A 49,464-nucleotide genomic window follows, 5' to 3' on the forward strand; every position below is an offset into this window, starting at 1 on the left:
TGGGAGTATTTCGATGATCAGCACCGCCTGGGCGACCCTCAATCTCACCCTCGCATTCGTACTGGAACTCGTCGCCGTTGGCGCGCTGGCCTATTGGGGTGTGCGTACCGGACGCGGGCGCATGGCGAAGGTTCTGCTCGGGGTCGGCATGGCGGTCGCCGCCATGGTGCTCTGGGGTCTGTTCGCCGCGCCGCAGGCGAGTTTCTCCATCCCCGTGGCTGCGGTGGGCACGAAGATCCTGGTGTTCGGTGGTGCCTCCGCCGGGCTGTGGCAGCTGGGCCATCGCACGGCCGCCATCGGGTTCCCGCTCCTGGTGGTCGCGAATCTGGCCGTGATCCACCTCGGGCACCTGTCGATGTGATCGCCTGAGTCGCGCGGAAATTCACGCGACAGCGCGGACGTTGAACTGTTAGTTTCGCACGGCGGGACGGGAGGTCCCGCTGATTCTCGGAAGCAGGAAGGGGCCGGTCATGCGCGATTGCCGCACCACCGTCGTGGCCCGTCCGCGCTTCGAGGTGATCCTGGTGTCCACGCCGGCTCGGTGCCGGCTGCGCGGCCGGTACTGCGTACCCCCCGACGCTCCTGGGCGTCCCGGGGAATCGCGCTGTTCTGTCCAAGATCAGCACGAAGGACGTATGACCGTGCGTACCAATGTTTCCCGACAAGATCTGGCTGTCGTTCGCAACCTCGGAATTCTCGCGCATGTGGATGCCGGGAAGACCACGGTGACCGAGCGCATGCTGTTCCTCACCGGTATCACCCACAAGCGCGGCGAGGTGCACGACGGCACCACCGTCACCGATTTCGATCCGCAGGAACGGGATCGGGGCATCACCATTTTCGCGGCGGCGGTGAGCTGCCGCTGGGCCGGGCACCGGCTGACCGTCATCGATACCCCCGGGCACGTCGACTTCTCCGACGAGGTCGAGCGTTCCCTGCGCGTATTGGACGGTGCCGTAGCGGTTTTCGACGCCGTCGCCGGTGTCGAGCCGCAGAGCGAATCCGTGTGGCGGCGGGCCGACCGTTACGGCGTGCCGCGTATCGCGTTCGTCAACAAGATGGACCGTGCCGGGGCCGACCTGACGGCCGCCGTCGCCTCGATTCGTGTACGGCTGCATCCGGTTCCGCTGCCGGTGTACTCCGGTGAGACGTTCGCCGGTGTGGTCGACCTGGTCCGCCTGCGCGCCCTGCACTGGGACGGCGGCCTGGTCGAGGGCGCGGTGCCCGAGCATCTCGCCGCGGAGGTGACGCGGGCGCGGCGCGAGCTGGAAGAAGCGGTGGCGGAACGGAATTCGGCGGCGCTCGAAGAGTTCGTCGAAGCCTCCGGACTGTCCGACGACACCCTGGCCGCCGCACTGCGGGAGCTGACTCTCGCCGGTGAGGTGGTGCCGGTGCTGTGCGGCGCGGCCTACCGCGACATCGGCATCGAGCCGCTGCTCGACGCCGTGGTCGCTTACCTGCCGTCGCCGTTGGACCGGCCGCCGGTGGGTGCGCAGGACGGGTGCCGCGCCGCGGATCCGGCGGAACCGCTTGCGGCACTGGCGTTCAAGGTGCACGCCACGCCGACCGGACGGCTCACCTTCGTGCGCGTCTACGCGGGCGTCCTGGCCAATGGCGACACCGTGCTCGACGCGGGCGGCGGCCGTCGCGAGCGGGTGGCGCGCATCCTGCGGGTGCAGGCGGATCGGCACGAGGAGGTGGCGGCCGCGGTGGCGGGCGATATCGTGGCGCTGGTCGGGCCCAAGGCGGTCCGGGTCGGCGCGACGCTGTGCGCGCCGGACGCCCCGGTCCAGCTGGAGCCCCCGGCCCCGACCGAGCCGGTGGTCTCGGTGGCGGTCGAGGCGCGATCCAGCGCGGAGACCGAGAAGCTGGCCGTGGCCCTGGCCCGGCTGGCCGACGAGGACCCGTCGCTGTCGGTGCGGACCGATCCGGAGACCGGGCAGACGCTGCTGGCCGGTCTGGGCGAGCTGCATCTGGAGGTCGTGGTGGAGAAGCTGCGCCGCGACCGCGGGCTGAGCGTGACGGTCGGCAAGCCGCAGGTGGCGTATCGCGAGACCGTGGTGCGCGGCGTGCGGGGCCTGGTCTATCGGCACGTCAAGCAGGACGGCGGGGCCGGGCAGTGGGCGCACATCGTGCTCGATGTGCAACCGGTGAACGAATCCGATACTGGGGCAACCGGTTTCGAGTTCGAGTCCACGGTGGTCGGCGGCCGGGTGCCCGCGGAGTTCGTGCGCGCGGTGGAAGCGGGCTGCCGGGATGCCCTGGCCGAGGGCCCGCTGGCGGGCCATCCGGTGACCGGCGTGCGGGTCACGCTCACCGATGGTGCGACGCATTCGAAGGATTCGTCGGACCTGGCCTTCCGCACCGCGGGACGGCTCGGAATGCGGGATGCGTTGCGGGCCAGTGCCATGGCGATCCTGGAACCGCTGGTCGAGCTGACGGTCACGGTCCCGGAGGACCATGTCGGCGCGGTGCTCGGTGATCTCGCCGCCCGGCGCGGCCGGGTCACGGGTTCGCTGACCCGTACCGGAACCGTGGTCCTGACCGCCACGGTCCCGCTGGCCGAATTGTTCGGCTACGCAACCCGTTTGCGCAGCCGAACCCAGGGCCGGGGCACGTTCACCACGCGCCCGCTCGGCTACGCGCCCGCCCCGTAGTACTCGGTGATCGGGGTCCGGTGGCGGCGACGCCATGCTGTCGTCCGCCGCCGGATCCCGGTGCGGTTTCGCGTTCGCGGTTGATTGTTGTCGCGACTATAGTTACTGTTGTCGCAACAACAGATTTACCCGATGGGAGATGACCCCGATGATGTACTCGTTCACCGAAGAGGCTGTGATCAAGGGCGATATCGACAAGATCTGGGCGGTCGCCACCGACGTCGCACGCTGGTCCGAATGGGACCCGCACGAGGAGAAGTCCCGCATCGACGGCGAATTCGCGGCCGGGACCAAGGTCTGGGTCAAGCCGAAGGGCGCGCCGGCCGGGCCTTTCACCATCGTGGCCGTGGAGCCCGGGAAATCGTGGACCAGTGAGGCGGGCATTCCGTTCGGGAAACTGCGCGGCCACCGCACCTACGAGGCGCTCGGCGACGGCACCGTGCGGGTGGCGGAGAATGTGGAGATCCACGGGGTTTTCGGGCCCCTGTTCAAGCTCGTCTGGGAGAAGGCCATGCGCGCGGACATGCCGCTGACCTTCGCGGCATTGGAAGAGGAGGCGCTACGGCGTGGCTGAAAAACCACGGGGACCGCTCATGAGTCCAGGGTTCTGGTTGCACAATGCCGCCCTGGAGTGGCGGGCGACGCTGGAACGCAACCTGCGTCCGCTCGGGCTCACCCCGACCCAGTTCAACCTGCTGGCCTCGGCCGGGTGGCTGGGCCGGGCGGGGGAACTGCCCACTCAGCAGCAGGTGGCGGACATGTCCGGTTCGGATCGCATGATGGCCTCCAAGGTGATTCGCGGACTGGAGGAGCGCGGCTTGCTCATCCGCCGTCCCGATCCCGCCGACGCCCGCGTCTTGCGCGTCGAACTGACGGCCGCCGGAAGGGAATTGGCGAGCAAGGGCGTGCGGACCGCGGTCGACACCGACGCCCAGCTCTTCGGCGCGGACGGCGATCTGCTGCGCGAACATCTGAAACCGATTGCCGCACACCGGCTGCCGGGTTGATCGGTTCGGATCGGAACGCCGCTGATCAGCCTTTGATCAGAATCGCGCGGGTGTAGAGCAGCGAAAATCCCCGGCGCTGCACGTTCTGCTGGGACTTGGAGCCGGGCTGGGTGGTGACCACCGCGATATCGCAGCCCGCCTCGGTCGCCTCGGCGAGCCGCACCGACAGCAGCGAGGACTGCACGCCGTGCCGCCGGTGCGCGGGATGGGTTGCCGCGCCGGTCAATTGGGCGATCCCCTGCGACATACGCATGCTCGCCCCGCCCGCGACCGTGTCCCCGCGCCGGGCGATATAGCGGCGCACGCCCGCCGCGACCGCCATATCGCGCACGGCCGCGGCGATGACGTCGGCCGGGAATTCCTCGTGCGACGCGACGCCCTGAGCGTCGGGATGCGCGAAGCCCTCGGCGACCACGTCGAGCCAGGGGGCGAATTCGTCGTCGGTGCTGTGCCCTACGTCCACGCCGTCGGCGACGACCGCGGGCCGTTCGTCATCCAGTTCCAGGCCGAGGACGTTTTCGAAAGACACCAGCCGGTATCCGCGCGCGGTGAGCAGTTCCCCGATGCCGGGGTCGCCGAGCTGGGAGACCTCGGCCTGCACCGGCGTCTTCCGTTCCGTGAACAACCGCTCGATCTCATCGAGTTCCGCGATGTCGGGGATGCCCGCGAACCCGAGCCCGGCCACCTTGTTCAGCGGCGATCCGACCTCCGCGAACGAGGCCACCCCGCCCGCGATCGGGATCACGAATCCGGCCCCGGCCCCGAGCCGCGCCGCGGCGGCCCCACTGCTCCTGGTGATCAGCTCGGCCTCGACCCGCTCGAGTCGCGCGGCCAGTTCCGTCCCGCAGAAAAACGTTTCCTGTTCGCTCCGCATATGGCCGAGCCCAATTCGGCGACCGGCGGCGCCGCCCCCGGTTTTCGGTGGGACGTAGGGTCTGGGTGTGGCTTTTGATCATGCGACCGGACCGGACGGCGGGCTCGTGGTCGGGTTCGACCTGGATATGACCTTGATCGACTCGCGGCCGGGGATCGCCGCGGTGTGGGATGCGGTCGCCGCGCGGACCGGGGTGGCGATCGATTCCGAGTTGGTGGTGTCGCGGCTCGGGCCGCCGCTGGCGCACGAGGCGGCCCAATGGTTCCCGGAGCACGAGGTGCCGAGGATCGTCGATCTGTATCGGGAGCTGTATCCGGATCTGGCCGTGCATCCTTCGGAACATCTGCCCGGCGTGATCGATGCGCTGGCGGCGGTGCACCGGGCGGGCGGCCGGGTGCTGGTGATCACCGCCAAGAACGGTCCGCACGCCCGGTTGCATCTCGACCATCTCGGACTCGAGGTCGACGAGCTGGTCGGCGGGGCCTGGGCGGAGGAGAAGGGCGAGGTGCTGCGCGAGCGCGGGGCCGCGATCTATGTCGGCGATCATCTGGGCGATGTGCGCGCGGCGCGGGTGGCCGCGGCGGTGTCGGTTGCGGTGACCACCGGACCCTATGCGGCCGAGGAACTCTCGGCCGCGGGCGCGGACGTGGTGCTGCGCGATCTGACCGAGTTTCCGGACTGGCTGGCCGCGCACATCGCCGGATAGTTCGGCGAATTACCTTCGGCGGCAGGGTGGTTGGGCGATCGGACCCGATTTCCGCTATTCGCGCGCAACGCGGCGGTGCCGGCGCGCCGTGGCGTCGATGACAAAGCGATCTCCGACGGCCGCGCGGGTCCGGCCCGGGCCGGGCGCGAACTCACGGCGACCGTTACCTCCCGGCGCAACGGCCGTGAATACCGCGCCCCCGTCCATTCTCGTTTCACATCGGCGTCGTCCGGGCGCGGCCGGGATGTTCGGCGGTTGCTGGGCGAAGGCAATTGCGGTGCGGATCGACGCGCGGTCACCCCGGGTGAGCCCGACGTTCCGGCGGTGGCCGGTGAAGTCTAGGGGGCTCTCGAAAAAGTTCTAGAAAGTTCATCCGAAATCTTCCCCGGGTGAGTACCGGCTGGGTATCGTCCCGATGGCAAACAGCCAGTGAAGGTACTGGCAATCTGTCGGATCGGAGCACCACTATGGCGAACTTCCTTTCGGATGTTCTCGTTCAGACCATCATCAAGCTGCTGCAGACCGGCTCATCCAGTCTTTCCGCCAAGTAGCCGAGCGAGCGCCATCTTTCGGCTACTGCGCGGAAGCCGATTCGATGACGAAGGGCCCGATCTTTGACGAGGGGATCGGGCCCTTTCTCGTACCCGCTGCAGGCGGGTGGTCGGAAGGGTCTCGCGTCCGGGTGCGCGGCGCGCCGCGACGGCCCGCGAAATTAATACTAAAAATCTCCTCGAAAAGTATTCCGTCCAGTTCACCCGCTCTGTATCGTGTTGAACGGCAAACGATCAGTGACTTTCGGGTCAATGCGACATCGGGCCGCGAGTCTCCCCCCGGACCCGCGTCCCGAACCCGGGACGGTTCCCCTGCCTATACCCGCCGTCCCGGGTGCGCCGCATTGCCCGAAGTTGCTGAGCCAACTTTCGGCTATCGCGCGGTAAGTCGAAGGTACAAACGAAGGGCCCGATCCATGACGAGGGGATCGGGCCCTTCGGTATTGTCTGGCGCAATGTCACAGGAAACGAACGCGGGAAGAATGTACGCCGGGCAGCCCGTAGAAGACCGGCAGCGGCAGCGTCGTGCGCGTTTTCTGGAGTCCGGGCTCACGGTGTTCGCGCGCGACGGCTATGCCAATAGTTCCGTCGGGGCCATCTGCAAGGACGCCGGTCTCTCCTCGAGGCAGTTCTACGAGGAGTTCACCGGACGCGAATCGCTGCTGCTCGAACTCTACGAGCAGATCGATCGAGAATCCCGGGAAGCGGTGGCGGCCACCATCGCCGAGCACTCCGACGCCAGCGCCATCGACATCATCGACGCCGCCGTCCGCGCCTAGATCGAGTCCATCGGGCGAGATCCGCGCAAGGCCAGAGTCGCCCTCGTCGAAGTCGTCGGGGCGGGGCCCAAGGTGGAGAAGTTCCGGCTGGAACTGCGGCGCGCCTGGGGCGCACTGCTGGCCAGCGCCGCCGAGGACGCCGCCCTGCACGGCGAAATCCCGCCCGGTGACTACGAAATGCGCGTGCTGGCCATTATCGGCGCGGTGAACTACGTGGTCGACGCCTGGAGCGGTTCGGAACCGCGCCAGCCGCTCGACGACGTCATCCGCGTGCTGCGCCGCGTCATCATGGGTGCCGTCACCGCCTGAACCTTCCCCCGTCCGACTCGTATTCGCGCCCGTCCGCTGCCTTGCGGACGGGCGCGACGTTTACGGGTAGCCTGCGGCGCATGGAGACCGTGCCCATCCAGATGCCCGACGGGACGACGGTGCCGGTGCGGATGATCCCGGCCAAAGGTCCACACCGGCACCCGATTACGGCCGACACGCCGAGGCCGGTGGTGGTTGTCGTGCCGGGACTGGGGGTGCCGGGGGAGTTCTACTCGCTGTTCGGGAAGCCCCTGGCGGACCGGGGTTTCGACGTGGCGCTGCTGGAGATCCGTGGAAACGGCGCCGCTCCGCCTCCCCGCGCTTGCCGGCCCAAACCCGGCGCGGCGAGCCAGTACGGCTATCAGGAACTGGTGGCCGTGGACTTCCCCGCCATGTTCGAGGCAGTGCGGGAACGGTTTCCCGACAGCACGCCGTATCTGCTCGGGCACAGCATGGGTGGGCAGCTCGGGGTCATGTACGCGTCCCGGATCCGGGGGCGGCTGGGCGGGCTGATTCTGGTCGCGTCCGGAACGCCGCATCGGCGCGGATATTCGGGGCTGGCGGCGCTGGGCAGCACCGCGCTCTCGCTGACCGCCAATCTGGCCGGGTTCTGGCCGGGCGACACCGTGACCGCGGGCGGGTTCGGGCGGCAGTCGAAGCTGCTGATCGCCGACTGGGCGCGGCTGGCGCGCACGGGCCGATTCCAGCCCGCCGGAGCCGATATCGACTACGAGGAGCGCATCGGGCGGCTGAAATTGCCGGTGCTGTCGATCACCATGACCGGCGATGAGCTGACCCCGCGCGGTTCGGCGCGGCAACTGCTGGCCAAGCTGCCCAATGCCGACATCACCATCTGGCACAACCCGGACCCGCTGGGGCACAACGGCTGGATCAGCGATCCCGCGTCCACCCTCGACCGGGTCGAAAAGTGGCTGCGGGACCGCTGATTCACGGCTAGATCGAACGCGACCGCGGGGCGGTCATCTTCTCCGGGCTGAGCAGTTCGTCGAGTTCGTCCTTGGTCATGGCCCCGCGCTCCAGCACCAGGTCATAGACGCTGCCACCGGTCTTCAGCGCCTCCTTGGCGATCGACGCGGACTGTTCGTACCCCAGCTTCGGCACCAGCGCGGTGACCAGGCCGATGCTGTGGTTGACCAGTTCCCGGCAGTGCTCGCGATTGGCGGTGATGCCGGTGACACAGCGGCTGGTCAGGGTGATGGCCGCATTGCGCAGCATCATGGTGCCCATCATGAGGTCGTAGGCCATGATCGGCTCGGCCATGTTCAGTTCGAGCTGGCTGGCCTCGGCGGCCATGGTGACGGTCATGTCGTAGCCGATGAGCTGGAAGCAGACCTGCGAAACGACCTCCGGGATAACCGGATTGACCTTGCCGGGCATGATCGACGAACCCGGCTGCATGGCGGGCAGGTTGATCTCACCGAGCCCGGCGCGCGGACCGCTGGAGAGCAGGCGCAGATCGTTGCAGATCTTGGACAGCTGCACGGCGGCGCGCTTGAGGGTGGCCGAGATGGCCACGAAATCGCCTGAGTCCTGGGTGGCCTCGACCAGGTTCTCGGCCTGACAGATGGGCAGTCCGGTGACCTCGACCAGTTTCTTGCTGACCAGTTCGGCGTAGCCGGGCGGGCTGGTGATGCCGGTGCCGATGGCGGTCGCGCCCATGTTCATGGCGAGCAGGTCGGTGGAGATGCGCTGCAGGTGGGCGATGGCCTCGCCGATCATGACCGCGTACGCACCGAACTCCTGGCCCAGCGTCATGGGCACGGCGTCCTGCAGCTGGGTGCGGCCCATCTTGATGACATCGCTGAACTCGAGGGCCTTGGCCTTCAGGGCATTCCGCAGCTCGCCCAGGGCCGCGGTGGCGTCCATGAGGGACAGGTAGACGCCCAGCTTCACCGAGGTGGGGTAGACGTCATTGGTGGACTGCGAGCAGTTCACGTCGTCATTGGGGTGCAGGTACTGGTATTCGCCCTTCTCGTGGCCCATGAGCTCCAGGCCGCGATTGGCGATGACCTCGTTGGCGTTCATATTGGTCGAGGTGCCCGCGCCGCCCTGCACCATGTCGACGACGAAGTCGTCGCGCAGCTTGCCGTCCAGGATCTCGTCGCAGGCTCCGACGATGGCATCGCGCTTGGCCGCCGTGATCGACCCGAGTTCCGCATTGGCCAGCGCCGCCGCCTTTTTCACGTAGGCCAGCGCGTGCACCAGGTGCCCGAACTTGCGCAGCTTGATGCCCGAGATCTGGAAATTCTCGATGGCGCGCAGGGTCTGCACGCCGTAGTAGGCCTCGGACGGGATCTCGCGGGTGCCCAGCGAATCGTGTTCGGTGCGAATGCCGCCCAGCTGCTGCTGCGCGCTGATCGCGGCCGAGAGCTGTTCGGAGACGCTGCGCATGCGGTGCGCGATGAGCTGCGCGACGCGGGAGACCATGCGGTAGTAGCGATCCGGGTGCAGCACGGCCATTTCCCGCAGCGTGGCGCGCGGCACGGTCAATACCACCGCGCCCTTGGGGGTGCGGCCGGTCGCGGTGTGCGGGGTGTCGTCGATCAGGGAGATCTCCGAGACCAGGCTGCCGGGGCCGAGGCGGGCCAGCTCGGTCTCGTGGCCGGTGAGCCCGGAGATGATCTGGACCTCGCCCTCGACCACGATGCCCGCCCATTCCCGGGGCGTGGACTCGTGGAAAAGGATGGTGCCGGCCGGGTATTCGCGGCGTTCGGCGGTGGCGGTGAGGGCGCGGACGTCATCCGGATCGAGTCCGGTGGCCGCGGCGGTTGACTTGATCAGCTCGTCCAGTTGGCCCACGTCTGCTCCTTGCTCGGATGAGGGACTCACAACGCTGGCAAACAAATCGCAATCTTTCCGAATGGTCCGGATATGTTTCAAGAGCGACGCGGTAACAGCACCACCACCTACTAGCCGATCGGCGGGTCGACGATGGTAAAGATGCTGCTCGAGCTGGCGGTCATGCTGGCCATCATCATGATCGGATCCCGGGTCGGCGGCATCGGACTGGGCGTCTGGGGCGGGATCGGCGTCTTCGCGCTGGCCACCATATTCGGGGTCGAGCCGACCGTGCCGCCGGTGGACGTGCTGCTCATCATCCTGTCGGTGGTGGTGGCCGCGGCGACCATGGAGGCCGCGGGCGGCGTCGACTACATGGTCCGGATCGCCGAGCGGATAATTCGCAGCAATCCCAAACGGATCACCTTCGTCGCACCCCTGGTGACCTACGCGTTCACCGTCGGCGCGGGCACCGGGCATCTGCTCTACCCGCTGCTGCCGGTCATCCACGAGGTGGCGCGCGAGGGCGGGATCCGCCCGGAGCGGCCGATTTCCATTGCCACCATCGCCAATCAGATCGCCATCGTGGCCAGCCCGGTCTCGGCGTCGACCGCGGCGGCGGTGGTCATCTTCGGGCCCGACGGGTGGTCGATCGTGAAGATCCTGGCCATCACCGTGCCCTCCACGCTCATCGGGTCCATGGTCGGCGCGCTGTCGGTGCTCAAGCTCGGCAAGGACCTCGACGACGATCCGGAGTACCAGCGCCGGCTGGCCGCGGGGGAGATCCCGCCCATCGATCCCAGTCACGCCGACCGGCCGCCGCTGCCGCCGCGCGCCTCCTGGTCGGCGGGCATCTTCCTGCTCGGCGTGCTCGCCATCGTGATCTCGGGGGCGTTCCCGAGCCTGCGCCCGGATGTGCACGGAGCGGACGGCAAGGTCGACGCGCTGGCCATGCCCTATGCCATCGAGGTGCTCATGCTCGCGACGGCGGCCCTGATCATGGTGGTGTGCAAGGTGAACGCCGCGGTGGTGCCGGGCACGCCGGTCGCCAAGGCGGGGTTGGTCGCGCTGGTCGGGGTGTTCGGATTGGCCTGGCTGGGTGACTCTTTCGTCGAGGCCAACAAGACGCTGATCGTGGACAAACTCGGCAATGTCGCCAAGGACTATCCGTGGACGTTCGCGATCATCGTGACCGTGGTCGCGGCGCTCATTCTGAGTCAGGCCGCGACCACGAAGACGATGATGCCGCTGGGCATGGCGCTGGGCATTCCCTCGGCGCAGCTGGTGGCCATGCTGCCCGCGGTCGCGGCGCTGTTCATCCTGCCGGTCTATCCGACCAGCATCGCCGCGGTGAACTTCGACCTGAGCGGGACGACCCACTTCGGCAAGTACGTGCTCAACCACTCGTTCATGCGTCCCGGTCTGGTCACCCTGGTGGCTTCGATCGCCATCGGCTACGGGCTGGCGGCGATCATCGGCTGAGCGTCACCGCTCCATCAGCTGCTGGGCGAAGAACTCGTAGATGAGCCCGGCCTGGAAGGCGGACTGCTTGTTGTCCGCCGCGCCGCCGTGGCCGCCCTCGATGTTCTCGTAGTACCAGACGTCGTGGCCCTCGGATTCCAAGAGCGCGGCCATCTTCCGGGCGTGGCCGGGGTGCACGCGGTCGTCGCGGGTGGAGGTGGTGAGCAGGATCGGCGGGTACCGCCGGTCCGCGCTGGTGTTCTGGTACGGCGAGTACTTCGAGATGTACTCCCACTCCTCGGGCTTGTCCGGGTCGCCGTACTCCGCGATCCACGACGCGCCCGCCAGCAGCAGGTGGTAGCGCTTCATGTCCAGCAGCGGCACCTGGCACACGATGGCCCCGAACAGTTCCGGGTAGCGGGTCAGCATGACGCCCATGAGCAGGCCGCCATTGCTGCCGCCTACCGCGCCCAGCTGCTCGTGGGTGGTGATGCCGCGGGCCACCAGATCCCGGGCCACGGCCGCGAAATCCTCGTAGGCCTTGTGCCGGTTGGCCTTCAGGACCGCGGTGTGCCATTCCGGGCCGTACTCGCCGCCGCCGCGGATATTGGTCATGACGTAGGTGCCGCCGCGCTCGAGCCAGCCCATGCCGACCGCGCCGAAATAGCCGGGGGTGCGCGAGACTTCGAAACCGCCGTAGCCGGACATGACGGTCGGGCCGGGGACGCCGCGGCGATCACGGTGGCGGATGACGAAATACGGGATTTCGGTGCCGTCGTCGGAGGTGGCGAAGAACTGCTCGGTCTCCACGCCGTCGGCGTCGAAGAACTCCGGTTCCTTCTTGAGCACCTCGATGGGGCCGCCCACCGAACCGGCCATGAGCGTGGTCGGGCGGGTGAAACCACTGGTGGAGAGCATGAATTCGTCGCCGCCCTCCAGGCGGTCGAGGTTCATGACGCTGGTGGTGGCCATGCGCGGGGTGTCGGCCAGCGGCTCGCGGGTCCAGCCGTCCGGGCCGGGGGTCAGCACGTGCAGGTCGGTCTGCACGTCGCGCAGGGTGATCAGCAGCAGGTGGTTCTCGGTCCAGCCGTAGCCGTGCAGCGCCGTGTGCCGGTCGGGGGTGAACAGGACCTCGAAATCACGTGCGCCGGAGAGGAATTCCTCGAAGTTGGTGGCCAGCAGCGAGCCCGCCGGGTAGGTGGTGCCGTTCACCTCCCACGGCGACTTCAGGCGCACCAGCAGCAGCTCCTTGTACCAGGATTCGGAGGCGTCGCTGGGGACGTCGATGAAGCGCAGGGCGCCGTCGTCCTCGAGGAGGTAGACCTCCTCGTTGAAGAAGTCGGTGGCGCGGCCCAGGAAGTGGCGTTCGTAGCCCGGCGTGCGGTCGTAACCGGCCGAGACCGCCACGTCGGTGACCTCGCCCTCGTAGACGAATTCCGCCGCCGCCAAGGGGGTTCCGCGCCGCCAGCGCTTCACCACCCGCGGATAGCCGGAGTCGGTGAGCGAGCCCGGGCCGAAATCGGTTCCCACGTACAGGGTGTCGTCGTCGATCCAGGCGAAGTCGGACTTGGCCTCGGGCAGCCGGAAGCCGCCGTCCTCCGGCGCGATGAACGCCTTGGCCTCGATGTCGAACTCGCGCACCACCTTCGCGTCCGCACCGCCACGCGAGAGGCTGATCAGCGCCCGCTGCTGCGCGGGCCGCAGCACCGCCGCGCTGCCCCACACCCAGTTCTCGTCCTCGGCCGCGGCCAGCGCGTCCAGGTCGATGAGGATCTCCCAGTCCGGCTCGTCCTTGGCGTACTCGGCGAAAGTGGTGCGCCGCCACAGCCCCTTCGGGTGGTCGCGATCGCGCCAGTAGTTGTAGAGCCAGGGGCCGCGCCGGCCGGGATAGGCGATGCGCGTATCGGTATCGAGCATGGCGAGCACCCGGGCCTCGAGCTCCGCGAAACGCTCCGACGACGCGAACCTCTCCTTCGCCACCGCATTGCGCGCTTCCGCCCACCCGAGGGCCCGCTCACCCTCGACCTCTTCGAGCCACAGGAACTGATCCGTCACGCCCTCTCCAACACCACTCATGCCCTCATTGTTGCCGAGTGTCGCGTTCGCCGGTCGCGAACGTGTTGCGGGCGGCCGCTTCAGGCGAGTCGGACCAGCATCTTCCCGGTGTTCGCGCCGGACAGCACACCCAGGAACGCGGCGGGGGCCCGGTCGAGACCCTCGTACACGGTCTCCCGGGTGCGCAGGCTGCCGTCGGCCAGCCAGCCCGCGGCCCGCCCGATGTATTCGCCGAAGACCGGGAAGCGACTGGTGACCAGCATGCCCCGCAGGGTGATCTCCTTGGTGGCGGCCAGGTACAGGTCGGGCGTGAATTCCGGCGGCGCGCCGTCATATCCGCTGATCGCGCCGACCATGGCGATGCGCCCGCCGGGGCGCATGGCCTCGATCGCCGCCGCCAGGTGTTCGGACCCGACGCCGTCGAGATAGACGTCGATGCCCTCGGGCGCGGCGGCCGCCAGCTGTCCGCGCAGATCGCCCGCCCGGTGGTCGATGGCCGCGTCGAAGCCGAACTCGTCGAGCAGGACGCGGTTCTTCGCGGGCCCGCCCGCCGAGCCGACCACCCGGCTCGCACCCGGTTTGCGGGCGATCTGCCCGGCGACGCTGCCCACCGCGCCCGCGGCCGCCGACACGAACACGACATCGCCGGGGCGGACCGGGGCGATCGAGGTCAGCGCGGCGTAGGCGGTCAGCCCGGTGGTGCCCAGCGCGCCGAGGTAATGCCGCGGGTCGGCCAGCGTGGTGTCCACGACGGTGGCGGTGTCGGCGTCCACCACCGCGAGATCCCGCCAGCCCCGGAAATGAGTCACGGTGGCGCCCAACGGAATCGCGGCCGAGCGGGACTCGATCACCTCGCCGACCGCCGCGCCCTCCAGGGGCTCGCCCAGCCGGAACGGCGGGACGTAGGACGGCTTGTCGTCCATCCGGCCGCGCATGTACGGGTCCACCGACATCCAGGTGTTGCGGACCAGGAGTTGACCGTCGCGGAGTTCGGGGAGCGGACGCTCCGCCGCCACGAAGTCCGCGGTGGTCGGCACCCCTTGCGGCCGGGCGGCCAGTCGGATCTCTCGGCCGGTGCGAAGCTGAGTTGTCATGGCGCACAATCCTTGTCGTTGCCGGTGGACCGGATTTCCGATCCGCTGCCGACAACGCTATGGGCGGTGCGGGTCCGCTCCCAGGTCCCGTGATGCCACCGACCGGTCCGCGTGCGCCAGGCCGGTCGGGGAGGTGCCGTGCCAGCGCCGGTATGCCTTGCGCAGCGCGCGATCGTCGGCGAAGCCGAGCCGGGCGGCCACCGCCGCCGTCGAACGGCCCTGCGCGAGCAGGGTTTCGGCGCGCTCGGCCCGCCGCAGATCGACCTCGTTCCGCCAGGTGGTGCCGTGTTCGGCGAGGTGGCGCTGCAGCGTGCGGCGGCTCATCGGCAGCCGCCGGGCCACGCCGTCGAGGCTGAGGTCCCCGTCGGTGAGGGCCGCGTCGAGGGCGGTCCGGAACGACTCCAGCGGACCGGGAACCGCGCGCGCGAATTCGCCAGCACCAGATCCGCGTGACCGCGCAGCAGCGCGCCCAGCGCCGGATCGGCGCGCCGCAGCGGCGCGGCGGCGTCCGCGGCGTGGAAGGTGATGCTGTCGGCGGGTGCGCCGAATTCGATGCGGTCGGTGCCGAACGCCTCGGTCAGGATCGAATGTCGTTGCGGTGCGGGATGTCCGAAGGTGACGCGCGCGGTGCGGACCGGACGCCCGGTGGCCTCGCGGGCCCGGCGCAGGTAGTAGGCGAGCACGTATTCGTTGACCACGGCGGACACGGCCGGGTCGCCCGCCGTGGTCCGGTAGCCGACGGTGAGATCGTCCCCGGCGTCCAGGTCGAAGACCTCGCCCGCGGCGGTCACCACCCGGTGGTACGGCTGTGCGGCGCGCAGTGATTCGGCGAGGGTGGATCCCGTGGTCACCAGATAGTCCCAGGGGGTGAGGGTGCCCAAGGGCGCTGCCGTCGCCACGGCGAGGCCCGCGCCCGGGCCCGGGCGCAGGTGGGCGATGAACTCCCACAGGCGAATCAGGGCGTCCAGCGGAATCCGGTTCAGCTCGTCGGAGAGCGTGTGCTCGTCGAGGCCGTGGAGGCCGGCCTGTTGTTCCGGCGTGGCCCCGGCCCGCCGGGCGGCGTCGCGCACCAGCCGGACGAGCGGTGTCGAAACCGTACGGTCGAGCGGATCCACTTGTTCCACACTAGTGATGGCCGGGCTCACACCGATCGGTAGGATTGCGGCTTCCAAGCCCATCCGCGAGGAGGTTCGGTGTCGCCGCAACAACGTTCGCAGACCGCCCCGCCCCGGCTGTGGGAACAGCACTGCTGCCTGCCGCTGCTGCCGACCGCGGATCTGACCGAGCTGCTTCGGTATCCGGCCGGTTCGTATCTTTCGGTGAATATCGGATATTCGCCGCAATCCACGCGGGAGTCGCTGGAGCTGGTGACCCAGTTCCGGCGGGATGCCTTGACCGACGGGCGGTTCCGGCTGGTGCACAGCATCGAGGACGCCTGGCCCGAGACGCCGACGGCGGAGACCGAGGAGACGCTCGCGCTGGCCTTCGATCTGGAGGACTCCGGGCCGCTGGAGGGCGATCTCGACAATGTCGAGCTGTTCTACGAACTCGGGTTGCGGTCGCTGCTGCCCAGCTACAACTACGCCAATGCGGCGGGGTGCGGGTGCCTCGACACCGAGGACACCGGGCTCACCGGGCACGGGCGGGATCTGATCCGCAAGCTCAACGAGGTCGGGGTGTTCGCCGACGGGTCGCACTGCTCGCGGCGCACCGGGCTCGACATCGCCGAGACCACGAGTGTCCCGATGATCTACAGCCACTCGAATTTCGCTGCGCTGTGGGCGCATCCGCGCAATATCACCGACGATCAGGCCAAGGCGTGCGCGGCCACCGGCGGGGTGATCGGCATCAACGGGGTGGGAATCTTCCTCGGCCACAACGACGCCCCGGCGCGGGCGGAGCGGGTGGCGGCCATGGCCGATCACCTCGCGTACGGCGCGCAGCTGCTGGGCATCGAGCACGTCGGCGTCGGGTCCGACTTCTCTTTCGACGGTGATGAATTCAACGAGGTCATCGCCGCCAGCCCGGAGACCTTCTCGCCGGAGTACACCCGCTACGGGCCGCTGCAGTGGACGCCGCCGGAGGATCTGCTCGGTGTCTCGGGGACGCCGGGGCTGGACGCGGAGCTGGCCGCGCGCGGATTCAGCGAATCCGACCGGGCCGCGGTGTTCGGCGGCAATTTCGCGCGCGTGGCCCGGCAGGTCTGGCGGGATTAGACTCGGCCCGAAGTCTGCTCGATCAATGCTCGCCGACCGAGAGGGATGCAGCGATGACAGAGCTCGACCCGACCGTGCGGAAATTCGTCGACGCCGTGAACGCCGGTGACGCGAACGCCTTCTTCGCGACCCTGACCCCCGACGCCAGCATGACCGACGACGGTCAGGAGCGGAATCTCGCGCAGTGGACCGAATCGGAGATCTTCGCGACCAATGGGCGGATGAAGGTCGAATCCGTCGGCGGCCCGACCGAATTCGTGGCCGATTACTCGAACGACCGGTGGGGAGCCATGCGGACGGCGTGGCGGTTCACCCTGCGTGACGGACTGATCAGTCGCTTCGAGACGGGTCAGGCGTAAAGGGTTGCGAAGGCGACAACTGATTTCGTGAGGATCCGGGTAACTCCTGGGGTACCCCCAAAATGGGTTACGGCTCCCAGCCGCCGGCCCGCATCGCCAATAGGCGGCGGCTCTTAGCCGGGCGCTGAGGCGCGGGGAGGCAGGGGAGTCTAGTCTCGGTGTCGTGACTTCCCACTACGATGTCGTTGTTCTCGGCGCTGGTCCCGGCGGTTACGTCGCCGCGATCCGTGCCGCTCAACTCGGCCTGCGAACAGCGATTGTCGAGCAGAAATACTGGGGTGGCGTGTGCCTGAACGTGGGCTGCATTCCGTCCAAGGCACTGCTGCGGAACGCGGAGCTGGCCCATATCTTCACCAAGGAAGCGAAGACGTTCGGTATCTCCGGTACCGCTAGCTTCGATTTCGGCGCGGCCTTCGATCGCAGCCGCAAGGTCGCGGACGGCCGGGTCAAGGGCGTCCACTTCCTGATGAAGAAGAACAAGATCGACGAGTTCGACGGGAAGGGCACCTTCACGGGTCCGAAGTCGCTCTCGGTCGCGCTCACCAAGGGCGGCACCGAGGACATCACGTTCGACAACGTGATCATCGCCGCGGGCACCGAGACCAAGCTGCTGCCGGGCACCTCGCTCTCGGCCAACGTGGTCACCTACGAGGAGCAGATCCTCACCCGCGACCTGCCGGGTTCCATCCTCATCGTGGGTGCGGGCGCCATCGGCATGGAGTTCGGCTACGTCCTCAAGAACTACGGCGTGGACGTGCGCATCGTCGAATTCCTCGACCGCGCACTGCCGAACGAGGACGCCGACGTCTCCAAGGAGATCACCAAGGCGTACAAGAAGCTCGGCGTCACCATCACCACCGGTGCGGCCGTGCAGTCTATCGATGACGACGGGTCGAAGGTCACCGTCGCCATCAAGGACAACAAGTCCGGCGCCATCGAGACCGTCACCGTCGACAAGGTGCTGCAGGCCGTCGGTTTCGCGCCGCGCGTGCAGGGCTACGGCCTGGAGAACACCGGCGTCGCGCTGACCGACCGCGGCGCCATCGCCATCGACGACTTCATGCGCACCAACGTCCCCGGCATCTACGCCATCGGCGACGTCACCGCCAAGCTCCAGCTCGCCCACGTGGCCGAGGCCCAGGGCGTCGTCGCCGCCGAGACCATCGCCGGCGCCGAAACCCAGGCCCTGGGCGACTACCGCATGATGCCCCGCGCCACCTTCTGCCAGCCCCAGGTCGCCTCCTTCGGCCTCACCGAGGAGCAGGCCCGCGCCGAGGGCTACGACGTCAAGGTCGCGAACTTCCCCTTCACGGCGAACGGCAAGGCCCACGGCCTCGGCGACGCCCAGGGCTTCGTCAAGCTCATCTCCGACGCCAAGTACGGAGAACTGCTCGGCGGCCACCTGATCGGCCCGGACGTCTCCGAGCTGCTGCCGGAACTGACCCTGGCCCAGAAGTGGGATCTCACGGTCAACGAGGTGGCCCGCAACGTCCACACCCACCCGACCCTGTCGGAAGCCATCCAGGAAGCGATCCACGGCCTCGCCGGCCACATGATCAACTTCTGATCGCCGCACCACCGTTGACCGCGGGCGCTTCCGAACCGGAAGCGCCCGCGGCCATTTCCGGGGGACACCGCTTTCATCGCCAATTCGTATGTGGGAAACGAGATTCGAGTTCGGGTACATTTGCTGCCGCACGCCGTGTTCGGCGTGATGAACTTGAATTGGGGAGTTGCTTTGGTACGGAATGTTTTCCGGGTGGGTCTACTGGCGGCGACGCTGGTGTCGCTGGGGGTTGCCGCTTCGGGAACGGGATTCGCGGTGGATTCGGGTAGTGCGGGATCGCCCGCGCCGAAGCCGCCGAAATTACGCTCATGCCGGGCGGCGTGATTCACGTCGATGCCCCCGCGGACGGTTCGGCCTGGACCTGCAAGGGCATGAGCCTGGTCCCGTTCGTCTCGCTGACGACCCAGGTGGCCAAGCACAGGACCTCGACAGGCTCCGCGATGGCGGACTCGGTGCCCTGGACGGCATCGGTGGATCTCCAGTTCCCGCCCAACACGATGGTGCTCTGGGAATGCGACAGCGCCGGATCCGGTCACACCACCTACAAATCCGAGGGCACCCTGCAAACCCTGCCCTGAGGACATCACCCTCGTACGACGGCCCGGTATCGGCGAAAATCGCCGGCACCGGGCCGTTTTCGTAGATATCGGGCTTCAGTCCGCCAGGTGCAGGCGGCGGTGGAGCGCGTAGACGCGGTCGCTCAGTTCCGGAAAGGGGCCGGAGGTCGGGATGCTCGGGGCGACTTCCCGGATGGAGAGGGGGCGGACGGGTCCCGCGGGAACGCCGAATTCGTTGAGCCACTCCAGGAGTTGGGCGGTGGAGGCGGCGTAGACGATGCGGCCGAGGCCGACCCAGGCATGGGCCGCGGAGCACATCGGGCAGTGCTCGCCGGAGGTGTAGACGGTCGCGGCGGCACGCTCTTCGGGGGTGAGGTTTTCGCCCGCCCAACGGGCCAGGTCGAATTCGGGGTGGCGGGTCTGATCGCCGCCCGACACTCGATTGCGGTCCTCGGCCAGCACTTTTCCGTTCGCGTCGACCAGCAGCGATCCGAAGGGCTCGTCGCCCGAATTCAGCGCCTCCTCGGCGAGCTCCACGCAGCGCTCGAGGTAGTGCAGATCTGTGTCGGCGGGCATGCGACTCCTTGGGCTCGTGGCTTATTGGCGGTGATAGGCGTTCTGCGCCTCGGTGATCGCGGTGATGTTGGATTCGAGGATCTCGATGAGGCCGACGAGTTGGTCGGCTACCTGCGCGCCCAGGTCGGTGAGGGTGTATTCGACGACCGGGGGGATGGCTTGCTGGACTTCGCGATTGACCATGCCGTCGCGTTCCAGGGTTTGCAGGGTTTGGGAGAGCATGCGCTCGGAGATGCCGTCTACGCGGCGGCGCAGGGCTGAGAAGCGGTAGGGGCCCTCGCGGAGGGCGGCCAGGGTGAGGACGCCCCAGCGGCTGGCCACGTCCTGGAGGACGGGGCGGGAGGAGCAGTTGCGGGCGAAGACGTCGGCCTCCAGCGTGGGGTCGACCACAAACGCCTGGTCGGGGGGCTGGGAGGTCATGGGATTCAGATTACCTTCGATTCGGGTAGCGGTTTGGGAATGGGATGTGCTTACTATTAGTTAGTACATGTCAGACGTGCAGTTCATTCCCTGAAACCCATGGAGGTAGTCATGACCGTCGCAGTCACCGGAGCAAGTGGTCAGCTGGGCCGTCTGGTTGTCGAGGCGCTGTTGAAGGACGGGTCGCAGCCCGTCGTGGCCGTGGTTCGCGATGCCGCGAAGGTGGCCGATCTGGCCGAGCGCGGCGCCGAGGTGCGGGTGGCGAGCTATGACGATCCGGAGGCGCTGGAGCGCGCTTTCCAGGGTGTCGATCGGGTGCTGCTGGTCTCGGGCAACGAGTTCAGCAAGCGGGTCGCCCAGCACACCAATGTGATTCGCGCGGCCGAGAACGCGGGCGTGAAGCTGCTGGCCTACACCAGCATTCCGAAGGCCGAGGTCAACCCGTTGATCCTGGCTCAGGAGCACATCGGCACCGAGGCCGCGCTGGCCGGGGCGAGCATCCCGACCACCCTGCTGCGCAACAGCTGGTACTGGGAGAACTACACCGGCGGGCTGGCGCACGCGGTCGAGACCGGCACGCTCTACGGTGCGGCCCGCGACGGCAAGGTATCGGGTGCGTCCCGCGCCGACTATGCCGAGGCCGCGGCCCGCGTGCTCACCACCGACGGTCACGAGGGCAAGGTCTACGAGCTCGGCGGCGACGAGGCGCTCAGCTACGACGAACTGGCGCAGGTCATCTCGGAGGTGTCCGGCAAGCCGGTGCGGTATCAGGATCTGCCGCAGGCCGATTACGCCGCCGCCCTCGAGGGCGCGGGCCTGGAAGCCGGGTACGCCGCGGTTCTGGCCGATGCCGACGCCGGTATCGCGAACGGCATCCTGACCGTCGACTCCGGTGATCTGCAGCGGCTGCTCGGCCGCCCGTCGACCCCGGTGGCCGAGGTCTTCCGCGCCGCGCTGAGCTGAGGATCGGGGACGGGCAGGCCCTCAGTACCAGTTGTGGGCCTGCCAGAAATCCCAGGCGGCGTTCGGGCTGCCGTAGCGGGCGACCATGTAGCGGTAGGCCCAGCGAAGCTGGGTGAGCGGGTTGAACATCCAGTCCGGGCCCTCGCTGAACATCTTGTGCGCGGGGAGGGCCTGGGCCAGGCCGTAGGCGCCGGAGGTCGGGTTGATGGCGAAGACCTGCCAGTCGCTCTCGTGGCTGATGATCTGGTTGAAGGATTCCCACTGCTCGCCGGGGACCATGAAGCGGGACAGGGTTTGCAGGGTCGGTTTGGAGTAGCGCTGGGCCGAGCCGATCATCTGGATCAGACTCGCGGGGTCGACCGGGAGCGCGACCGGGATCTCGGCGGATCGCGCGATCGGGTCGGCCACCGCGGTGCGCGCGTCGGCGGTCCCGACGGCGACGGTCAGCGGGGTGAGGGCCGCGAGCAGCAGTCCGAGCAGAGTGAATCGCAGCGAACGCTTTCTGATTTCGGGGTCATCGAAAACGGGCAACGCCTGGTCCTTCCGTGTCGTTCACCGCAACGCCTAGTCGTCACAAATGCCACGAAAAACAGACACAACTTGTCTTCGAACGAAACTGACCGTACGCCCTTTCAGTTCATGAATGCGGGCGACACGCGGCGAAATGCCTGATCAGAGTGGATTGCCGGATTGCCGGGCGCGGTCGAGCAGCAATTCGCGCTCGGTCGCATTGCCGGTGAGTTCGGCCGCTCGAGTAAAGGCCGCGCGGGCCTGTTCCGCATTGCCCAGCCGGGCAAGCAGGTCGCCCCGAACCGCGTGCAGCAGGTGGTAATCGGCGAGCGCGCCGGTCGCGGCGACGGCGTCGGCCAGCTCCAGGCCGGCGGCCGGGCCGTGCAGCCGGGACACCGCGACCGCGCGGTTCAGTTCCACGATCGGCGACGGAAAGCGCTGGGCCAGTACGGCATAGAGTCCGGCGATGCGCCGCCAGTCGGTGTCCTCGGTGGTCGTGGACATGGCGTGCACGGTGGCGATCGCGGCTTGCAAGGCATACCGTCCGGGTTCGCGGCCGAGCGTGCGGTTCAAGGTGTGCGCGGGCCAGGGCGGCGAAGCCGCGTCGAATGTAGAGACCGTTCCAGCGCGAGCGGTCCTGATCGGCGAGCAGGATCAGTCCGCCGTCCGGTCCGGTGCGGGCCCGGGTGCGCGAGGCCTGGAGTTCGAGCAGCGCGGCCAGGCTGTGCGCCTCCGGCTCGCCGGGCAGCAGGCCGGTCAGGATGCGAGCCAGACGCAGTGCGTCGTCGCACAATTCGGCGCGCATCCAGCTGTCGCCGGAGGTGGCGGCATAGCCCTCGTTGAAGATCAGGTAGATGACCTCGAGCACCGAGTCCAGCCGCTCGGCCAGCTCGGGCCCCTCGGGCACCTCGTAGGGAACCTTCTTGTCGGCGATGGTGCGTTTGGCGCGCACGATGCGTTGCGCCACCGTCGATTCCGGCACCAGATAGGCGCGGGCGATCTCGGCCGTGCTGAGCCCGCCCACCATGCGCAGGGTGAGCGCGGTGCGCGCGGGCGGGGTCAGCACCGGATGGCAGGCGGTGAAGATCATGCGCAGCAGATCGTCGGCGATGACCGGCTGCTCCGCCCCCGGCTCGTCGAACACCGGCTGCTCCTCCAGCGGCGTCTGCCGCCCGAGCAGCTCCAGCTTGCGCGCGAAGTTCGCATCACGCCGAATCCGATCCACCGCACGATGTTTCGCGGTCAACATGAGCCAGCCGCCCGGATTCGGCGGGACGCCCGCGCGCGGCCACTGCTCCAGCGCCGCCACGTGGGCATCCTGCGCGAGCTCCTCGGCCGTCGCGATATCCCCGACCAGCCGGGTCAGCCCGGCCACCAGCCGCGGCCACTCGATCCGCCACGCCGCCTCGATCGCTCGGCGCGCCCGCTCGGGCCTTGCTGCCGCCGATGGTTCAGGCACCGTCGACCGTTCGGACACGGCCGACGGCTCCGGCACCATCGACGGCTCGGACACCGCCAGCGGATCGGGCATTGCCGACGGATCGGGTGTCGCCGCGGCCGAGGGATCAGGCACGGTGGAGGCCGATCGGTCGGACGGGGCGGCTCAGTTCTGGCCGTCGAGGGGACGGATCTCCAGTTCGAGTTCCCACTCCGGGCCGTGCACGTTCAGGAATCGCCGGGACCATTCCACCGCCTCCTCGGTCGTGCGGGTCTGCAGCAGACAGTAGCCGCCCACGATCTCCTTGGATTCGGTGTAGGGCCCGTCCACCACGGACTGCACGCCGCCCGACTGACGCAGGCGCACACCCTCTTCGAGGGGTCGCAGCCCGGCGGTGTCGAGCAGCACGCCCGCCTTGGTCATCTCCTCGATGACCTCGTTGATGTCGGCGATCATCTTTTCGTCCGGGCCGCCCTCGGGGGCCTTGGCCGGGTCGAGGCGAATCAGCATGAGGTGTCGCATGGTTCGATCCTTACTCTCAGGCGATGCCGTAGCGGGTGTAGAGCACGCCGTTGTCGAAGACCTTCGACTCCAGCAGGTTCAGATTCAACTCGGTCTTGTCGCGGAACAGCGGGGTACCCGCGCCGATCGTCACCGGGTGGATGACGATGCGGTACTCGTCGATGAGCCCGGCCTCGGCGAACCAGTGCACCAGCGTGGGGCTGCCGTAGATGACCAGCGCGCCACCGTCTTCCGACTTCAGTTCGTTGATCCGCGCGGCCCCGTCGGTCCCGATGATCCGGGTGTTGTTCCACTCCGGCGACTCCAGCGTGGTCGAGAAGGCGAGCTTGTCGATGGCGGTGACCCATTGCGCGTGCTCGAGGTCGTGCGCGGTGGCCTCCGGACTGTCGGACACCGACGACCAGTGGTCGCGCATGCCCACGAAGGTCTTGCGGCCGTAGATCACCGTCCCGACGTCGGCGCGGATGTGCTCGTCGTGGAACGCCGCGAGCTCCGGGCTGTAGGAGCGGAAGGTCCACTCCAGCCCGAGTTCGGTGTTCGAGGCCGCGAAGCCGTCGAGGGTCATGTGCTCGAAAGCGACTACTTTTCGCATCCGGGATCCTTCCGTCGAGAGGGCGGACCGCGTTCCGGTCCCTGCCTACTCCTCGAACGGGCGACGCCGGAATCGACACGTCCCGAAAAAAGAATTCGGGACGTGTCGCGGCGGGCGTGGGATCAGACCCACTGCACCAGTTGGATGACGATGCCGTTGGGGTCGAGGGCCTGGAAGTAGCGCTCGCCCCAGGGCTCGGTCTCGATCGGCGTCACGATCGGGACGCCTTCGTTTCGCACCCGGTCGTACTCGGCATCGATGTCGTCGACGACGAAGGCGACCAGCAGGCCTTCGCCCGCGCTGCCCGCGATGCGCTCGGGTTTGAAGCTGCCCAGGCCGGTGCGCAGGTAGACGACATCGAATCCGGCGTCGTCGCGGGTCACGTTCACGAAGCCGTCCGCCGACATCTTCTCGGTGAAACCGAAGTGGTCGACGAGGAACTTCGCGGAGGCGATCGGGTCGGGCACGTTCAGGGAGATGACGGAAGCGGTGATGTTCAAGGGTCCTCCTAGGTGGTGCCGATTAACTCTGTACTATGTACGCTGTACTTTGTACGTAAATTCCCGGACGCATGCAAAGTGATGACCGTCACATCGATACGATCGGCGGCGGAGGTGAGGCGAATGGCCGGAAAAGGTGGCGAGCGCAGCAGCGCGGGCGACCCGGTGCGCACGCTCGAATTGCTGTGGCGCGAGCCCGGATCGGGCGGGTCCACGCGCGGGCCCAAGCAGCGCACCACCCTGGACGCGGTCATCGCGGCCGCGCTGGAGATCGCCGACGCCGAGGGGATCGGCGCGCTCACCATGCGGTCGGTGGCCGCGAAGCTGGGCATCACGCCCATGGCCACCTATACATATGTTCCGGGCAAGGCCGAGCTGGTCGACCTCATGCTCGATACCGTCTACCAGCACATGCCGCGCCACGATCTGGATGGAATGCCCTGGCGGGAGCGGGTTTCCGCGATCGCCGCCGAGAACCGCGCGCTGCTGGCCGAGCATCCCTGGGTGGCGTACCTGCCCACCACGCGCCCGCCGCTGGGCCCGGGGGTGGTCGCGAAATACGACCACGAGCTGCGCGCCTTCGACGGACTCGGGCTCGGCGACCTCGAGATGGACGCCGCGCTCACCTACCTGCTCGGCTTCGTGACCTCGACCGCGCAGCTCGCCATCGACACCGCCGCGGCCGCGGCGGCCAGCGGACAGTCCGACCACGAGTGGTGGGAGCGCGCCGCGCCCTTGCTCGAGCGCGTCTTCGATACCGACCGCTACCCCTTGGCGGCCCGCGTCGGCACGGTGGCCGGGCAGGCGCACGACAGCGCCTACAGCGCGGACCACGCCTACGAATTCGGGTTGGCGAGGGTCCTGGACGGGTTGGCCGTCCTGATCGAAAACCGCAGGCCCTGACCGTTCTTTGACCGTGCGGACAATTCACCCGGCACAGACCGATCGGGACGATGGTCTCAATTTCGCCGCGCGGATCGGCCGATCGCGGGCAGAATTCCAGCTATGCCGCGCGCAACCCCGGCAATCGTTGCCGCCGAAACTTTCACGCGGGCAGCGCAGCCCGTGCTCCCGGTGGGCGATCGCCTGGTGTTGCGCCCGTGGCTGCGCCGCGACGGCCCCGAGGTGTACTCCGCCTTCCAGGACCCGGCCATCCGTCGCTGGCATGTGCGCACCGCAGACACCGTGGAGGAGGCCGGGGACTGGGTCGACTCCTGGGCCCGCTCCTGGCACGGCGGCACCGCCGCCAATTGGGCTGTGGCCGACAGCTGTACCGGCCGCCTGATGGGCCGCGCCTCGCTGCACCACATGGAGCTCTGGCACGGCGAGGCCGAGGTGGCCTACTGGGTGGTCCCGGCCGCCCGCGGCTGCGGTATCGCGCCGCGCGCGGTGGACGCCCTGGTCGGCTGGGCCTTCGAGGTGGCCGGTTTCCATCGGCTGGAACTGCGACACTCCATCCACAACGGCCAATCCTGCCGAGTCGCCCACAAATCCGGCTTCGTCCTGGAAGGCATCAACCGCAGCGCGGGCCTGCACGCCGACGGCTGGCACGACATGCACCTGCACGCCCGGGTGGCCCATCCCGTCGAACCGGTCCACTCCCACCGGCTCCCGGCCGAGGCCATCCCCGAGGCCGCCACCCAGCCGGTCTACCGGCTCCGCCGTTGATCAGTGATCTGTCTGGATGCGCAGCGCGGTGATGGTGCTGGCCAGGCCCTCGTATTGGTTGGTGAGCAGGACGATTTCGATGAGGTGGCGTTCGTCGTAGTGGCTCGCCAGCGCCTGCCAGGTGGGGTCGTCGAGGTCGCGGGTGGTGACGAGCTGGTCGACCGCGGTGAGCAGGGCGCGCTCCTTGTCGGTCCAGCCTTCGGCGGCCGGGCCCTCGCGCAGGCGGTCCAGGATTTCGGCGGTGACGCCCGCGCGGCGGCCCAGGCGGATGTGATGGTCCATCTCGTAGTCGCATTGCCGCAGGTGGGCGACCCGCAGGATGACCAGTTCCGACTCGTAGCGGCGGAGTTTGCCGCCCGGCATGAGGCGGCCGGAGAAGTGCAGCCAGCCCCGGAACAGGCCGCCGGTCCGTCCCAGGGTGCTGAACAGATGGGCGTCCTCGGTACCGGCGGCGCGGGAAAGCGCCTGCCAGACAACCCAGTTCACCGGTCCGAGCTCCCGCAGCCGGCCGGGAGCGATGCGTGGCCTCGTCGACACCATCCCTCTAGTCAACACCCTGTCCCAGTCACCCGCCAGAGCAAACGCGGCGGCTCGCTCATTCCCGCACCGCCTGAGCCAGTTTCGTCAGTTCCAGCGCCCGCCGCGCCCGGGTCAGGACGTGCGCCCGGGAGCTGGTGAGGTGGGCCAGCAGGGTGCGCAGGGCGGTATCGAGATCACCCGTGAGCAGGTGCTCGGCGATCGCGATGTGGTCGTCGGCCATGGCGGCGATGCGGCCCGGGGTGGGCATGTCCAGGGCGCGCACCGGGCGCACCCGGGCGTGCACGGTCGAGAGTGCATCGGCCAGCGCCGTGTTTCCGGCGGCCCGCAGCAGCGTGGTGTGGAACTGCTCGTCGGCCGCGATGAGGGCGGCCCCGGGCTCGGGCGGATGTTCGCGGATGCGCCGCCACGCCTCGAGTTCTTCGCGCACCGCGGTGGTGTCCGGCGCGCCGCCCCTGGGGAGGGCGGCCGCGATCGAGGTCGCGGGTGCTTCCCGCGTCGCCGTGGTCGGCGATTCCGGCGGGCTGGACGGGGTGGTCTGGAGGCGCTGGATGCCCCTGGCCTCCAGCACGATTCGGAGTTCATAGAGGTCGCCGAGCTCATCGACCCGGGGGCGGTACGGGTAGAGGCCGTCGGTGTGGCGTTCCAGCAGTCCGTCGGCGTAGAGGCGGGCCAGCGCCTCGCGGACGGGGGTGCGGGAGACGCCGTAGGTCTCGGCGAGGCGTTCCTCGCCGAGCCGTTCGGTCGGCACCAGCACTCCGGCCGCGAGATCGCGCTGGAGCGCTCGATAGACCCGCTCGGACAACGGAATACGCCCCCTGCGCGCGTTCACGGGTGCGCCCGATCAGATCGCCATGGCCAGGCGCACCGCGGATTCCGCGCCCGCGCCGCCGGCCCCCGAGGAGGTCACGCGGCCCGAGCGCAGGACGTAGAACTGCTGGGCGGCCTGCAACGCGAATCCGATGTGCTGTTCCACCAGCAACACACTCAAGCCGCCGCGATTGGTGAGCTCGATAATGGTGCGTTCGATCTCGGCCACCACCGACGGCTGGATGCCCTCGGTCGGCTCGTCGAGGATCAGCAGCTTCGGTTCGGTGATGAGGGCGCGGGCGATGGCCAGCTGCTGACGCTGGCCGCCGGAGAGCAGTCCGGCCTTGCGGGACAGCAGTTCCCGCAGCGCCGGGAACAGGTCCAGCGATTCGGCGATGAGTTCCTTGCCGCGGGCCCGGCCGTCGGCCACCACCTGGAGGTTCTCCATTGTGGACAGCTGTGGAAAACTCTGCTGCCCCTGCGGCACGTAGGCCAGGCCGCGCTTGACCCGGCGCGAGGGCGACATCTTGGTGATGTCCTCGCCGTCGAAGTGGATCTTCCCGGACTTGGCGGGCAGCAGGCCGACCGCCGCGCGCAGCAGCGAGGTCTGCCCGGCCCCGTTGTGGCCCATGATGGCCGCGACGCCGTTCTCCGGAACCGTCAGGGAGACACCGTGAATGACTTCGGTGCGGCCGTAGCCGGTGTGTAGGTCAGTGAGCTCCAGCATCGGCGGCCTCTGCTTCCTGGTCGGTGGTCGGCGGCAGTTCACCCGCCGCGGCGGTGCCGAGGTAGACCTCCTGCACCTTGGGATCGGCCTGGACGGCTTCGACGCTGCCTTCGCTGAGCACCCGGCCCCCGGCTAGCACGGTGACCGAGTTGGCGAAGGCGCGCATGAAGTCCATGTCGTGCTCGACGACGATGATCACGCGGTTGTCGCCGATGCGGCGCAACAGGTTTCCGGTCTCCTCGCGCTCCTCGGCGCTCATGCCCGCGACGGGTTCGTCGAGCAGCAGCACCGAGGCGTTCTGCACCAGCAGCATGCCGATCTCGAGCCACTGCTTCTGGCCGTGCGCGAGCACCCCGGCGGGTTTGTCGCGCAGCTCGGTGAGGCCGGTGATCTCGAGGGCCTCGTCGATGGCGGGGAGCACGGACTTGCGGCGGCGCAGCAGGGTGAGCGCGGAACGCCCTGCGCCCGCGGCGATATCGAGGTTCTGCAAGACGGTGAGCTGTTCGAACACGCTCGCCGTCTGGAACGTCCGGCCCACGCCGAGCCGGGCGATCTGGTGCACCTTGCGGCCGACGAGCTCGGTACCGCTCTTGCGCGCCGAGCCGGTGGCCGGGGTGAGGCCGGTGATGGCGTCGATGAGGGTGGTCTTGCCCGCGCCGTTGGGTCCGATGAGGAAGCGCAGATCGCCTTGCAGGACGGTGAGATCCACGTCGGAGACGGCCTTGAAGCCGTCGAAACTCACCGACAGCTTGCTGATTTCGAGATATTCGGCCATCAGGCTTCCACCTTCTCCTCGACGGCGGGGGCATTCTCCTCGACAGCGGAGGCAGCGGTCTCGACCGGTTCGGCCGGGACGACCGGCGCGGGCTCGACCACCGCCGTCGGTGCGGGCCGCAACCGCTCCAGCAATTGCTTTGCCATGGGCCCGAATCCGGCCAGCCCGGCCGGAATGAAGCCGACCACCACGATGAACAGCGCGCCCTGGAAGTAGGTCCACGCCGACGGGAAGTGCTCGGAGAACGTGGTCTGCGCCCAGGCCACGCCGACCGCGCCCAGCACCGGCCCGAGCAGGGTGGTGCGGCCGCCGATGGCGACGCCGATCAGGAAGGCGATGGACGGGACGACACCGATGTCGGCGGGGGAGATGATGCCGACGATCGGGGTGAACAGCGCGCCCGCGATGCCCGCGAAGAAGGCGGCCACCACGTAGGCGACGATCTTGATATTGGCCGGGTCGTAACCCAGGAAGCGGACCCGCTCCTCCTGATCACGCACGGCCACAAGCAGTTCGCCGTAGCGGCTGCGCATCAGCTGGCGCGCCACCGCCACCACGATCAGCAGCGTGGCCGCCGCGATGAAGAACAGCATGCGCCGGTTCACCGGATCGTCCAGGCGGAAGCCGAAGAACGAGCGGAAGTCGCTCAATCCGGTGAAGCCGCCGATGGTCTGCTGCCCGGTGAGCAGAATGGCCAGCGCCGCGGCCAGCGCCTGGCTCAGGATGGCGAAGTACGCGCCCTTGACGCGGCGCTTGAAGACACCGAAACCCAGCACCGCCGCGATCAACGCGGGCAGCACCAGAATCGCCAGGATCGCCACCGGCGCGGACTCGAAAGGCTGCCAGTACGAGGGCAATTTGTCGACGCCCGCGATGGTCATGAACTCCGGCACGTCCTCGTGAGCCTTGGCGGTGTCGGCCATCTGCATGTGCATGGCCATGATGTACGCGCCGATGCCGAAGAACACGCCCTGGCCGAGGGTGAGCATGCCGCCGCGCCCCCAGGCCAGGCCGATGCCGACGGCGACGATGGCGAAGCAGAGGAACTTGGCCAGCAGGCTCAACCGGAAATCGGTGAGCATGGCGGGCGCGATGCCGAACAGCACGATGGCGGCAATGGCGAAGCCGCCCAGGGCTTTCAGGGACGAGTTGGCGCGCAGACGCTGGACGATGGTCATGCCAGGCTCCTGGTGCGGACGGTGAACAGACCCTGCGGGCGCACCTGCAGGAAGATCACGACCACGATGAAGACGATCACCTTGGCGACCGTCGCGGTGGTCGAGTACTCGACGAACGAATTCAGCAGGCCCATGGCGAAGGCCGCGATGACGGTGCCCTTGATCTGCCCGAGGCCGCCGATGACGACCACCAGGAAGGCGTCCACCAGATACGACTGCCCGATGGTGGGGCTGGTGGAACCGATCAGGGTGAGCGCGACACCCGCCACGGCCGCCAGCCCGGAGCCGATGAAGAAGGTGCTGACGTCGGTGAGACGGGAAGAGACGCCGGAGGTTTCGGCCAGGCTGCGGTTCTGCACCACCGCCCGGATGCGACGGCCCAGCGGCGTCGTCTTGAGCGCGGTGGCCAGCGCGATGACCGCGACCACGGCCAGCACCATGATGAAGATGCGGGTCTTGGGCACCACGGTGCCCGCGATGGTGATGCCGCCGGTCAGCCAGTCCGGCGCGACCACGTTCTTGGCGGGCGCACCGAAGATGTCGCGCACCGCCTGCTGCAACACCAGCCCGACACCGAAGGTGACCAGCAGGGTGTCCAGCGGGCGGTCGTACATCCAGCGGATGAGCCCCATTTCCAGGGCCGCGCCCAGCAGGCCGCCGACCAGGAAGCCGACGAGCAGCGACACGATCAGCGCCACCCCCGTCGCCGAGATCAGTTGCTCCACAACGTAGGTGGTGTAGCAACCGGCCATGATGAATTCGCCGTGCGCCATATTGATGACGCCCATCTGACCGAAGGTCAATGACAACCCCAGCGCGGCGAGCAGCAGGATCGAGCCCAGGCTCAAGCCCGTGAAGAGCTGTCCGACAGCCACATCCATGATCAGTACCTCTTGAGTTCTATTGGTGGAGAACGCCGTACGGCTGGTGCGGGAACCCCGCACCAGCCGCCCCTCATCGGCGGCCGCCGAATTACTTGAGGCCCTTGGCCCAGTCGTAGTTCTTCAGGTACGGGTCCGGCGACACCGGCTTGCCGCTGTCCCACACCGTGTAGATGAGGCCGTCCGGGTGGATCTCACCGATGCGGGCGGTCTTGGTGATGTGGTGGTTGGAGCCGTCGATGACGACGGTGCCCTCCGGCGCGTCGAAGCTGACGCCGTCGGCGGAGGCCTGAATGTCGGCCACCGCGAAGGACTTCGCCTTCTCGACGGTGTTCTTCCACAGGAAGACCGAGGCGTAGGCGGCCTCCATCGGGTCGGAGGTGGGCTTGCCAGCCCCGTAGGCGGCTTTGTAGGCGGAGACGAACGCCTTGTTGGCCGGGCTGTCCACGGTCTGGTAGTAGTTCCACGCGGTGAGCTGGCCCGCGACGTTCTGCACGCCGACGCCGCCGACCTCTTCCTCGGCGATGGACACCGAAACCACCGGCATATCAGCGGCCTTCAGGCCCGCGTTGGCGTACTCGCGGAAGAACGCGACATTCGAGTCGCCGTTGAGGGTGTTGAACACCGCGCCCGCCTTGGAGCTGCGGACCTTGTTCACGATGGTGGAGAAGTCGGTCGAGCCGAGCGGCGCGTAGTCCTCGCCCTTGATCTCGATGCCGTTGGCCTTGGCGTAGGCCTTGATCTCACGGTTGGCGGTCTGCGGGAAGACGTAGTCCGAGCCCACCAGGTAGAGGGAGGTGACGCCCTTCTGCTTCAGGTAGTCCAGCGCCGGGATGATCTGCTGGTTGGTGGTGGCGCCGGTGTAGAAGATGTTCTTGGAGTCCTCCAGGCCCTCGTACTGGACCGGGTAGTAGAGCAGCGAGTTCAGCGATTCGCACTTGGGCTTCATGGCCTTTCGCGACGCCGAGGTCCAGCCGCCGAAGACCGCCGCGACACAGTCGGAGCTGATCAGCTTCTCGGCCTTCTCCGCGAAGGTCTTCGGATCCGACGCGCCGTCCTCGAGCACCACCTCGAGCTTCTTGCCCATGACGCCGCCCGCGGCATTGATCTGATCCACGGCCAGCTTGGTGGCATTGGCGACGGTGACCTCACTGATGGCCATGGTGCCGGTCAGCGAGTGTAGGGAGCCGATCTTGATGGTGTCCTTCGAAGTGTCCACGCAGGACTTGGCATTGGAGCCCGAGGCGGTATCGCTGTCGCGCGAGCCGCAGCCGGCGAGCATGACCGCGGACAGCGCCAGCGCGGTCGGAATGGTGATCGCCTTCATCAGGCGGGTAGCCCGGTCCCGGCGGGGAGAGTCGTGCATGGGGCGGATCCTTCACTTCACGGGGTGCCGCGACGCCACCTGCGCCGCTTGCGAATACCGCCGCGTATACAACGGTTGTATTCGTGAGACGGAACGGTAAACCGGAAGTGTTGCGCCGGAATGACTCTCGATTAATCTCCGATGTCCACTGTTTCCGCGACGTGAATTTCCGCTCACCGCAACCGGTTTCGGTTCCATGGACGGAGGTGTTTCCGCAGGTGGAGGGGCATGAAACGGCTCGGGCCGGTGCCAGCGAGAGCTGACACCGGCCCGAGCCGGGGGTGAGCGGTCAGTAGCAGTACTGGGTGTGGGTGTAGTAGTCGGTGTGGCAGTCCTGCTGCCACGTCCACCCGTCCTGGCGGTCGTCGTTGGTGGTGCCAGCGCCCGCCGCGCTGCCGGTGCCGCCGCCGATCATCGCGCCGATCATGGCCGCGAACGGCAGCGCGATGAAGCCGAAGCCTCGGCGGCCGCCGGGTGCGCGACCAGCTTGGCGCCGTTGTCCTCGATGCTCGGGTTCATCGAGACCACCAGATCGGTGCCCTCGGCGCTCATGGCCAGGGGCGGGCTCGAAACGACCGCGCCGGAAGCGTCGAGGATGTGCACCGAGTCCGCGGCGAGCTGGAAGGTACCGCCGGTCAGCGTCGTGGTGACGGTCTTGTCCGCATCCGAGCGAACGATGCTGTAGCCGAGGTCGTTCGGCGTCTGCGCGGAGTACCGGATCGACTGCACGGCGGCCGGATCCGGTGCCGGTGCGGCGTAGGACGTACCCCCGTGATCGCCAGGGCGGCAATTGGGTGAATTGCTCGCCACCCTGGCTTACGCCGCGCCCGAACAGGTCTCGGACCAGCCGGTGGATCATCGGGCCGACCAATACGCGCTCGGCTGCACCCTGTTCGCACTGCTCACCGGGCACGCGCCCTTCACCGCGAGCAATGCCGGGGCCATGGTGGCCGCGCACCTGACCCGGCCGGTGCCCTCGGCGAGCACCGCCGCGCCCGGCGTGCCACCGGAGCTCGACGCCGTGATCGCCCGGGCGATGGCGAAGGACCCGGCGGGCAGATTCGCCACCTGCGCGGAATTCGCCGCTGCCGCACGGCGCGCCCTGGCCGGGGCGCGGCCGGTGCCGCCCACGGTCGTCCGCATTCCGCAGCCCCCGGCGCCCGCGCCGCCGCCGACCGTGCGCTGGAATCCGGCCGTCCCACCCGTGAATCCTGGTGCGGGACAGGTGTCCTCGCGCTGGCGGACCGCGTCGGTGCTGCTCATGGTGGCGGGGCTGGTGGCCGTCGCGGGGATCGGTGCGGCGGGGGTGTACTGGAAGTTCCTGCGCCCCACGGGCCCTCGGCCGCTGCCGTGGGGCGCGCACCACGCGCTGGCGGTGAACTACCCGCGGCTCGTTCCCGTCGATCCGGCGGGAACCGGCTGGCGCGATGCCCGCTGCTCGGCCGTCGGCACGGTGGCGGCGCTGGCGGGCGACCCGGCGCCCGTCCGGCAGATCATCTGCAATCAGCCCGACGGCATCACCATTTGGTACACCCAGTACGACCGCGCCGATGACGTGAAGAACTATCTCGCGGCCCACACCGTGCGGGTCGAGGGTGAGCACGAGATCGCGAACAGCTTCGGCGAGATGGTGCTGCAACGGCCGAAGGATCCGGCCGCCCCCTTCACGCTGGCGACCTACGGCTGGATCTCACCGGGATTGAGCGAGTCGCTGGTCGAGGTGTCCTGGCCGGGGCACACCTTCGAGGACGTGCGCGACCAGTGGTGGCAGCCCGCCCCGTTCTGAGCGTGGACGGTCACTGAATCACATACGGCGAGATGGAACTTCGGTGCTCGCTGATGTCGAGGGTCTTGCCCAGCGGCGGGAAGGCCCGCTGCGGGCAGCTCGACCGCTCGCAGACCCGGCAGCCCGCGCCGATCGGGGTGGCCTTGGGCTCGTTGAGGTCCAGGCCGTCGGCGTAGACGGTGCGTCCGGCGTGCCGCAGCTCGCAGCCCAGCCCGATGGCGAAGGTCTTGCTGGGCTCGCCGTAGCGGGTGGCGCGGCGTTCCACGGTGCGGGCCACCCACAGGTATTTGCGGCCGTCGGGCATCTGCGCGATCTGGGTCATGATCTTCGCGGGATAGGCGAAGGTCTCGTAGACGTTCCACAGCGGGCAGGTGCCGCCGCTGGAGGAGAAGTGGAAACCGGTGGCGGACTGGCGCTTCGACATATTGCCCGCGCGATCCACCCGGACGAAGGAGAACGGGACGCCGCGCAGTTTGGGCCGCTGCAGCGTGGACAGGCGATGGCAGATGGTCTCGTAGCTCTGGGTGAAGAAGGCCGACAGCCGTTCGATGTCGTAGCGGAAGTCCTCGGCCACCTCGTGGAAATGGCTGTACGGCAGCACCGTGGCGGCGGCGAAATAGTTGGCCAGGCCCAGTTTCGCCAGCACCACCGAATCGTGGCCGCTGAAATTGCCCTCGGCGACCAGCTTTTCGATCAGGTCGCCGCATTCCAGATAGGCGAGCTCGGCCGCCAGTTTGAAAACCCGCTGCCCGCCGGAGAGATGCGGTGCGATTTCCAGACGGCGCTGTTCGGGATCGAAGCGGTGCAGCAAGCCGTCGCCCAGGTCGATGCGCTCGACGATCTGCACCCCGTGGGCATCGGCCAGGCGGCGCGGGATCTCGCGTTTCAGGTCACCGCCGTGGAATCGCATCCGGTGGGTGAGTTCCTCGGCGGCGGTATCCAATTCGTGAATGTAGTTCTGCCGCTGATAGAAGTAGTCGCGTACTTCCTCGTGCGGTTTGGAGATGGCCGCCGAGCCGCTGCCGTCGGCGAAGCGGTCCTCGGTGGCGGCGGCCAGCTGCGCGGTCGTATTCCGGTAGCGGCGATGCATATTCACCATGGCGCGCGCCAGACCCGGGTGCGCGGACACCATTTCGGCGATCTCCTGGGCGTCGGCCTCCACGCCCAGTTCCTGGTCCATCACCACCTCCTGGAGCTCGGCGATGAGCCGGGTGTCGTCCTGGGAGGAGAAGAAGCCGGCGTCGACGCCGAAGACTTCACTGATGCGCAGCAGAACCGGTACGGTGAGCGGGCGCACGTCGTGTTCGATCTGATTCAGATAGCTCGCGGAGATCTCGAGCTTCTTGGCCAGGGACACCTGACTCAGCCCGCGTTCGGTACGCAGCTGGCGGAGCCGCGCCCCGACGTAAGTCTTGGCCATATGACCGAGTTTATTGGCGTCTTAGCACGGTTGCCAACGCCGGGATTAACACACCTGCTGAGCTTTGAGTCACATTCTTGTCGGTGCACCGGGTTACGGTCGAAGGGTGCTCTTGTCCGATGTGGTTGAGGCGTCACGGGGTGTGCGGGCGACATCGTCGCGCAAGAACAAGATCAATATCTTTGCCGAGCTGCTGAAAACGGCCGGGCCACCGCAGCTGGCCCAGGTCGTGGCGTGGCTGTCGGGTGATCCGGTGCAGGGGCGGATCGGTACCGGCTGGCGCACGCTCATGTCGCTCGAGGTGGAATCCGCGACCGAGCCGACCTTGACCGTGGCCGAGGTGGACCGGGTCTTCGACGAGCTCGCCGCGGTCGGCGGTGCCGGATCCACCGCGCGGCGGCAGCAATTGCTGACCGCCCTGTTCGCGGCGGCCACCGAGGCGGAACACGAGTTCCTGCTCCGGCTGCTCACCGGGGAGATGCGCCAGGGCGCGCTCACCGCGATCGTCGCCGAGGCGGTGGCCGTCGCCTTCGACGTGCCGATCGCGGCGGTCCGGCGGGCGCACATGCTGTCCGGGCAGCTCCCGGTCACCGCCCTGGCCGCGCTGACCGGCGGGGCGGAGGCACTGGCGGAGTTCCGGCTCGAGGTCGGGCGGCCGATCCAGCCCATGCTGGCCTCTCCCGGCGCGAGCCTGGACGAGGCGCTGGACGAATTCGACGGGGAGGCGACCGTCGAGCACAAGATGGACGGTGCGCGGATCCAGGTGCACCGGGACGGCGACCGGGTGTGGGTGTTCACCCGGACGCTGCGCGACATCACCGCGAGCGTGCCCGAGTTGGTGGACCTGGTGCGGAAGCTGGCCTGCACGAGCCTGGTCCTGGACGGAGAAACCCTGGCGCTCAACGATTCCGGCCGCCCGCGCCCGTTCCAGGAGACCATGAGCCGCTTCGGCGCGGCCACCGCTCAGGAACTGCTGCTGCACCCGTACTTCTTCGACTGCCTGCACCTCGACGGTGTCGACCTGCTCGATCGGCCGCTGCGCGAGCGCCGGGCCGCGCTCACCGGCGTGGCCGGGGGCCTGAGCATTCCGGCCCTGATCGCACCGGACGCCGAGGCCGCCGCCGAATACTTCGACGGCGCGCTGGCCGCGGGCCACGAGGGCATCATGATCAAATCCCTGGCCGCGCCCTACGCGGCCGGTCGGCGCGGGCGCGCCTGGCAGAAGATCAAACCCACCCACACCCTGGACCTCATCGTGCTCGGCGCGGAGTGGGGCTACGGCCGCCGCACCGGCTACCTGTCCAACCTGCACCTGGGCGCGCGCGATCCCGAGGGCGGCGAGCCCATCATGGTCGGCAAGACCTTCAAGGGCCTCACCGATGCCCTGCTGCAATGGCAGACCGCCGAATTCCCCCGCCACGAACGCGACCGGGACGCCTCGACCGTCTACCTCTATCCCGAACTGGTCGTCGAGATCGCCCTCGACGGCGTTCAGGTCAGCCCCCGCTACCCCGGTGGCGCTGCCCTGCGTTTCGCCCGGGTGGTCCGGTATCGCCCCGACAAGGAACCCGCCCAGGCCGACACCATCGACACCATCCGCGCCCTGCTACCCGGCGCGAGGTAACTTCCGAAACCGACTCTCTTCACAGCGGATTCACAGCTGGAACAGGGGACGCTCCGAGTTTCGGGGGACATGATTCGGGTGTCGAAGTCGACCGGACGGTTGTCAGGTGACGAGGTCGCAGGAACTGCCACCGCATCTCCCACGCGGATCCCCTGCTGAACTCGTGCCGTCCGCTCGGATGTCGACGGTGGATTGCGCATGGTCCACCTTTGTGGCCGGTGGTGCCCCGCCCCCTCGCCGGGCACCGCCGGCCGCGGTCATTTCGCGTGGTCCGCGGTCACGAGTCGTAGTCGGGCGTGCCGGTCAGATTCGGCAGTCTGCGGCGGCCCGCGGCCAGTTCACCCGCGAGATCCTCGTAGGCGATGGCCAATTCGGTGAGCCGCTGCGCGGCCTCGTGCATGGCGTCGTCGGGCGACATGGCCAGGGTCAGGTAGGCCAGTGCGGAGAGCTGCGCCAGCCGGTCCACCACGGTCCCCACCGTCTCGGTGTGCAGGTGCGCGTCGCGGGCGGCCTTGGGCAACTCGGCCGCCACCCAGCTGTCGATATCGTGCACCAGCCGGGCCCGGTCGTGGTCGATCCGGTCGGTGCCCGCCGGGCTGGTGAGCCGCTGTTCGTGCAGGTCCGCGAGTAACCCGGCGCAGCGCAGCACCGGATGATCGTCGGGGGGCAGGCCGCGGCAGGCCTGCAGCAGCAGGTGTTTCGGTGGGAGCGGATGCACGGCCGACATCCTGCCCCTCGAATGTCTCCGAATGGCAACGACATTCGGTGCCACAATGCGTCCCAGGGGTTGCATCCGGTGCCGTGACGTGCCGTGATGGTGGGGTGATCCTCACCGTGACCATGAATCCGGCCTACGACATGACCTATCGGGTCGAGCATTTCGAGCGTGGGCGGGCACAGCGGGTGCGCTCGGTGGATCAGCGACTCGGCGGGCGCGGCATCAATGTGACCCGGGTTCTGAACCAGCTCGGCAAGTACGCGCGCGCCACCGGATTCGCCGATCATTCCTTCGCGGCCGCCGCCGAACTCGAGATCCCGGTGGATTTCGTGCACGCGCTGCCCTGGGTGCGGCGCACGGTGGTGATCAGCGAATCCGACGACGGCACCGCCACCGCGCTGTGGGAGCCCGGGCCGCGGGTCACCGAACCGCACGCGGTCGACCAGCTGCGGGTGCGGGTCGCGGGACTGCTCTCGGACATGAACGGACTGGTCATCGCGGGCTCGCTGCCCGGCGGGGTGAGTCCCGGGCTGCCCGCCGAACTGGCGCGCACCGCCATTGCCGCGGGCGTGCCCACCATCTGCGACTTCGACGGCCAGGCGCTGGAACTGGCGGCGCGCGTGCCCGGCGTCGTGCTCACCCCCAATACCGATGAGCTGGAACGGCTCACCGGCCGTCCGGCGGGCACGATCGCGGAGATCCTGGCCGCGGTCGAGCCGCTCATCGCCGACGGGGTCGGCGCGGTGGTGGTGACCCGGGGCGGAGCGGGCATGGTCGCGGTCACCGCGACCCGGGCCTGGACGGCCTCGCTGCCGAAACCGCTGGCAGGCAATCCCACCGGCGCGGGCGATGCCGCCGTGGCGGCCATCATCGCCGCCTTCGCCACCGAACCGGTGCCGGACTGGCCCGCCATCCTGGCCGACGCGGTGGCGACTTCGGCTGCCGCCGTGGTCATTCCGGTCGCCGGGGAGATCGACCGGGTACTGCGCGATCGGCTGCTGCCCACGGTGCAGGTCCGCGAACTGGAATCGGTGGCCGTGCGGCCGTGATCGCTGTGAACCGGGTCGCACGGCGGCGTGGTTGACACGGTTAGGGGGTGATTCGGGGCTAGGTTGGGGGAGTGTCGGACCTGGATACTCAACCCGATCCGGGGTCGGGTGTGGGCGACAGATTTCGGATGCCGCGGGTCGTGCGCGCGGCGCAAGTGCTGGCGCTCGGACTGGCCGGGCTGGGGATCGCCTGCGTGGCCTCGTCGGGCTGGCTGCTCGGGGCGAGGGCCGCGATACCGACGGTGGTGCCCTTCGTTCCCGCCTTCGTGCTCGGGTTGATCGCGCTGACCTTCAATTCCGAGGGGCAAGGGGTACGGATCGGGGCGATTCTGGTGGCGGTCATGAACATGCTCTGGACGGTTCCGTCCATCACCGAGGGCCGCCCGCCCGGTCCCTTGGGCCCGCTGGTGTCGCTCGCGGTGATCGTGCTGCTGTTCCGCAAAGAGGCCCGGGACTGGTTCGAGCCCGACGCCTGGTGGTAACAACTCCGAAATCTCGTCTGCCCATTTGCAATCTGCGTGCAATTCCCGGCCCTTACGGTTGCCCTATGAGTTCGGAAGTCGCCGCGGGAACGGGCATTCATATCAGCGGGCTGAGCAAGACCTTCCGCTCCGGGCGGCGTGTGGTGCAGGCCCTCGATGCGGTCGACCTGCACACCGCGCAGGGGGCGTTCCTGTCCCTGCTCGGGCCCTCGGGCTGCGGCAAGTCCACCATCCTGCGCATCCTGGCGGATCTGGATTCGCCGTCCGCGGGCACCGCGAAGATCAATGGCGAGACCCCGGCCGAGCTGCGCCGCCGTCATGAGTTCGGCATCGCCTTCCAGGATTCGGCGCTGCTGCCCTGGCGCAGTGTGGAATCCAATATCCGGCTGCCGCTGCAGGTCGCGGGCCTGCCGGTGGACAAGGAGCTGATCACCGATCTGATCCGGCTGGTCGGGCTGGAGGGCTTCGAGAAGGCCAAGCCCGCGCAGCTGTCCGGCGGTATGCGGCAACGGGTTTCGATCGCCCGCGCGCTGGTGGTCAAGCCGACGGTGCTGCTGCTGGACGAACCCTTCGGCGCGCTCGACGACATGACCCGGCAGCGGCTGAACCTGGAGCTGCTGCGCATCTGGACCGAGAAGCCCGCCACCACCCTGATGGTCACCCACGGCATCGCCGAGGCGGTGTTCCTGTCCGACGTGGTGGCGGTGATGAGCCCGCGACCGGGCCGGGTGGTGGAGGTGGTGAACATCGACCTGCCCCGGCCGCGCACCCCGGAGATGATGCGCTCACCCGAATTCCACAAACTGCACGACTACTTGCAGGAGCTGCTCTTCGGTCGCAGCGGCCAGGGCGGTGTCGCGTCCGACAGCGGTGGTGCCGCCGAAATCGGTGGGCCCTCGGAAATCGCCGGTGTCTCCGAAGGCGGTGCCGCCGAATGAGAGAGCGCTTCCGGATCACCCGGCTCGGCGGGGCGGCGGGCATTCTCGCGCTGCTGGCGCTGTGGACGGTGCTGGCCGAAATCCGCGTCGCGAACGGCACCGTGCCCAGCCCGTGGACCGTCGTGCACACCATGTACACCGACGGCTGGGCGCTCTACGGCCCGAACTTCCGGGTCACGGCCTGGGGTGCGCTGCAAGGCTTCGCGTGGGGCAATGGCCTGGCCATCGCGCTCGCGGTGCTGGTGGTGCTGATTCCGCCGATCGAAATGCTGGTCACGCAGCTGGCGATCCTTAGCTACTGCACGCCGCTGCTGGCGCTGGGCCCGATCATCCTGGTGGTGTTCGGCGGCCGCACGCCGACGGTGTTCCTGGCGGCCATGTACTGCTTCTTCACCACCATGGTCGGCACCGTGTCCGGGCTGCGGTCGGCCGATCGCACCAGCCTGGATCTGGTGCGCGCCTACGGCGGCGGCCGGTGGGAGCGGCTGCGGCGGGTGCAGCTGATCGCCGCGCTGCCGAATACCCTGGCCGCCTTGAAGATCGCCGCGCCGTCGGCGGTGCTGGGCGCGATCATCGGCGAGTACCTGGGCGGCGTGGACAGCGGCATCGGCGTGGCGCTGACGGCGGCGCAGACCGCCTACCTGGTGCCGCGCACCTGGGGCATGGCGCTGGCCGCGGCCGCGCTGGCGGGACTGGGCTACGCCATTGTCGCGCTGGTGGCGCGGGTGGCGGTGCCGTGGACTCGGGCGGAGGCGTGATGAAGACCCTGAACGTATTGCGGCCGATCGGGAAATTCCTACTGCCGCTGCTGGTTTCGCTGATCCTGCTGGTGGCGCTGTGGTACGGCTTCCTGAAGCTGTACCCGCAGGTGGGCCTGGTCGGCAAGAGCCCGGGCGACGTCTGGCACTACCTGGTGACCGGGCCGACCTCCGAGGGCGCGCGCCGGGTGATCTTCGACGAAATGCGAATCACCCTGCGGGACGCGCTCATCGGCTTCGGCGTGGGCCTGGGCGCGGCGCTGGTGGTGGCGGCGCTGTTCATCGGTGTGCCCGCGGTGGCGCAGGCGTTCATGCCGGTGGCAATGCTGCTGCGGTCGGTGCCGCTGGTGGCCATCACCCCGATCATCGTGCTGGTCTTCGGGCGCGGCCTGCTGGGCGTCACCGTCATGGCGGCCATCGTGGTGTTCTTCCCGGCCCTGGTGATGATCATGACCGGTCTGCGTTCCGCGCCGCGCCAGGCCACGGAACTGGTTGTGGCCTACGGCGGTTCGAACTGGACCGCCATGCGCATGGTGGCGATTCCGGCGGCGCTGCCGTCGGTCTTCGCGGCCGCCCGCGTGTCGGTGCCCGGCGCGCTGATCGGTGCGCTGCTGGGCGAATGGCTGGGCAGCGGAACGGGTTTGGGCGCCGGGCTGATCCGCGCCATTCCCACCTTCCAGTACAACCGGCTGTGGGCTTCGATCGCACTGGTCACCGTGGTGTCGGTGTTCGCCTACGCGGTGGTCGGCGTGCTGGCGAATCTGGTGCTGGCGCGGTTCGCACCGGAGCAGAGCCGGGACTGAGCACGCGAGTTAACGTGCCGCACACAAATACCTGCGGAAAAGCAAAATATCGGAAATCGAAAACGCCTACATTTCCCGCATGAGTGGTTTGTTCCGGCCGGGTCCGGCCTCGCAGTTGTCGCAGTCGTCCCTGGGACGGCGATCCTTCCTCCGTTACGCCGGGCTGGCCGGGGTGGCGGTCGGCGGGGCCGGGGTGCTCGCCGCGTGCGGCGGCAGCTCCTCGAGCGGCGGCGGCAGCTCGGCCGACGGCTCCAAGTTCGGGACCGTGGCGGTGCAGCTGTCCTGGCTCAAGAACATCGAATTCGCGGGCGAGTACTTCGCCGACTCCAAGGGCTACTACAAGAACGCCGGATTCGGCTCGGTGAACCTGGTCGCGGGCGGCGCGGCCAGCACCTCGGTGGAGGCCGGGCTGGGCACCGGCAAGATCTGGATCGGCATGTCCGCGCCGCAGACCACCGCGCCCGCCGTGCTGGAGGGCCTGAACGCCAAGATCGTCGGGACCACGTATCAGAAGAACCCCTTCTGCATCGTGAGCTCGGCCAAGAAGCCCATCCTCAACCCGAAGGACATGAAGGGCCGCAAGATCGGTGTGCAGGACACCAATCAGCTCATCTTCAACGCGCTGCTGACCGCCAACGGCATGACGCCCAGCGACGTCACCATCGTGCCCGCGCAATTCGATCCGACCCCGCTGGCCAACGGCGAGGTGGACGGCTGGGTCAGCTACGCCACCAACGAGCCGATCACCCTGGCCTCCAAGGGCTTCCAGAACATGAACTTCCTATTCGCCGACTACGGGCTGCCGCTGGTCGCGGAGACGCTGACGGTGAGCCAGAAGACCATCGATTCCGAGCGCGACAAGCTCAAGGCGTTCCTGGTCGCGGAGATCAAGGGCTGGAAGGACGCGGTCGCCAGTCCGGAGGAGTCGGCGCGGCTGGCCGTGGAGGTGTACGGCAAGGATCAGCAGCTGGAGCTGAAGGAGCAGACCATGGAGGCCAGCGCCCAGAACGGGCTGGTGGTCTCGGCCGACTCCAAGGCCAACGGGCTGTTCACCATGACCGACGCGCTGATCGAGCAGAACATCGCCGCGCTCGGCAAGGCCAAGATCGATATCAAGGCGAGCCAGCTGTTCGACCTGTCGGTGCTCAAGGAGGTCTACGCCGAGCATCCGGAACTGAAGGCGTAACGGGCTCAGCGGTTCTCGGCCTCAGCGCACGAGTTGCACGTGCCGCTTCCCCCTGCCCGGCGAGGTGGACAGCGGCTCGGCCGAGGTCCCGTTGCGCACCGCCAGCAGTTCGGCGGCGATGGCGACGGCGGTCTCGGCCGGGGTGCGCGCGCCCACGTCCAGACCGGCGGGGGAGTGCAGGCGGGCCAGCGTGTCGTCGGTGAAGCCGCCCGCCTGCAGGGCCTCCAGCCGATGCGCGTGTGACGCCGGGGTACCCAGGGCTGCCAGGTAACCCAGCTCGGGTAGTCGCAAAGCCACTGTGAGCAAGGGGATTTCGAACTTCGGGTCGTGCGAGAGCACCACCATCGCGGTATTCGAATCGATCGCGCCCGCCGAGGCCTGGGTGTTCAGGTAGCGGTGCGGCCAGTCCACCACGACCTCGCAGCCCGGGTAGGCCGCGGCATTGGCGAAGGTGGGGCGCGCGTCCACGATGGTGATCCGGTAGCCGAGCAGCTTGGCCTGGGTGGCCAGCGCGCCCGCGAAGGTATTGGCCCCCACCAGGATCAGATGCGGTGGGCGCGCGAAGGAGGACACGAACACGTCCGAATCCGGCAGCGACACCAGCTCGGTGCCGTGCTTGCGGTCGGTGATCAGATGCTGCCCGATCACGTCCGGGTCCGAATGCCACACCACCGTGAACACGGTGACCTGCCGCTGCGCGGCGATATCGGCTGCCACATCCGGGAATTCGGGAAAATGCCGGCGCGAGAACGGTTCGGTGAACACGTCCAGGGTGCCGACGCAGTCCATCTGCGCGTCCAGTCCGCTGCCCGGCCCGAACCGCTGCAACCCGCGCCGCCCGGTGCGTGCCGATTCCATCGCGGCCTCGTAGGCGGCCGCCTCCGCGCAGCCCGCCGAGATCGAGCCGAAGGCCCGCCCGTCGGCATCCACCACCATGGCCGAACCCACCGGCACCGACGTAGCCCCCTGTGTCCGAACGAGAGTGGCCAGACCTCCGGTCCGCCCGCTGTGCCATACCCGAAGAAGGTCCTCGATGATTTCCCGCATCACACGCTCCCGCTCACCGTGCGCCGCCCGCCGGATAATCCCGATCGATCCCCGTAGCGAGGTCGTCGCACGTGACGCACACCATATCCGCTCGTTGTCGTAAATAAGTGCCCGCCCCCGAATTTCCCGCCGCGCTCGCGCACGCACCCGCCCAGTGCGCCCGCCCCAGCACCACCGGGTGCCCCGGCACACCCCCGAAAACTGCCCGCGCCAACCTGCTCTCACTTACCTGCGCGGCCGCGATCACCCGGGCCACCACCGCGCCGCCGACATCGGGGGTATCCACCGGCATGATCGCCGCGTACCCGGCCGGACCATCGTCAACTTTCCCCGGGCCGGAATTCCCGGTGGCAATATTCCCCGCCGGGATGGTCCGCGCCGCAAGTGATGAATCCGCTGTGCGACCGGCGAACTCCCGGCCCGCCGCACTCAGCCGCGGGGTCGCCGCCGCGGCCAATCCGGCCCGCATGGAAGCGCTCACCCCGATCTTCCAGTCCGCCGCCCAGACCGGATGCACCCCCGGCGGCAACGGAATGCCGGAGGTTTGCGACACCAGCCACGCACCCGCCGCGGTCCGGTGCGCGGGCCCGGTTGCCCCGAGTACCACGAAGATTCGCGAACACCCGCCGGCGCGCAGCGCCTCCACCGCCGACCGCAGCCAGACGCCGTCCTCGGCCAGCACTTTCGGCATGCCATAGCGCCGACCGGCACCGGCCGCGAGCAGAATGCCGTCGCAGCGTTCGGGGTTCACGCGAGCAGGGTAATCCCGCCCGCGAGGGTTCGCTGATCAAGCGACCGAAAGGGTGTCTGACCCGGCCGCCCGGTGCACTCTCCGGCCGGGCCGCGGGGTCAGCAGTCGAAACCGAGGCGGCGCAGGTCTTCCTGGACCCGGTCGGGGAGGGTGACGGATTCGCGGCGGCAGCGGTCCAGGGCCTGGGTCAGCTCCGCGCGGACCTGGTCGGCGAGTTTGATGCCCATGCCCTCATAGAGGAGCAGGGATTTGTGCAGCAGGTCGCAGGGCCGCCAGTGCGCGCCGCCGGAGCGGATGGCGATATAGGCGAGGGCGCGCAGCACGTCGGCCTCGCCGTGCGGGTCGCGGGTGCGGCGGGTGATCTCGAGCGAGTCGGCGTAGTACTCCTGGGCGGCGTCCAGGTCGCCCGCGTCGCGTTCGAGATGGCCGAGGCCGCGCAGGCAGTCCGCGCGCAGCAGGTGGTCGCCGATCTCGGTGCCGATGCGGTAGGCCTCGTCCAATTGACCTCGGGCCGTGGCGAACCGGCCGGATTCGCGGGAGACGCTGCCCAGGCCCCACAGCGACCAGCCCAGGCTGTAGCGGTCGCCGATCTCGCTCGCGATGGTCAGGGCATCGAGGTAGCAGCGGTGCGCGATGGCGCGGTCGCCGCCGGTGCGCTCCATGTGGCCCAGGCCGCGCAGCGCGTCGCCCTCGAATTTCGGGTTCTCCAATTGCCGCGCCATGCCCAGCACATCGGAGTACGCGCTCCGGGCGCGGTCGTAATCGCCGATGGTCCTGACGACCTCGGCGAAACCCCACAGCGAGGCCGCGATGAGCCGGGAATCGCCCAGCGCGGTGGCAATGTCGTGGGCCTCCTGGAAGGCCGTGGAGGCGGTCTCGTACCGGCACGCCCGGCGGTACAGGGTGCCCAGTTCGAAGTAGATGTCGCAGCAGGTGAGCCGATCACCGCCCTCCTTGGCGATGTCCAAGGCGCGGAACAACAATCCCTCCGCGTCGGAGAGGTGACCCAGCTCGGACAGGTGCGCGCCGAGCAGCCGCGCCAGCTCACCGGTGTCGGGGTCGGTGCCGGTGACGCTGACACAGCCCAGCAGCAGCTCGCGTTCGCGATTGAGCCAGTCCCGGGCCCGCTCCGTCGCGCCGGTCGGGTCGGGCGCGGGCGGGGCCGAGAAGCCGCCCACCGCCTCGTACGGTCGCTGCACTCCGGCCTGCCGCGCCACCAGCAGGCACTGCCGCACCAGCCGGCCGACCGCTGCCGGATGCTCGGTGGGCGGATCCTCGGCATCGGCCTTCACCCGTGCGAAAAGCCTTGTCACATCGTGGATTCGGTAACGCTGCCCGGTCGGGCCGCCCTCGGCCGGATCCAGCAGCCCCACCTCGAATATCTGCCGGATCAGCCCGAACGCCTGCGCCTGCGGCACATCCACCATGGGAGCCAGGGTCTCGGCGGTGATCTCGGTGCCGGGAAACCAGCCCAGCAGCCGAACCGCCCGCCGCAGCACCGGATCCGGCAGCCGCTGATACGACAGCTCGAAGGCCGCGCTCAGCGTCTCGCCCTCCGCGGAGAACAGATCCAGGGCGCGCTCGGGCAGGGAGTCCTCGGCGCCGTCGCCCGGCCCCGCCCGCATCCGGTCGGCCAGCTTGGTGAACTCGGCCGCCGCCGTGCCCAGCAGATCCGGACCCTGGTAGGCGATCTGGCCCGCGATCAATCGGATCGCCAGTGGCAGCCCGCCCGCCGTCCGCAGCACCAGCCGGGCCGCGTCCACATCGTAATTCGTTGGCAGATGGCCCAATTCGACCAGCAGTTGCTCCGCCTCGGCCGGTCCCATGGCGTCCAGTTGCAGCGGCATCGCGCCGGTCAGTCCGGTCAGCTTGTGGCGGCTGGTGATGAGCACGAAGCCGTCCCGCGCCTCCGGCAGCAGCGCCCGCACCTGTTTGGAATCGAGGGCATTGTCGAGCACGACCAGCGAGCGCCGATCCCGCATCTCGAGCCGCCAGCGCGCGGCCCGGCGGGAAGTGTCGTTCTCGATGGTCTCCGGCGCGACACCGATCTTCAGCAGCACCTGTTCGAGCACCCCCGCCGGCTCGCGGGCCTTGCGGCCGTCGGTGTGACCGTGCAGGTCCTCCCAGATCACCCCGTCCGGATACCGGTCCTCGAAGGTCTCCACCAGCCAGCGCGCCAGCGCCGTCTTCCCCACGCCCGCAAGCCCGTTGACCACGTGCACGCGCGGGCCGCCCGCGGACAGATGCGCCTCGACCCGCTCCCGCAGCATCCGCTGCTGTTCGCTGCGGCCGACGAAAGGCACCAGCCCGCTGGGGAATCCAGTGTCCGAGGCCGCGGGCAGCGCCGTGGTCCGCCGGGACACGACGGCCCGGTAGGCGGCCACCTCCGTCCCCGGCATGTGCGCCAGATCCGCGGTATCCACCAGTTGATCCCAACTGGTCCGGTAGATGGCGGCCAGATTCTTCAGCACCTCCAGCGTCGGCCGCGGATGCGCCCGGGCCCTCGACCCTTCGGCGGCCGCGCCGCGCGGCCCGGGCCACGACTCGTACTCCGAGATCCGCGCCGCCTTCATCGGCGCACTGGCCTTCCCGGTGAGCCGATTGAATTCGTCCGCCACCTGCTGCTGGATGAACTCGTTCGCCAGCCGCCAGGCCCGCCGCGGCCGACACCCCCGATACCGCAACTCCGCCACCAGCGGCTCCAGAAGTTCGTTCTCCCGCAACCCGATCCCGAGTAGAATCCTGCGCAGTTCCTTGCGCGCCTCCGCGCCCACCACATCGGTGTCCCCGTTCCTGGAGACGGTGCTCTTCTGTGAGACGGTGCTCTTCTGCGAGACGGTGCTCTTCTGTGACACGATGCGCCTCCAGACCCCGGCGTCAGCCACGGATCCCTCCCCCACGGTTGTGAATATTTCCTTGGTACCGCGCCCGTTTCGGCTGTTCAAGGACTCGTGACATGCCAAGAATCCACGAAAAACGCTGGGATCGAATGCCGCCCGCCCGCCCGCGATCATTGGTTCATCAACCAACACGGACACGGGGGACGGGTCCGCGTCAGTAAGGATCGAATCAATGGCTGTCACTGATTCCCAATGGCTCTTCACCAGCGACGTGGTACGCGAGGTCGCATTCCGGATCGATGTCCCGGAACAGCACCGAGGCCGCTGGGTCCTCTCCTACCTGCCGACGTATCGCCGGCTTTCCAAGGAGGAGGCCTTCGCCGGCCTGGTCCTCGCCGAAATGATCTTCATCGGCCTGCTCCGCCCCGGCGGCGAATTCGACACCGAGGTAGCCGCCCTCCACGCCGGCATGATCGGCCTCACCGTCACCGACGCCATGTGCCTGCTCGCCCTGCGCGAGGCCCGCCGCGACCGCGAGCCCCGCCCCGACGAGGAGGACGAATCTACCGGCTCCCGGCACCGTTCCCTCGGCCGCTGCCACCCCACCACCCCGACCCGAGAGCCGAAACGGCCCGGGCGGGAATCGATTCGATGACCACCGACGATCGCTGACGAACCGGAGGGGAGTTCGCCGGCACACCCGAGAACGGATGGGGGAGGGCGGTTACCCGGTCGAAACAGGTGCGGAGATCGCCGCAATCTCGGTGCAATTCGACCGCAATTCGACACTTCTAGAGTCGACGAGGCCGTGCCCGACAGCGGGCGCGGCCTCGGCGTGTCCGTGCAACGTCGCGCGCAAGCCGGGCGATGGAATCGCCGACGGCGTTAGCTGCTTCCTAGCTGCGCAGGCGCTACGCTGAGCCGCGTCCGCGGGTTATCGGCTCGAAACGGGCCTCGTCACCGGAGGTGTCGACATTCTCGACCACCAGGATTGGGTCATCGAGCGCACCGAGCCGCGGCACCGGGCGGACGGCTACTGGCTGATGACGGGAGCCGATCTGGGCGTCACGGCGGCCGAACACGCCATCCTGGCCGCCGCCTTCCGCGACGACACCCGGCCCGACGCCTGGATGCCGCCGGGCGAGGACTACCGGCACCGGGCCTACCAATGCTTCGAACTGTCAATCCCCCGTGTCGATCTGCGGATCGTGGCGGACCCGCCGCCGTATTGGCAGTCGACGGAGGTGAATCCGCTGCTGGGCGGCATAGCACGCCGCTTCCACCTGATTCCGGAAGCTCATCCGGCCACCGCCGTGGTCGCGAAGATCGTGGACGGCGTGACCCGTTCGCTCCTGTCGGCCCGCGTGCTGGACCCCCGGCGCAACCCGAGCTGTCTGGTCGATGCCCACTACATTCGCATCCTGGCCCCCGGCAGGCCCGCGCCCGAGGGCATACACCGCGACGGCCTGCTGGCGGGTTCTGCCCACCTGGTGGGCCGCGAGAACATCACCGGCGGGGTCTCCGAGGTCTTCGACGGTGAAACGCGAGACCTGTTGCACCGCTTCATACTTGATGATCCGCTCGATTCCTATGTCTTCGACGACGAAC

General features: G+C 68.6%; 53 protein-coding genes. 26 read left to right on the forward strand and 27 right to left on the reverse strand.

Annotated features, from left to right (window positions below; translation table 11 throughout):
• The 4 genes from NS2_RS15405 to NS2_RS15420 all read left to right on the forward strand — a co-directional run.
• Positions 1-361, forward strand: a 361-nt coding sequence (locus tag NS2_RS15405) for a YrdB family protein (RefSeq protein WP_222594871.1), incomplete at its 5' end; no start/stop codon positions are given.
• A gap of 280 nt (positions 362-641) precedes the next feature.
• Positions 642-2,657, forward strand: a complete 2,016-nt coding sequence (gene fusA, locus NS2_RS15410; RefSeq protein WP_033088155.1) for an elongation factor G — start codon at positions 642-644, stop codon at positions 2,655-2,657.
• 139 nt (positions 2,658-2,796) lie between these two features.
• Positions 2,797-3,231, forward strand: coding sequence for an SRPBCC family protein (locus NS2_RS15415; RefSeq protein WP_033088119.1), 435 nt, complete (start codon positions 2,797-2,799; stop codon positions 3,229-3,231).
• A 19-nt stretch (positions 3,232-3,250) separates the two neighbouring features.
• On the forward strand, positions 3,251-3,664 hold the full coding sequence (locus NS2_RS15420; RefSeq protein ID WP_045437732.1) for a MarR family winged helix-turn-helix transcriptional regulator: 414 nt from the start codon (positions 3,251-3,253) through the stop codon (positions 3,662-3,664).
• 25 nt (positions 3,665-3,689) lie between these two features.
• Here NS2_RS15420 and NS2_RS15425 read toward each other — a convergent pair whose 3' ends face one another.
• Positions 3,690-4,538 carry a GNAT family N-acetyltransferase gene (locus NS2_RS15425; protein ID WP_033088120.1) on the reverse strand — a complete coding sequence of 283 codons (849 nt, stop codon included), beginning with the start codon at positions 4,536-4,538 and terminating at the stop codon, positions 3,690-3,692.
• Between the two features lie 67 nt (positions 4,539-4,605).
• On the opposite strand from NS2_RS15425, the gene NS2_RS15430 reads away from it, so the two are divergent.
• The 4 genes from NS2_RS15430 (at position 4,606) to NS2_RS15440 (ending at position 7,830) form a co-directional block, all read left to right on the forward strand.
• The gene (locus tag NS2_RS15430; protein ID WP_033088121.1) at positions 4,606-5,244 is read left to right on the forward strand and encodes an HAD family hydrolase; all 639 of its coding nucleotides are present in this window, start codon (positions 4,606-4,608) and stop codon (positions 5,242-5,244) included.
• 1,006 nt (positions 5,245-6,250) lie between these two features.
• Positions 6,251-6,574 carry a TetR/AcrR family transcriptional regulator gene (locus NS2_RS37490; protein ID WP_228102592.1) on the forward strand — a complete coding sequence of 108 codons (324 nt, stop codon included), beginning with the start codon at positions 6,251-6,253 and terminating at the stop codon, positions 6,572-6,574.
• A 72-nt stretch (positions 6,575-6,646) separates the two neighbouring features.
• The gene (locus NS2_RS37495; RefSeq protein ID WP_228102593.1) at positions 6,647-6,883 is read left to right on the forward strand and encodes a hypothetical protein; all 237 of its coding nucleotides are present in this window, start codon (positions 6,647-6,649) and stop codon (positions 6,881-6,883) included.
• Positions 6,884-6,963: 80 nt separating this feature from the next.
• Positions 6,964-7,830: an alpha/beta fold hydrolase gene (locus tag NS2_RS15440; protein ID WP_033088122.1), complete on the forward strand. Its 867-nt coding sequence runs from the start codon at positions 6,964-6,966 to the stop codon at positions 7,828-7,830.
• A gap of 7 nt (positions 7,831-7,837) precedes the next feature.
• Here the strand turns inward: NS2_RS15440 and aspA are convergent, their stop codons facing one another.
• Positions 7,838-9,703 carry an aspartate ammonia-lyase gene (gene aspA, locus NS2_RS15445; RefSeq protein WP_081985940.1) on the reverse strand — a complete coding sequence of 622 codons (1,866 nt, stop codon included), beginning with the start codon at positions 9,701-9,703 and terminating at the stop codon, positions 7,838-7,840.
• A 141-nt stretch (positions 9,704-9,844) separates the two neighbouring features.
• On the opposite strand from aspA, the gene NS2_RS15450 reads away from it, so the two are divergent.
• Positions 9,845-11,164, forward strand: a complete 1,320-nt coding sequence (locus NS2_RS15450) for an anaerobic C4-dicarboxylate transporter family protein (RefSeq protein ID WP_197707882.1) — start codon at positions 9,845-9,847, stop codon at positions 11,162-11,164.
• A 3-nt stretch (positions 11,165-11,167) separates the two neighbouring features.
• Here NS2_RS15450 and NS2_RS15455 read toward each other — a convergent pair whose 3' ends face one another.
• From NS2_RS15455 to NS2_RS15465, 4 genes are read right to left on the reverse strand one after another with little or no spacing between them, the layout of a single operon-like run.
• On the reverse strand, positions 11,168-13,282 hold the full coding sequence (locus NS2_RS15455; RefSeq protein ID WP_259466223.1) for a prolyl oligopeptidase family serine peptidase: 2,115 nt from the start codon (positions 13,280-13,282) through the stop codon (positions 11,168-11,170).
• Positions 13,279-14,292, reverse strand: coding sequence for an NADP-dependent oxidoreductase (locus tag NS2_RS15460; protein ID WP_033088125.1), 1,014 nt, complete (start codon positions 14,290-14,292; stop codon positions 13,279-13,281). The genes NS2_RS15455 and NS2_RS15460 overlap by 4 nt, the downstream gene beginning before the upstream one ends.
• A gap of 57 nt (positions 14,293-14,349) precedes the next feature.
• Positions 14,350-14,634 (reverse strand): helix-turn-helix domain-containing protein, encoded by a 285-nt coding sequence (locus NS2_RS37505; protein ID WP_228102594.1) that lies wholly within the window; start codon positions 14,632-14,634, stop codon positions 14,350-14,352.
• A complete protein-coding gene (locus tag NS2_RS15465) occupies positions 14,613-15,407 on the reverse strand; it encodes an AraC family transcriptional regulator ligand-binding domain-containing protein (RefSeq protein ID WP_231992965.1) in 795 nt (264 codons plus the stop codon). Before NS2_RS15465 ends, NS2_RS37505 begins: the two co-directional genes overlap by 22 nt.
• Before the next feature lie 78 nt (positions 15,408-15,485).
• Here NS2_RS15465 and NS2_RS15470 point away from each other — a divergent pair, with 78 nt between their 5' ends.
• The 4 genes from NS2_RS15470 (at position 15,486) to NS2_RS15485 (ending at position 19,012) form a co-directional block, all read left to right on the forward strand.
• Positions 15,486-16,508: a dipeptidase gene (locus tag NS2_RS15470; protein WP_172416828.1), complete on the forward strand. Its 1,023-nt coding sequence runs from the start codon at positions 15,486-15,488 to the stop codon at positions 16,506-16,508.
• 53 nt (positions 16,509-16,561) lie between these two features.
• The gene (locus NS2_RS15475; protein ID WP_033088126.1) at positions 16,562-16,867 is read left to right on the forward strand and encodes a nuclear transport factor 2-like protein; all 306 of its coding nucleotides are present in this window, start codon (positions 16,562-16,564) and stop codon (positions 16,865-16,867) included.
• Positions 16,868-17,030: 163 nt separating this feature from the next.
• Positions 17,031-18,434 (forward strand): dihydrolipoyl dehydrogenase, encoded by a 1,404-nt coding sequence (lpdA, locus tag NS2_RS15480; protein WP_033088127.1) that lies wholly within the window; start codon positions 17,031-17,033, stop codon positions 18,432-18,434.
• Positions 18,435-18,742: 308 nt separating this feature from the next.
• Entirely contained in the window at positions 18,743-19,012 is a 270-nt protein-coding gene (locus NS2_RS15485) for a hypothetical protein (protein ID WP_033088128.1), read from the forward strand.
• A gap of 75 nt (positions 19,013-19,087) precedes the next feature.
• Here NS2_RS15485 and NS2_RS15490 read toward each other — a convergent pair whose 3' ends face one another.
• Positions 19,088-19,567 carry a nucleoside deaminase gene (locus tag NS2_RS15490; protein ID WP_033088129.1) on the reverse strand — a complete coding sequence of 160 codons (480 nt, stop codon included), beginning with the start codon at positions 19,565-19,567 and terminating at the stop codon, positions 19,088-19,090.
• Positions 19,568-19,588: 21 nt separating this feature from the next.
• A complete protein-coding gene (locus tag NS2_RS15495) occupies positions 19,589-19,987 on the reverse strand; it encodes a winged helix-turn-helix transcriptional regulator (RefSeq protein WP_147207193.1) in 399 nt (132 codons plus the stop codon).
• Positions 19,988-20,098: 111 nt separating this feature from the next.
• Between NS2_RS15495 and NS2_RS15500 the strand changes: the two genes are divergently transcribed.
• Positions 20,099-20,950, forward strand: a complete 852-nt coding sequence (locus NS2_RS15500; protein WP_033088131.1) for an SDR family oxidoreductase — start codon at positions 20,099-20,101, stop codon at positions 20,948-20,950.
• A gap of 21 nt (positions 20,951-20,971) precedes the next feature.
• Here NS2_RS15500 and NS2_RS37510 read toward each other — a convergent pair whose 3' ends face one another.
• From NS2_RS37510 to NS2_RS15525, 5 genes are all read right to left on the reverse strand, one after another.
• A complete protein-coding gene (locus NS2_RS37510; protein ID WP_261772284.1) occupies positions 20,972-21,481 on the reverse strand; it encodes an aggregation-promoting factor C-terminal-like domain-containing protein in 510 nt (169 codons plus the stop codon).
• 106 nt (positions 21,482-21,587) lie between these two features.
• Positions 21,588-22,991 (reverse strand): RNA polymerase sigma factor, encoded by a 1,404-nt coding sequence (locus NS2_RS15510; protein WP_308640197.1) that lies wholly within the window; start codon positions 22,989-22,991, stop codon positions 21,588-21,590.
• A gap of 72 nt (positions 22,992-23,063) precedes the next feature.
• Complete coding sequence (locus NS2_RS15515; RefSeq protein WP_033088132.1) at positions 23,064-23,420, reverse strand: YciI family protein; 357 nt, start codon at positions 23,418-23,420, stop codon at positions 23,064-23,066.
• 16 nt (positions 23,421-23,436) lie between these two features.
• Entirely contained in the window at positions 23,437-24,012 is a 576-nt protein-coding gene (locus tag NS2_RS15520) for a dihydrofolate reductase family protein (protein ID WP_033088133.1), read from the reverse strand.
• A 122-nt stretch (positions 24,013-24,134) separates the two neighbouring features.
• Positions 24,135-24,512, reverse strand: a complete 378-nt coding sequence (locus NS2_RS15525) for a VOC family protein (RefSeq protein WP_033088134.1) — start codon at positions 24,510-24,512, stop codon at positions 24,135-24,137.
• Positions 24,513-24,635: 123 nt separating this feature from the next.
• Here NS2_RS15525 and NS2_RS15530 point away from each other — a divergent pair, with 123 nt between their 5' ends.
• Together NS2_RS15530 and NS2_RS15535 are read left to right on the forward strand one after the other, a co-directional pair.
• A complete protein-coding gene (locus NS2_RS15530; RefSeq protein ID WP_033088135.1) occupies positions 24,636-25,415 on the forward strand; it encodes a TetR/AcrR family transcriptional regulator in 780 nt (259 codons plus the stop codon).
• A 102-nt stretch (positions 25,416-25,517) separates the two neighbouring features.
• Complete coding sequence (locus NS2_RS15535; RefSeq protein ID WP_071343344.1) at positions 25,518-26,180, forward strand: GNAT family N-acetyltransferase; 663 nt, start codon at positions 25,518-25,520, stop codon at positions 26,178-26,180.
• Here NS2_RS15535 and NS2_RS15540 read toward each other — a convergent pair whose 3' ends face one another.
• The 9 genes from NS2_RS15540 to NS2_RS15575 form a co-directional block, all read right to left on the reverse strand.
• Complete coding sequence (locus NS2_RS15540) at positions 26,181-26,720, reverse strand: carboxymuconolactone decarboxylase family protein (protein WP_033088136.1); 540 nt, start codon at positions 26,718-26,720, stop codon at positions 26,181-26,183.
• Between the two features lie 55 nt (positions 26,721-26,775).
• Positions 26,776-27,549 (reverse strand): GntR family transcriptional regulator, encoded by a 774-nt coding sequence (locus NS2_RS15545; RefSeq protein ID WP_033088137.1) that lies wholly within the window; start codon positions 27,547-27,549, stop codon positions 26,776-26,778.
• A 12-nt stretch (positions 27,550-27,561) separates the two neighbouring features.
• The gene (gene urtE, locus NS2_RS15550) at positions 27,562-28,254 is read right to left on the reverse strand and encodes an urea ABC transporter ATP-binding subunit UrtE (RefSeq protein WP_033088138.1); all 693 of its coding nucleotides are present in this window, start codon (positions 28,252-28,254) and stop codon (positions 27,562-27,564) included.
• Positions 28,238-29,029: an urea ABC transporter ATP-binding protein UrtD gene (gene urtD / locus NS2_RS15555; RefSeq protein WP_045437723.1), complete on the reverse strand. Its 792-nt coding sequence runs from the start codon at positions 29,027-29,029 to the stop codon at positions 28,238-28,240. The genes urtE and urtD overlap by 17 nt, the downstream gene beginning before the upstream one ends.
• A complete protein-coding gene (gene urtC, locus NS2_RS15560) occupies positions 29,029-30,207 on the reverse strand; it encodes an urea ABC transporter permease subunit UrtC (protein WP_052086484.1) in 1,179 nt (392 codons plus the stop codon). The genes urtD and urtC overlap by 1 nt, the downstream gene beginning before the upstream one ends.
• The gene (urtB, locus tag NS2_RS15565) at positions 30,204-31,088 is read right to left on the reverse strand and encodes an urea ABC transporter permease subunit UrtB (RefSeq protein ID WP_033088139.1); all 885 of its coding nucleotides are present in this window, start codon (positions 31,086-31,088) and stop codon (positions 30,204-30,206) included. The genes urtC and urtB overlap by 4 nt, the downstream gene beginning before the upstream one ends.
• Positions 31,089-31,179: 91 nt before the next feature.
• On the reverse strand, positions 31,180-32,415 hold the full coding sequence (gene urtA, locus NS2_RS15570) for an urea ABC transporter substrate-binding protein (RefSeq protein ID WP_033088140.1): 1,236 nt from the start codon (positions 32,413-32,415) through the stop codon (positions 31,180-31,182).
• A gap of 328 nt (positions 32,416-32,743) precedes the next feature.
• Entirely contained in the window at positions 32,744-32,881 is a 138-nt protein-coding gene (locus NS2_RS36050) for a hypothetical protein (RefSeq protein ID WP_155238899.1), read from the reverse strand.
• Positions 32,878-33,183 carry a DUF8020 domain-containing protein gene (locus tag NS2_RS15575; protein ID WP_033088141.1) on the reverse strand — a complete coding sequence of 102 codons (306 nt, stop codon included), beginning with the start codon at positions 33,181-33,183 and terminating at the stop codon, positions 32,878-32,880. The genes NS2_RS36050 and NS2_RS15575 overlap by 4 nt, the downstream gene beginning before the upstream one ends.
• A 61-nt stretch (positions 33,184-33,244) precedes the next feature.
• Between NS2_RS15575 and NS2_RS15580 the strand changes: the two genes are divergently transcribed.
• Positions 33,245-34,240, forward strand: a complete 996-nt coding sequence (locus tag NS2_RS15580; protein ID WP_033088142.1) for a serine/threonine-protein kinase — start codon at positions 33,245-33,247, stop codon at positions 34,238-34,240.
• 10 nt (positions 34,241-34,250) lie between these two features.
• On the opposite strand, the gene ramB is transcribed toward NS2_RS15580, so the two are convergent.
• The gene (ramB, locus tag NS2_RS15585; RefSeq protein ID WP_033088143.1) at positions 34,251-35,660 is read right to left on the reverse strand and encodes an acetate metabolism transcriptional regulator RamB; all 1,410 of its coding nucleotides are present in this window, start codon (positions 35,658-35,660) and stop codon (positions 34,251-34,253) included.
• A gap of 106 nt (positions 35,661-35,766) precedes the next feature.
• Between ramB and NS2_RS15590 the strand changes: the two genes are divergently transcribed.
• A complete protein-coding gene (locus NS2_RS15590) occupies positions 35,767-37,284 on the forward strand; it encodes an ATP-dependent DNA ligase (protein ID WP_033088144.1) in 1,518 nt (505 codons plus the stop codon).
• Positions 37,285-37,561: 277 nt separating this feature from the next.
• On the opposite strand, the gene NS2_RS15595 is transcribed toward NS2_RS15590, so the two are convergent.
• On the reverse strand, positions 37,562-38,002 hold the full coding sequence (locus NS2_RS15595) for a DUF4254 domain-containing protein (RefSeq protein ID WP_081985944.1): 441 nt from the start codon (positions 38,000-38,002) through the stop codon (positions 37,562-37,564).
• An 83-nt stretch (positions 38,003-38,085) separates the two neighbouring features.
• Here NS2_RS15595 and NS2_RS15600 point away from each other — a divergent pair, with 83 nt between their 5' ends.
• The 6 genes from NS2_RS15600 to NS2_RS15625 all read left to right on the forward strand — a co-directional run bounded on the left by NS2_RS15600 (position 38,086) and on the right by NS2_RS15625 (position 43,218).
• Positions 38,086-39,051 carry a hexose kinase gene (locus NS2_RS15600; RefSeq protein ID WP_228102596.1) on the forward strand — a complete coding sequence of 322 codons (966 nt, stop codon included), beginning with the start codon at positions 38,086-38,088 and terminating at the stop codon, positions 39,049-39,051.
• Between the two features lie 128 nt (positions 39,052-39,179).
• A complete protein-coding gene (locus NS2_RS15605; RefSeq protein ID WP_033088147.1) occupies positions 39,180-39,533 on the forward strand; it encodes a hypothetical protein in 354 nt (117 codons plus the stop codon).
• 65 nt (positions 39,534-39,598) lie between these two features.
• Positions 39,599-40,471 carry an ABC transporter ATP-binding protein gene (locus NS2_RS15610; protein WP_033088148.1) on the forward strand — a complete coding sequence of 291 codons (873 nt, stop codon included), beginning with the start codon at positions 39,599-39,601 and terminating at the stop codon, positions 40,469-40,471.
• Positions 40,468-41,229: an ABC transporter permease gene (locus NS2_RS15615; protein WP_033088149.1), complete on the forward strand. Its 762-nt coding sequence runs from the start codon at positions 40,468-40,470 to the stop codon at positions 41,227-41,229. The genes NS2_RS15610 and NS2_RS15615 overlap by 4 nt, the downstream gene beginning before the upstream one ends.
• An 8-nt stretch (positions 41,230-41,237) precedes the next feature.
• Positions 41,238-42,032 carry an ABC transporter permease gene (locus tag NS2_RS15620; RefSeq protein WP_370737298.1) on the forward strand — a complete coding sequence of 265 codons (795 nt, stop codon included), beginning with the start codon at positions 41,238-41,240 and terminating at the stop codon, positions 42,030-42,032.
• Positions 42,033-42,111: 79 nt separating this feature from the next.
• Positions 42,112-43,218: an ABC transporter substrate-binding protein gene (locus NS2_RS15625; protein WP_045437718.1), complete on the forward strand. Its 1,107-nt coding sequence runs from the start codon at positions 42,112-42,114 to the stop codon at positions 43,216-43,218.
• 21 nt (positions 43,219-43,239) lie between these two features.
• On the opposite strand, the gene NS2_RS15630 is transcribed toward NS2_RS15625, so the two are convergent.
• The 3 genes from NS2_RS15630 to NS2_RS15640 all read right to left on the reverse strand — a co-directional run bounded on the left by NS2_RS15630 (position 43,240) and on the right by NS2_RS15640 (position 47,871).
• Positions 43,240-44,265 (reverse strand): XdhC family protein, encoded by a 1,026-nt coding sequence (locus NS2_RS15630; RefSeq protein WP_147207194.1) that lies wholly within the window; start codon positions 44,263-44,265, stop codon positions 43,240-43,242.
• Positions 44,266-44,278: 13 nt separating this feature from the next.
• Complete coding sequence (locus NS2_RS15635; RefSeq protein WP_033088151.1) at positions 44,279-45,016, reverse strand: nucleotidyltransferase family protein; 738 nt, start codon at positions 45,014-45,016, stop codon at positions 44,279-44,281.
• 98 nt (positions 45,017-45,114) lie between these two features.
• Positions 45,115-47,871, reverse strand: a complete 2,757-nt coding sequence (locus NS2_RS15640; protein ID WP_036548017.1) for a tetratricopeptide repeat protein — start codon at positions 47,869-47,871, stop codon at positions 45,115-45,117.
• Positions 47,872-48,088: 217 nt separating this feature from the next.
• On the opposite strand from NS2_RS15640, the gene NS2_RS15645 reads away from it, so the two are divergent.
• Positions 48,089-48,511, forward strand: a complete 423-nt coding sequence (locus NS2_RS15645; RefSeq protein ID WP_033088153.1) for a hypothetical protein — start codon at positions 48,089-48,091, stop codon at positions 48,509-48,511.
• 388 nt (positions 48,512-48,899) lie between these two features.
• Positions 48,900-49,464 (forward strand): 2OG-Fe dioxygenase family protein (locus NS2_RS15650; protein WP_036548020.1); only part of this gene is annotated, 565 nt, incomplete at its 3' end.

Origin of the sequence: Nocardia seriolae NBRC 15557, assembly GCF_007990715.1 — a bacterium.
Lineage (GTDB): Bacteria > Actinomycetota > Actinomycetes > Mycobacteriales > Mycobacteriaceae > Nocardia > Nocardia seriolae.

What these genes read in the sequence shown, in the direction of transcription:
- NS2_RS15415 (WP_033088119.1), top strand. Translation starts at nt 2,797, where the DNA reads ATGACCCCGATGATGTACTCGTTCACCGAAGAGGCTGTGATCAAGGGC.
- NS2_RS15420 (WP_045437732.1), top strand. Translation starts at nt 3,251, where the DNA reads ATGAGTCCAGGGTTCTGGTTGCACAATGCCGCCCTGGAGTGGCGGGCG.
- NS2_RS15425 (WP_033088120.1), bottom strand. Translation starts at nt 4,538, where the DNA reads ATGCGGAGCGAACAGGAAACGTTTTTCTGCGGGACGGAACTGGCCGCG.
- NS2_RS37490 (WP_228102592.1), top strand. Translation starts at nt 6,251, where the DNA reads ATGTCACAGGAAACGAACGCGGGAAGAATGTACGCCGGGCAGCCCGTA.
- NS2_RS15440 (WP_033088122.1), top strand. Translation starts at nt 6,964, where the DNA reads ATGGAGACCGTGCCCATCCAGATGCCCGACGGGACGACGGTGCCGGTG.
- NS2_RS15450 (WP_197707882.1), top strand. Translation starts at nt 9,845, where the DNA reads ATGCTGCTCGAGCTGGCGGTCATGCTGGCCATCATCATGATCGGATCC.
- NS2_RS15460 (WP_033088125.1), bottom strand. Translation starts at nt 14,292, where the DNA reads ATGACAACTCAGCTTCGCACCGGCCGAGAGATCCGACTGGCCGCCCGG.
- NS2_RS15475 (WP_033088126.1), top strand. Translation starts at nt 16,562, where the DNA reads ATGACAGAGCTCGACCCGACCGTGCGGAAATTCGTCGACGCCGTGAAC.
- NS2_RS15485 (WP_033088128.1), top strand. Translation starts at nt 18,743, where the DNA reads ATGCCGGGCGGCGTGATTCACGTCGATGCCCCCGCGGACGGTTCGGCC.
- NS2_RS15490 (WP_033088129.1), bottom strand. Translation starts at nt 19,567, where the DNA reads ATGCCCGCCGACACAGATCTGCACTACCTCGAGCGCTGCGTGGAGCTC.
- NS2_RS15495 (WP_147207193.1), bottom strand. Translation starts at nt 19,987, where the DNA reads ATGACCTCCCAGCCCCCCGACCAGGCGTTTGTGGTCGACCCCACGCTG.
- NS2_RS15500 (WP_033088131.1), top strand. Translation starts at nt 20,099, where the DNA reads ATGACCGTCGCAGTCACCGGAGCAAGTGGTCAGCTGGGCCGTCTGGTT.
- NS2_RS15510 (WP_308640197.1), bottom strand. Translation starts at nt 22,991, where the DNA reads ATGCCCGATCCGCTGGCGGTGTCCGAGCCGTCGATGGTGCCGGAGCCG.
- NS2_RS15515 (WP_033088132.1), bottom strand. Translation starts at nt 23,420, where the DNA reads ATGCGACACCTCATGCTGATTCGCCTCGACCCGGCCAAGGCCCCCGAG.
- NS2_RS15520 (WP_033088133.1), bottom strand. Translation starts at nt 24,012, where the DNA reads ATGCGAAAAGTAGTCGCTTTCGAGCACATGACCCTCGACGGCTTCGCG.
- NS2_RS15530 (WP_033088135.1), top strand. Translation starts at nt 24,636, where the DNA reads ATGGCCGGAAAAGGTGGCGAGCGCAGCAGCGCGGGCGACCCGGTGCGC.
- NS2_RS15535 (WP_071343344.1), top strand. Translation starts at nt 25,518, where the DNA reads ATGCCGCGCGCAACCCCGGCAATCGTTGCCGCCGAAACTTTCACGCGG.
- NS2_RS15540 (WP_033088136.1), bottom strand. Translation starts at nt 26,720, where the DNA reads ATGGTGTCGACGAGGCCACGCATCGCTCCCGGCCGGCTGCGGGAGCTC.
- urtE (WP_033088138.1), bottom strand. Translation starts at nt 28,254, where the DNA reads ATGCTGGAGCTCACTGACCTACACACCGGCTACGGCCGCACCGAAGTC.
- urtD (WP_045437723.1), bottom strand. Translation starts at nt 29,029, where the DNA reads ATGGCCGAATATCTCGAAATCAGCAAGCTGTCGGTGAGTTTCGACGGC.
- urtC (WP_052086484.1), bottom strand. Translation starts at nt 30,207, where the DNA reads ATGACCATCGTCCAGCGTCTGCGCGCCAACTCGTCCCTGAAAGCCCTG.
- urtB (WP_033088139.1), bottom strand. Translation starts at nt 31,088, where the DNA reads ATGGATGTGGCTGTCGGACAGCTCTTCACGGGCTTGAGCCTGGGCTCG.
- urtA (WP_033088140.1), bottom strand. Translation starts at nt 32,415, where the DNA reads ATGAAGGCGATCACCATTCCGACCGCGCTGGCGCTGTCCGCGGTCATG.
- NS2_RS36050 (WP_155238899.1), bottom strand. Translation starts at nt 32,881, where the DNA reads ATGATCGGCGCGATGATCGGCGGCGGCACCGGCAGCGCGGCGGGCGCT.
- ramB (WP_033088143.1), bottom strand. Translation starts at nt 35,660, where the DNA reads ATGGCCAAGACTTACGTCGGGGCGCGGCTCCGCCAGCTGCGTACCGAA.
- NS2_RS15605 (WP_033088147.1), top strand. Translation starts at nt 39,180, where the DNA reads ATGCCGCGGGTCGTGCGCGCGGCGCAAGTGCTGGCGCTCGGACTGGCC.
- NS2_RS15610 (WP_033088148.1), top strand. Translation starts at nt 39,599, where the DNA reads ATGAGTTCGGAAGTCGCCGCGGGAACGGGCATTCATATCAGCGGGCTG.
- NS2_RS15615 (WP_033088149.1), top strand. Translation starts at nt 40,468, where the DNA reads ATGAGAGAGCGCTTCCGGATCACCCGGCTCGGCGGGGCGGCGGGCATT.
- NS2_RS15625 (WP_045437718.1), top strand. Translation starts at nt 42,112, where the DNA reads ATGAGTGGTTTGTTCCGGCCGGGTCCGGCCTCGCAGTTGTCGCAGTCG.
- NS2_RS15630 (WP_147207194.1), bottom strand. Translation starts at nt 44,265, where the DNA reads ATGCGGGAAATCATCGAGGACCTTCTTCGGGTATGGCACAGCGGGCGG.
- NS2_RS15645 (WP_033088153.1), top strand. Translation starts at nt 48,089, where the DNA reads ATGGCTGTCACTGATTCCCAATGGCTCTTCACCAGCGACGTGGTACGC.